Source organism: Streptomyces sp. NPDC005811 (assembly GCF_040630405.1).
GTDB lineage: Bacteria > Actinomycetota > Actinomycetes > Streptomycetales > Streptomycetaceae > Streptomyces.
On record NZ_JBEXXK010000001.1, the window covers coordinates 401,296 to 452,548 of the forward strand.

Sequence of the window (51,253 nt, forward strand, 5' to 3'; positions counted from 1 at the left end):
CCTCGCGGGCCGCGCCGACCTGGACCGGCCGCTGCTGTTCATCCGGGTGCGCACCCCCGAGCAGATCCCCGACCTCGTCCACCGCCTCGGCCCGCACGTGAGCCTGCTGAGCGGGTTCGTGTTCCCGAAGTTCACCGAGGAGCGCGGCATCCCGTTCCTGGAGGCCCTCGCCGCCGCCGAGAACGCGAGCGGCCGCCGGCTCTTCGGCATGCCCGTCCTGGAGACCCCCGAGCTGATGTACCGGGAGTCCCGGGTGCACGCCCTGGAGGGCATCGCCCGCGCGGTCGACAAGTACCGGGGCCGGGTCCTGGCGCTCCGCCTCGGGGTGACCGACTTCTGCTCCTCGTACGGTCTGCGCCGGGCGCCCGACATGACCGCCTACGACGTCCAGATCGTCGCCTCCGTGATCGCCGACGTGGTGAACATGCTGGGCCGCGCCGACGGCACCGGGTTCACGGTGACCGGGCCGGTGTGGGAGTACTTCCGGGTCCCGGAGCGCATGTTCAAGCCGATGCTGCGGCACAGCCCCTTCCTGGAGGGACAGGCCGTGGAACTGCGCGAGAGACTGATCGAGCACGCCATGGACGGGCTGCTGCGCGAGATCTCCCTCGACCAGGCCAACGGTCTGCTCGGCAAGACCTGCATCCACCCCTCCCACGTCCCGGCCGTGCACGCGCTGTCCGTCGTCAGCCACGAGGAGTACAGCGACGCGGCGGACATCCTGCGGCCGGAACGCGGCGGTGGGGGTGTGCTCAGGTCCCAGTACACGAACAAGATGAACGAGGTGAAGCCGCACCGCGCCTGGGCCGAGCGCACCATGCTCCGGGCCGAGGTCTTCGGTGTGGCCAACGAGGACGTCAGCTTCGTCGACCTGCTCGCCGCCGGCATCCCCGGCTGAATCCACCTCACTCTCTAGGGACGCATGAACAACGCAGTGAACAACGGGGTCTGGTCCGGCAGCTGGGTCGCCGAGCGGCTCGGGGTCGGGATCGCGGGGGACGACGCGCTCACGGAGATGCTGGGGCTGGCCCTGCGCCGCAACCCCAAGCGGGCCCATCTGCTGGTCTCCCACGTGCTGGGCAAGCACGTCCCGCAGTCCCCGTCCGTGGTGTACGGCCACGGTCTCGCCCTCGGCCGCAGGGTGCGGGACCTGCTCGGCGAGGCGGACAGCGGCCGGGCGGTCGTCCTGGGCTACGCCGAGACCGCCACGGGCCTCGGCCACTCCGTCGCCGACGGCCTCGGCCTCGCCCCCTACCTGCACTCCACCCGCCGGCCGGTCGCCGGAGTCGCCCCCGCGGGCGGCTTCGAGGAGTCCCACTCCCACGCGACGACCCATCTGCTCCTCCCGGAGGACACGACCCTGCTGGTCGGCACCGGCCCCCTGGTCCTGGTCGACGACGAGTTCTCCACGGGCAACACGATCATGAACACGATCAGGGACCTGCACGACCGCTACCCACGGGAGCGTTACGTGGTGGTCGCCCTGGTGGACATGCGGTCTGCGGAGGACGCGGGCCGTCTGGAGGCGTTCGCGCGGGAGATCGGCGCGCGCGTCGACCTGGTGGCGGCGGCGAGGGGCACGGTGAGCCTTCCCGAGGACGTCCTGAAAAGAGGCCAGGACTTGGTGACCGAGCACGAGTCGGCCCACGCAGGGGCGCGGGGCCGTGTGGAATCTGCGGCTACCGCCGCGTGGGCGCGACCAGCCCCCGCGAACCCGCACCCGACACACCACCGAGTCGACCTCCACTGGCCCCACGGCCTCCCCGACGGAGGTCGGCACGGCTTCACCCCCGCGCACCGGACCCGCCTGGAGGCCGCCCTCCCGGAGATGGCCGCCCGCCTGGCAGAGGCGATACCCGAGGGCGCCCGCAGCGCCCTCGTGCTCGGCTTCGAGGAGCTGATGTACGCCCCCCTCCGCCTGGCCTGCGAGCTGGAGCGGAGCGTGACCGCCGACGTCCGCTACAGCACCACCACCCGTTCCCCCGTCCTCGCCGTCGACGACCCCGGCTACGCCATCCGCAGCCGCCTCGTCTTCCCGGCCCACGACGACCCCGCCGACGGCCCCGGCGACCGGTACGCGTACAACGTCGCGGGCGCCGGTTTCGACGCCGTCGTGGCCGTCGTCGACTCGGCCGCCGACACCCCCGCGCTGCACGCCCCCGACGGTCTGCTGGCGCGGCTCGCCGCACACACCCCGCACGTGGTCCTGGCGGTCATTCCCTCGTACGTCCCCGAAAGGCTCCCCATGCTGCCCGAGCCCCTCCGCGGCCCCGCCTTCTCCTCGTACGCGCCCGAGGAGGTCGGCTGGCTGCTCCAGGACCTCTCGGACGTGACGCTGGAGGCACCGACCGAGGAGCGGGAGGAGGCCATCCAGAGCGGTGGCGCGCACTACGCCGAGTCGCTGCCGGTCGAGTACCAGCCGAGCGAGCAGTACCAGGAGCTGTTCCAGGCGGCGCTGGAGACGTCGGCCGCGCGGATCGCGCAGGCGGTGGGCGCCGTCACGGAGACCGTGATCGCCGAACGCAGCCCCCGGCCCGTCCTGGTCTCCCTCGCCCGCGCCGGCACCCCCGTGGGCGTCCTGATGCGCCGCTGGGCGCAGTTCCGCCACGGTCTCGACCTGCCGCACTACGCCGTGTCGATCGTGCGCGGCCGGGGCATCGACGCCAACGCGCTGCGCTGGCTGGCCGCCCACCACGACCCGCGGGACGTGGTGTTCGTGGACGGCTGGACCGGCAAGGGGGCCATCACCCGGGAGCTGGCCGCGGCGATCGAGGAGTTCGAGGCGGCGGGCGGCGCGGCCGGGTTCGACCCGGAGATCGCGGTGCTCGCCGATCCGGGCTCGTGCGTGCGGACGTACGGCACCCGCGAGGACTTCCTGATCCCCTCGGCCTGCCTGAACTCGACGGTCTCGGGGCTGATCTCGCGGACGGTCCTGCGGGCCGACCTGGTCGGCCCGGACGACTTCCACGGCGCGAAGTTCTACCGGGAGCTGGCCGGCGCGGATGTCTCCGTGGCCTTCCTGGACGCCGTCGCCGCCCGCTTCCCCGAGGTCGCGGAGGCGGTGGCCGCCGCGGTGAAGGAGCTGCTCGCGAGCGACCGTACGCCCACCTGGGAGGGCTGGGCGGCCGTCGAGCGGATCAGCGAGGAGTACGGCATCCACGATGTGAACCTGGTCAAGCCGGGCGTCGGCGAGACCACCCGGGTGCTGCTGCGCCGGGTGCCCTGGAAGATCCTGGCGCGGGCCGGGGCGGGCGCCGATCTGGACCACGTACGGCTCCTGGCGGAGCAGAGAGGGGTGCCCGTGGAGGAGGTCGGCGAGCTGCCGTACACCTGTGTGGGGCTGATCCATCCGAAGTACACGCGCGGGGCGACCGGCGCCGACGGCAAGGCGGTGGCCCTCTGATGGCCGTGCTGGTGGCGAGCGATCTCGACCGTACGCTGATCTACTCCCCGTCGGCGCTGGCGCTGACCATGCCGGACGCGCGGGCGCCCCGGCTGCTGTGCGTGGAGGTGCACGAGGCCAGGCCGCTGTCGTTCATGACGGAGACGGCGGCCGGGCTGCTCACCGACCTCGGGGACGCGGCGGTGTTCACGCCGACGACCACCCGGACCCGCAAGCAGTACCTGCGGATCAACCTCCCGGGGCCCGCCCCGAAGTACGCGATCTGCGCCAACGGCGGTCACATCCTGGTCGACGGGGTCACCGACCAGGACTGGCACGCGGGGGTGCTCGCGCGGCTGGCGGAGCAGTGCGCGCCCCTGGACGAGATCCGGGCGCATCTGGAGGCCACCGCCGACCCGCTGTGGGTGCGCAAGCACCGGGTCGCCGAGGACCTGTTCGCCTATCTCGTCGTGGAGCGCGAGCTGCTGCCCGAGGCGTGGGTGAAGGAGCTGGCGGCCTGGGCGGAGAACCGGGGCTGGACGGTGTCGTTGCAGGGCCGCAAGATCTACGCCGTGCCGAAGCCGCTGACGAAGAGCGCGGCCGTGCGCGAGGTGGCCCGGCGCACCGGCGCCGAGCTGTCCCTGGGCGCCGGGGACTCCCTGCTCGACGCCGACCTGCTGCTGGCCGTGGACCGCGGCTGGCGGCCGGGCCACGGTGAGCTGGCCGACACGGAGTGGACGGCCCCCGGGATCACCGCCCTGCCCGAGCGGGGCGTCCTCGCCGGGGAGCGCATCCTGCGTGAGTTCCTGAAGGCGGTCCGAGGACCCGGTAGCGAACCCCGGTAGCGGACCCCGGCAGCGGTCAGGAGCAGCAGCCTCCGCCGCAGCAGCCGCCGCCACCCCCGCCCCCGCCGCCCGCCCTGGGCGCGGGGGCGTTCGCCGTGCCGCCGACGGCGACGGCGACGGCCGAGAGCAGCTTCACCGTGTCGTCGTGGCCGGCCGGGCAGGCGGCGGGGGCGGCGGACTCGGCCATCGGACGGCTCAGTTCGAATGTGTCGTCGCAGGTCCGGCAGCGGTACTCGTAGCGAGGCATGGCGACAGGTTAATCCTCATATGCCGGGCAGACCCCATCAGAGTTTTCCCTCTGTTTGCTTCTGTCGATTTCTTATGTGGAGAATTTGCGAAGGGCGCTGGTAATTTGAGGGTGCCGCGATGAACCGCGAGGTCGGGGGGATTCAGGGTTTGCAGCCGAGTCCACGGCAACCATGTCAGACCCTCGTACGTCTGTACGTCTGCCTGTGCGAGCAACACGAAGGTGCGGAGGGAGACGCGTAGTGGACCAGGTGGGGCAGGGGGAGGAGCCCCAAAGGCCGGACGAAACCATGCAGTTGAAGCTCCCCGCCTCTTTCCGGGCGGACGAGACCATGCAGCTGCGGGTGTCGGACATTCCTAAAGTACCTGACACGTCGGGGACTTCGGAGAAATCGCGTACGTCGGGAAATCGCCGCAAGGCCCCACGTCCCTCCCCGTTTGCCCGAATATCCGCGGTTTTGCGATCCCGTTTGGCCCCCCTTGCCGCGGTACTGGGTCCCTATGTGACTCGTGTCACTCCCTATGCCCGCAAGCTCCGCCCGCAGTACCCGCGCCCCGGCCGCAGCGACTGGCGGCGCTGGATACCTTCCTGGCGGCAGTGCCTGGGGGGCTTCTTCGCGTCCCTGGGCCTGAGCACCTTCCTCCTCGTCGTCGCCTACGCGGCCACCGACGTCCCGCAGAACCTCAACTCGTACGCGACCCAGCAGGACAACGTGTTCTTCTGGTCCGACGGCACGCCCATGGCCCGCACCGGCTGGGTGCAGCGCCAGGCGATGCCGCTGAAGGACATCCCCGAGGACGTCCGCTGGGCGGTCCTCGCCGCCGAGAACGCGAGCTTCTACAGCGACCCCGGCATCTCGGTCAAGGGCATCGGCCGTGCCCTGTTCCGCACCATCGGCCAGGGCGACACCCAGGGCGGCTCGACGATCACCCAGCAGTACGTGAAGAACGTCTACCTGAACCAGGAGCAGACGCTCAGCCGCAAGTTCACCGAGGCGATGATCTCCCTCAAGCTGGACAACCAGATGAGCAAGGACGAGATCCTCGAGGGCTACCTCAACACCAGCTGGTTCGGCCGCGGCACCTACGGCATCCAGCGCGCCGCCCAGGCCTACTACGGCAAGGACGTCGGCGACCTCAACGCCAGCGAGGCCGCGTTCCTGGCCTCCCTGCTCAGGGGCGCCGGCCTGTACGACCCGACCCTGTCCAGCGCCAACCGCGCCCGCGCCGTCGAGCGCTGGGAGTGGACCCTGGACCGGATGGTCGAGATCGGCAAGCTGTCGAAGGCCGAGCGGGCCACGTACACGAAGTTCCCCGAGCCGCTGAAGAGCAACCCGCTGTACGACACCGGTGAGCAGAGCGACTACCTGGTGGAACTCGCCACCCAGTACGCCAAGAAGGCCGCGGGCATCTCCGACAAGGACTTCGACCTGGGCGGCTACCAGGTCTACACGACCTTCGACAAGAAGCGCGAGGACAAGCTCACCAAGGCCGTCACCGCCGCCCGCAAGAAGGCCCTCAAGGACGACCCGAAGAAGGCGAAGGCCGCCCACTACGGCGCCGCCTCCGTCACCTCCGACGGACGGATCCTCGCCGTCTACGGCGGCCCCGACCACCGTACGCAGGGCTACAACGAGTCCAACGCCACCACCGTCCCGGCCGGCTCCGCGTTCCTGCCCTTCGTCTACGCCGCCGGGCTGGAGAACGGCGTCCACAAGACCCGCGACGACGAGGACGCCGCCCAAGTCACCGGCGACTCGCTCTACGACGGCAACGACAAGGTCCTGCTGACCACCCCCGAGGGCTACTACTGGGACCGCAGCGGCAAACGGGTCGCCGCAGAGAACGACGGCGGCAGGTCCTACGGGCAGATCTCCCTGCACCGCGCGCTGGAGCTGTCGGTGAACACGCCGTTCATGCAGCTCGGCATGGACACCGGCCTGGACAAGGTGCGCGAGACCGCGGAGGCCTCGGGCTTCCTGGCGTCCAGCATCGGCGCCCAGGTGCCCGCGCTGTCCATGGGCAGCTCCACGCCCAGCGCGATCCGGATGGCGAGCGGCTATTCCACCTTCGCCGCGGGCGGCCGGCACACCGAGCCGTACTCGGTGCTGAGGATCACCCGGAACGGCTCCGACCTGCCCCTGGACACGCCGAAGCCCGAGCGGGCGATGCGCACCGCGGTGGCCGAGGAGGTCACCTCCGCGCTCACCGACTCCTTCCGCACCGCCCACCCGTCCGACGTGCCCGTCTCCTCGACCGGGTCCGTACCGGCGGGCAAGGCCGGCACGACCGACAAGGACACCGCAGCCTGGTACGTCGGCACCCTCAAGAAGGTCTCCACCGCGGTCGTCGCGTACCGCATCGACCTCACCAAGAGCCTTGAACCACTGCCTCTGGAGGGCATCGCCGGAACCACCGACGACAGCGTCCCGTACGGCATCTGGTCCAGTGCCATGAGCCCGCTCGGCTGACCACCGAACGGGCCCCGCGTCCCCAACCCGGAGAATGAGCCGCACATGAAGTCACCGTCGGGCCGCCGCCGCAAGGCCGCGGAACCGCGCCGCACCGCCGCCGCGCACCCAGGGTTCCTCACCCTGGCGGCGCTTCTCGTCGTCGCCTCGCTGATGGGCGGCTACCTGGTGCTCGACCGCACCGACAACACCCAGCCCACGGCGTCCTCGGGGGACAGCAAGAAGGCGTCGGCGAAGGCGAGCAAGGAGCCGGTGTGGGACGGCAAGACCCACGTCCTGGGGGACGGCTCCACCTCGTACACCGGTCCGCAGAAGGACCAGTTGAAGGCGGAACCCCTCAAGCCCGGTGAGCAGCCGCCCCAGTTCGTCGTCCTCTCCTGGGACGGCGCGCTCGCGGGCGACGACGGGCTGTTCGAGCACTACCGCGAGATGGCCAAGCAGTACAACGCCCACATGACCTTCTTCCTCACCGGCATCTACCTGCTGCCCAAGAGCAAGCGGGACCTGTACTCCCCGCCGATGCACGACAAGGGCGCGGCGGCCATCAGCTTCCCCACCGACGAGCACATCCGCACCACGCTGGAGGAGCTCGCCGAGTCGTGGGAGGAGGGCAACGAGATAGGCACCCACTTCAACGGCCACTTCTGCGGGGCCAAGGGCGGCGGCGAGTGGAGCGTCGCGCAGTGGAAGAGCGAGATCGACCAGTTCTTCGCGTTCGTGGAGAACTGGAAGACCAACACCGGCTACAAGGACATGGATCCGCTGCCCTTCGACTTCAAGAAGGAGGTCACCGGCGGCCGGGCGCCCTGCCTGGAGGGGCAGGACAACCTGCTCAAGGCGGCCAAGAGCTACGGCTGGCGCTACGACGCCTCCAACCCCGGCGGTCTCCAGGTCTGGCCGACGAAGAAGGACGGCCTGTGGGACTTCCCGCTCCAGGGACTTCCGTACGGCGACATCCAGGCCCTGTCCATGGACTTCAACTTCCTCTACAACCAGTCGAACGGCGAGACCGAGGGCGACCCCGCCAAGTACGCCGAGTGGCAGCAGGAGACCATCGACTCCTACATGTCCGGCTTCAACCGCGTGTACTACGGCAGCCGCGCACCGCTGTTCATCGGCAACCACTTCGAGAACTGGAACGGCGGCATCTACATGAAGGCCGTCGACCACGTCATCGAGAACGTGTGCACCAAGAAGGACGTCAAGTGTGTGTCCTTCAAGGAGTTGGCCGACTGGATGGACGTGCAGAAGCCCGAGACTCTGGCGGCGCTGCGCAGCCTGGATCCGGCCCAGTCGCCGGCCGACTGGTCGACCGTCGTGAAGTGAGGCGTGGGGGGTGCGAAGTAACCAAACCTCAACCGTACCCCTCTTCACATCACCCACACACGCCATGCAAAGATGCCCTCCCCGGCATCCCTCCGCCGGGCAAGAGGGGAAACATCAGTGAAGTCAAGGAAATTGAGCCGTTCGAGGCGCCGCGCCACGATATTCGGGGCGGCCGCCGCCTCGGTCGTGGCGGGGGCGGCGCTGCTCCCGAACTGGTCCGCGGGCGCCGCGGTCGTCGACGACCCCACGGTCGACGCGAAGACGAAGGCCACCTTCCAGCGGCTGGCGGACGCGGTCTTCACCGACCGCACCGACGCTCTGGTGACCGGCAAGCAGGGCAACCGTGAGAAGCCGCTGACCAACGGCTTCTCCGGTGACGTCAAGCTGTCCGTCGGCACCGCCCGTACCGAGGACGCCACCCTGTCCTCGCTGGGACAGCGCAAGGACAAGCTGGCCAAGGCCGGCGAGAAGTACAGCAAGGCCGCCACCACCGTCACCCTGAACGCCACGCGCGTGACGGGCCGTACGGCCAAGGCCGCGGTCACCGAGACCACGACCCTGACCTACGCGAAGGCCGGCGCCGGCCAGCCGAGGACCACCGGCTTCCAGGCGCAGCACGAGCTGACCTTCAAGGCGGACCAGAGCGGCAACTGGCAGCTCACCGGCATCGCGGACACCGACCAGGGTGGCCTCGCGGTGAACACGCTGTCCAAGCCGGTGGCGTCCGTCAAGGCCACCACGGCCGACGACACCATGCCGAACGCCGCCCGCGCGGCGACCACCCGCAACCCGGCCGCCGTGCCGAAGACGGGTACCACGTACGACTACAAGGCCATGGCGGCCTACGCCGAGAAGTACGTGTACACCTACAACACGGACTACCCGGACTTCAACAACCACACCGCGGGCGGCGACTGCACCAACTTCGTCAGCCAGTCGCTGAAGGCGGGCGGCTGGAAGCACGTCCCGGGCTACGTCTACGACTACACCAAGTGGTTCGGCAACGCCGACATCCAGTCGGACTCGTTCGTCGGCGTCAACGAGTGGTCGTGGTTCGCGCAGAACTCCAAGCGGACCACCGCCCTGGCGAACGTCTACCAGCTCGAGGTCGGCGACGTCCTCCAGATGGACTTCGACCGGGACGGGTCCAAGGACCACACCATGATCGTCACGTACAAGGCCAACGGCATCCCGTACGTGACCTACCACTCGAACAACACGCTGCGCCGGTCGGTGGCGAGCCTCGTCGCGTCGTACCCGAACGCGTACTACTACGCCTACCGCACCTGATCGGACCCTGACGGGTCCCGCCCCTCGGATCCCGGTTCCACGTGCTCCGGGTGGCGGGCCCGCCAGTACGGGTTGTCGTGCGGCAGGGCCGAACCGACTCTGCCGTACATCCCGAAGACCAGCAGCAGGATCCCGATCACGAAGCTCAGCATGCAGTTCTGGATCTTGAAGGCCAGGAAGTTGTAGTCCGTCTCCAGCAGCGCCATGTTCAGGAAGCCGCTGAGGATGAACAGGATCCCGAAGGTCATGTTGAGCGTGGACGCGACGTTCCCGCCGATCACCATGCCCACGAAGAGCAGCAGTCCGACCCCGATGGACAGCCAGCTCAGCGCGCCGTTGGTGTTCAGCCCCCAGACCTGGTCCCCTCCGGTGTCGAAGGTACCGATCTCGTCCATGACACCGAAGATCCCGAAGACGACGAGCCCCAGGCCCATCAGCCCGGCCCCGATCCGGTAGACCAGGTTCAGCCGGTGGTCGACCGGCAGGTGGTCGTCGAGCCTGATCCGCCGACGGGCGTGCAGTGCGTGTGCGGCCATCTCCGCCTCCTTGCGCGTGGATGTGCCGAGGGAGGCCCTGTACGTACCCCAATATCCGCCCGCCCGGCCCCGGCGGCAAACGTCGGCGGCGAACGTCGGCGGTGACGGCCGTCAGTGGCCCGCGCCGCGCTCCTCGCGGATCCGGCTCACCACGGCGGCCACCGCCTGCCGCACACCCTCCGTCTCGGTGAGGAAGTGCCAGTAGTCGGGGTGGCGGCCCTCCAGGGTGCCGATCGCCCGCTCCAGCCGGGCCACCGCGTCGTCCAGGGGGCGCGCGTCCCGCGGATCGGGCGTGTTGCGCCCGGCCATCGCCAGCCGCTGCGCGTCCCGGATCGCGAACCGGGTGCGGTCGATCTCGGCCTGCGGGTCCTTCTGCACGGCGTTCAGCCGGCTCAGCCGGTCACCGGCGGCGGAGACCGCCTCGTCGGTGGTGTTCAGCAGCGCCCGCGCCGTGGACAGCAGCGAGGTGGCGTCCGGCCAGCGCTGGGCGTCCCGCGCCGTCTGCGCCTCCCGCAGCCTCGCCTCCGCCTGCCGTACGTTCTCCGCGGCCTGCTCGGGCACCCGCTGGAGGTCCTGCCAGCAGGCCGCCGCGAACCGCCGCCGCAGCTCGCTCAGGATCGGGTCGACCTGGCCCGCGCGGGTCGTCAGCGCCTGCGCCCGCGTCCGCAGCGACACCAGCCGGTGGTCGATCTCCGCGGCCTTCTCCGGCAGCCGCTCGGCCTCCGCCCGGACCGCCGCGGCCTCGCGGGAGACCCGCTCGGCCCGCTCCAGCGTCTGCGGCACGCCGTGCTGTCCCGCGCCCTGGTTCATCCGGGTCAGCTCGGGCCCGAGCGCGGCGAGCCGGGCCGCCAGGTCGTCCGCCGTCAGTCCGGTCCGCCGTACCGCGTCCAGCGCGTTCGACGCGGCCAGCAGCGCCTGCCGGGCCCGCTCCACGGCGGGCGCGAGCCGGGCGAGCTGGGTCTCGGCCTTGCCGAGCAGCGGGCCGAGCCCCTCGGCGAAACGATCCAGCTCCTTCTTGACGTTGCCCAGCTCGTCCTTGGCCCGGGTCAGCTCGGTACGCGCCCGCGCGGCCGCCGAGGCCTCCAGGTCGTCCCGGTCGAGGTCATGGGCGTCGACGGCGTCGATGTACCGGGCGCTGGCCTCGTCGATGCGCCGGCCGATCTCCTCGAAGCCGGAGACCGCGCGCCGGGCGGCCGGGCTGTCGTCCACCGCCGTGATCGTCTCGATGGAGATCCGCAGATCCCGCTGGGCGGTGTCCAGCTCGTAGAACGCGGCCGCCGCCGCGTCCTTCGCGGCCTGCGCCTCGGCGCGCTGGCCCTCCGCCCGCCCGCCGAACCAGCGCCGGGTCCCGCCGCCGGCGAAGGCGGCGGGCAGCGCGAGCGCCACGACGAGCGGCAGGGCGAGCAGGGTGAGGGCGTCCTTCACCGGGCGGTGTGCGCGCGGCACCGACGGCGCGTACGGCTGCGGTGGTGTCGCCGTCACATCCCTCTCCCGTGCTGTGATTCGCCTGAACCGGTGTTCATTCTCCCACCGGTTGAAGACGAACACACGGGCCGGTCAGTTCGCCGTACGGCCCGTGACTTTCCCACCGGCGCCGATACACGTTTGCCGGACACGGCCCGGGGCGATGTAGGCTGTCGACTCGTCCTGGGTGCGTAGCTCAGGGGTAGAGCGCCTGCCTTACAAGCAGGATGTCGGCGGTTCGAAACCGTCCGCGCCCACCAGGAACACCGCAGGGCCCCCGGAGAGATCCGGGGGCCCTGCGCGTGTGCGGGGCGCGTTGTGCCTAGGATGACGGCTGTGAACGGACTGTGGCGGCGGGCGGTGTGCGTGCTCGGGCTCCTCGTGGGCCTGCTCGGCATGCACGGGCTCGCGCCCGGGGGAGTGGCGTCCGCGCATGCGGAGCCGCGCCCCATGACGGCCGTCGCGGCCGTCGTGTCCGTCGCCTCCGCCGAGGGCCATGACGGCTGCGCGGGGGACGAGGGCCACTGCGGTGGCGGACACGCCCGGCACGCCGACTCCACCTGTGCCTCGGCCGCCGTGAGCGGCGGACCGGTCCTGCCGGGCCTGCTGCCCGACCCCGCCCCGGTGGCCGTACCGGACGAGACGCCGTGCCCCTACGCGGCCGCGGCCCCCGACGGCGCCCGCGCGCCACCCTCCCTGGCGGAACTCCAACTCCTGCGGATCTAGACACCGCTGCGCGCACCCACGGCCCCCGCGACGGGCCGGCGGGGTGCGCCGACGTGTCCACGCACCCTTTTCTCCCCAGGAGTTCCCGTATGACCAGCACCACCCGCAGCCCGTTCCGCCGTGCCGCGCTGGCGGCCGTGACCGTGAGCGCCGCGCTGCTCCTCACCGCGTGCGGCGGTGACGGCGAGTCCGCCTCCGCGGGCTCCTCGGCCTCCGCGGCCGCCTCCGGCGGTGCGCACAACGCGCAGGACGTCACCTTCGCGCAGGGCATGATCCCGCACCACCGGCAGGCCCTGGAGATGGCCGGGCTCGCCGCCGACCGCGCCTCCTCCGCCCAGGTCAAGGACCTCGCGGCCCGGATCGAGAAGGCCCAGGACCCGGAGATCGAGAAGATGTCCGGCTGGCTGAAGGCCTGGGGCGAGGACGTGCCCGAGGAGGGCGCGTCGGCGGACGACTCCATGCCCGGCATGGACCACTCGGGCTCCGGCGGCATGGCCGGGATGATGGACGACGCCGGCATGAAGACGCTGGAGAAGGCGTCCGGCGCGGCCTTCGACACCGCGTTCCTGACCCTGATGGTCGAGCACCACGAGGGCGCGGTCGCGATGGCCGGAACCGAGCGGGACAAGGGCCGTTACCAGGCGGCCAAGGACACGGCCGGTGACATCGTCACCGGCCAGACCGCGGAGATCGCCGAGATGAAGGGGCTGCTCGCCGGGAAGAGCTAGTCGCTCTCGCCGGGTGGGGTGCCGTGCGCGTGCTTGAGGTGCGTGCGGGCCTCCACCCGGTCCTCGGTGGCGACCTCCGACCAGAAGCGGTGGCAGCTCACGAACACCGCGAGCTCGTGCTCGCGCCGCCGCAGCTTCTCCACCTCGGCCTGCTCGTCGGCCGTCCAGCCCGGGGACGCGGGGCGCTCGATCTTGCGCCAGCCACCCGCGTCGCTGAACCCGTCCAGGGGTTCCACCGACCAGGGGAGCCGCTTCAGCAGGGCCGACAGCTCGGCCCGGACCTGATGCAGCTCCTCCTGACCGGCGCGCAGGTCGCTGGGAAAGTCATAGGTCTTAGCCACACGGCAATGGTACGCCTGTTCGATTTTGCGGGGCGAGCTCCTTTGGGGTGTTCGTGTGAACGTATGTTCGAGAGGGGGTCAGGGGGCGGCCGTGCGGCCCTCCTTGAGGGTGGTGACGCCCATCCGGTCCGTGGTGTCCGTGTCCCCGTTGAGGCGATGGACCACGACCCAGGCACCGTCCGGCAGGGCCCCGGCGAACACCGAGGCGCGGCCCACCGCCCCGTTGTGCCAGTGCAGCGCCCCGGCCGTCTGCCAGCTCGGCGCGGGATCGCCCAGCCGGCGCTCCACCAGCAGCCGTACGACCAGATCGGCCGTCGCCCGGGGAGTCGCCCACAGGCCGCCCGCGGGCAGCATCGCGCCGTCCATCGTCCACGGCCGCCGGGTGCCGCCGAACCGCCCGGGAGCGAGCAGCCGCCGCTCCGGGGCGGGGCGCGCGCTCACCTCCGTGACGTCCAGCGGGCGCAGCACGTGCTCGGTCACCAGCTCCTCGTACGACGCCCCGGACGCGGCGGCGGTCAGCGCCGCGCCGAGCACCGCGTACCCGAGGTTGGAGTACTCCTCCTCCTGGCCCGGGGGACGGGTGACGAGCGTGTCGAGGCGGCGGACCTGGGCGTGCAGCGCGGGATGGTCGAAGGCGGCGTACGGGTCCCGGCGCGGCAGCGGAACGGGTGGCAGCCGGGGGAGACCGGAGGTGTGCCGGGCCAGCTGGAGCAGGGTGATCCCGGTCGCGGGGGCCTCGGGCAGCCACCGTTCGAGGGGGTCGTCCGGGGACAGCGCCCCGGCCGCCGCCATCCGGGTCAGCACGGTCCCGGTGACGGCCTTGGTGAGCGAGCCGATCTGGACGTACCGGTCGACGGCGTGACCGTCGGCGAGGGCGGGCGGGGCCGCGGAGGACAGGACACAGGTCGGGACGCGGCGGCGCATGGGGGGTCCTTCGAGGTCGGGTCGGGCGTGGGTGCCGGGTCAGTAAAGCCGAGGTCCTTCGGCGGGCCGTCGATTGTCGGACCCTCCTCCTACCGTGGAGGCATGGACCCCATCGGTGTGGAGCGGGTGCAGCCGGTGCCCTGGGCGGAGGGCGACTTCTGGCTGCTGCGGCGGCAGAACAGCCCGGAGACGCCCGGCCGCCTCGGCGGACCGGAGACCGTCGGGGCGATCGGTCACTGGGAGCGCGCGTGGCAGGGGGCCGAGGTGTGGGAGGCGGGCTGGGGGACCCTGCCCGAGTTCCAGGGCGGAGGCCTTGCCGCCGCGGCCGCACGGAGGCTGATATCCGTCGTCCGCGAGGAGCGCGGTCGCGGCGGTCACCCCGCCGTGCACGCGTTCCCCGAGGTGGCGCGCGCGGCCTCCAACGGCGGGTGCCGCAAGGCCGGTTGCACCCTGCTCGGCCAGCCCGACCTCGCGTACCCGAAGGGCAACCCGATCCGATCCGACGACTGGTACGTCGACCCGCGCGGCCCCGCGCGGTCGGAGGGAGACTGGTGACATGTGCCGGAGTATCAAGACGCTGCGTCCGCCCGCGCTGCCCGAGGAGGCGACGCGGGAGGACATCCACGCCGCCGCCCTGCAGTACGTCCGGAAGGTGTCCGGGTTCCGGGCGCCGGCCGCGCACAACAGGGAGGTGTTCGACCACGCCGTCGAGGCGATCGCCGAAGCCACGGCCCAGCTGCTCGGCGACCTGGAGGTGAGGGGCGCGGCAAGCCGGGCGTCCTAGGCCCGGTGCCCGTCCGTCGTGACCGGGCTAGGCCGCCGGGCGGCGCATGACGTATGCCGCGCCTGCGCCCGCGCCGAACAGGGCCAGTACGGAGACCCCCGTCGCCAGCCAGGTGGCGCCCAGCCAGTGCGCGCCGAAGTAGCCGAGGGCCACGCTGTACGCGGTCCAGGACAGTCCGGCCAGCGCGGACCAGGGCAGGAAGTCACGGGCGCGGCGGTGCGCGGCACCGGCGATCAGGGAGACCACCGAGCGGCCGGCGGGCGCGAACCGGGCCAGGACGACCAGCGCGCCGCCGCCCCGGGCCAGGGCCTCGCCGAGACGTTCCTGCGCGCTGGTCAGCCGCCGGGAGCGGGAGATCGCCCGGTCCAGGCGCTCACCGCCCCGCCAGGCCAGCCGGTAGGCGACCAGGTCGCCCAGGACGGACGCGGTGGTCGCGGAGAGGATCAGGGCCAGGATGTCCGGCACCCCGTGCGGCACCTGACCGGTCGCCGCCCCCGAGCCGGCCGCCGCCGCGGTGGCCGCCGTGATGACCAGCACCCCGCTCGGCAGAACCGGCAGGAACACGTCCAGCAGGACCGACAGGCCCACCAGCGCATAGATCCAAGGGCTGCCCAGCAAGGCCCCCACGCTCTCGAACACCGTTCTCTCCCCCGTGCCAATGACAGCCATACAGCGTACGCGGCAGAGGTGACAGAAGGGTCACGGGGGGTGTTTGTGTTCGCACGGCGCATTCACTCCCGGACCCGCGCGCAGTCCCCGGACGCCGTGCCTGTGAACACGGGTGCCCTCCCGGTCGTCGTGGCGAGGGCACCCGGCGTGCGTCGGTCTGTTACAGGGGTCAGGCCGTGGCGGTGGCCTGCTGGGCGGACGGCTCGCGCCGCGCGGACGGGCGCCTGGTGATCAGCCGGTCCACGCCCAGGGCGCCGGAGCCGGTGAAGACCAGCAGCAGGAAGGCCCAGCAGAACATCGCGGAGGCCTCGCCGCCGTTCTCCAGCGGCCACAGGGCGCCCGGCTGGTGCACCTTGAAGTACGCGTACGCCATGGAGCCCGAGGCGAGGAACGCGGCGGCCCGGGTGCCGAGGCCGACCAGCACCAGGACGCCGCAGACCAGCTGGATCGCGGCCGCGTACCAGCCGGGCCAGGCGCCGGTGTCGACGGTGCCGCCGTCCGTGCCGACGGCCCCGCCCAGGATCCCGAAGAGGGAGGCGGCGCCATGGCAGGCGAACAGCAGGCCCACGACGATGCGGAACAGGCCTAACGCATAGGGCTGTGCGGTGTTGAGGCGAGCGGACATGGTGGGGGGTGCTCCTTCGGTGTCGGGTCGGGTCGGACCGTCCTGATGGGGCACGGGGACGGTCCGTCGATGGGACGGCGGTACCGAACGAGCGATCAACGCTAGGCGCACCTAATCAATGCTTGCAAGTTCAACATTCGGCCACGGCCCGGGCTCCCTCCCGGGCCCCGATTCCGCCGTCGCCGCACGTAGGGCGGCTCTCGCCACCGCGTCCGCGTCCGAAAGCGTGACCGAATCCACGCCCGGACGGGCACCCGCCGCCGTCACCCAGTGCACCCCCTCCGTGGGCACCCCGAACGCGAACCGCCTTGCGTGTGGCCTGCCTTGACGGTCCATCAGATGGTACGGGCGCGGTGTCACGTCCAGACCGCCGGTGACATGACCGTCGACCGTGTGCGGACGGCACCGCCCGGTCTTCAGCAGCCGGGCCAGCAGGACGTCGGCGGTGCGGCGCAGCTCCGGTTCCGGCAGCCGGGCCTCGACCAGCGTGGTCACCCGGACCGCCGAGCCCGGTATCTCCGGGGAACGGGCGACCCAGGCCCCGTCCTCCTCGCGCACCTCCAGACGCGGGCCGAGCACCTCCACCACGCCCGCCTCGATCAGCGCGGTCAGCTCCTCGATCCGGCGCCGGGGCGGGCCGATGGAGAGGAAGGCGTTGAGCGGGGTGTACCAGCGGTCCAGGTGGTCCCGGCGGGAGGCCCCGGCGAGCCCGCCGTGGTCGACGACCAGCCGCAGCTCGTTGCGCAGATCGCGCAGCACGTCCAGGGCCGTCTTCAGCGGGCCCGCCACGTTCCCGCGCTCCGCCTCCCGCGCGTCCCGCCACAGATGCGCCAGCAGCCACTCCCGCCACTGCCCCGGATGCGCGAACCGCCGTTCCGCGTACGGCCGGGAGATCCGGTCCCAGCTCCAGCGGTCGGCCTCCGCCACCCCGAACGCGTCCAGGATCCGGGCCTCCTCGGGGTCCCGGTGCGGCACGGCGAGAAACCGGTCCGCGAACTCCGCCCGGCCCGTCAGGACCGTGTAGTAGACCGTCTCCACCTCCTTGGCCACCAACGGCCAGACGTCCGCCAGGAAGTCGGGCGCCTCCCCGGAGTCCGCCCGCTTGCGCAGCCCCGCGATCACCTCCGGCGTCAGCACCAGCGGGAGGTGCCGCCCGTACGGCCCCTTCGCGTTGTCCCCCCGCGCCTGGTACGGAACCCCGCGCCGCGACCCGGCGTGGATCCGGGGCTCCCGGCCGGACGGCAGATAGCGCAGCCCGCCGGGTCCCGCCGGGTCCCGCTCCGCCCGGACGAAGCGCCCGCCCCGCCCCGTCGTCAGCAGGGCCATGTGGTCGAAGAAGTTGAGGCCCAGGCCGCGCAGCAGGACCGGTTCACCGGGGGCGACGGGGGACAGGTCGACGTCGGCCGGGTTGGCGGGCGCGATGTGGCGCAGGCCGTGGCGTTCGGCGTAGGCCGTGTGGCGCTGTTCGGCGTCGTCGGCGACCAGCGGCAGATGCCCCTGGGCCAGGACGACGGCGCAGAGGCCGAACAGGACCCGGCCGTCGTCCAGGATGAGGACCTGGCGGCCGTCGGCCGCGTCGTCGAGGCGCACGGCACGGGCCGCGTGCGTCTCCACCCGCACCGAGGGCGGCGCCTCGCGCACGGTCCGCGCGAACACCCACTCCAGGTAGCGGCCGTAGTGCGCGCGGGTCGGGTACTCGTCCGGGTCCAGCGTGCCGCCCGCCCACGCGTGGAGGCTGGGGCCGGGCCGGATCGGGCCGGCGCAGTCCACGCTGTCGTCGGTGAACAGGGTCACCTGCGAGGCCACGGTGTTCATCAGCAGCTCCGGCGACTGCGCGGTGCGCCACACCCGGCCCGGCCCCGGCGGAGCGGGGTCGACGACATGGACCGTGAGCCGCACCCCCGGCGGGAGCAGGTCCGGCGCGGACGCGCAGAGGCGTTCCAGGACGCTGGTCCCGCGCGGCCCGGCGCCGACCAGGGCGAGGGCGACGGACGCCGTCGGCGCTTGCGGTTGCGCGTTCACTGATGGCAAAGGGATGACTCCCGGGCGTGTGGGGCGCGATGGAGTGGACCGTCCGCGCGAGGTGCTGGAAGCGGACGGTCCGCCTCATCATGCCGCTGGCCGTCACAGAAGCCAACGCGGGCCCCACCGGCCCCAGTTGTCCCGGATGACCCTCATCGGGAGGTCAAGTCGGACTCCTCCACCGTGGCCAACCCGCCCTTCGCGCGCGCCTGTTCCAGCCGCAGCCGGGCCGAACGGCCGTGCAGGGACAGGGTCATGAGCTGGTTGCCGAACCACGGCCCACCCGTTTTCCGCCAGGAGACCGGCGGCCGGGCGCAGCCGCCGTGCCCGGCGAACCGCCGCCCGAGCGCGCGGGCCACCGCGCTCCAGCCGAACCGGAAGCCGATCCGGATCGACAGCGGGATCGAGTTGTGCACCGGCGAGCAGGTGAGCTGGAGCACCCGCGCGCCCGGTCCGCTGCTGCTGCTGCCGCCGTTGCTGCTGCCGCCCGGTACGACGCCGTCCCCCGGTCCGCCGCTGCCTCCGCCAGGCCCGCCGCTGCCGTCCCCCGGTCCGCCGTTGCCGTCCCCCGGTCCGCCGCTGCCGCCGCCAGGTCCGCGGCTGCCGTCCCCCGATCCGCTGCTGTCGTCCCCCGGTCCGCCGCTGCCGGCGCCAGGTCCGCCGCGCCTACGGCCCGGTGCGCTGCCGCGTCCGCCCGGTGTGCCGCTGTCGTCCGGCCACCGCGGCTCCGCCACATACGCGTGGTGCACGTCACCGGAGAGCACCAGCACCGTCGTCGGCGCGTCCGCCCCCGAGCCGGCCTCGGCGATCAGTTCCGTCAGCGCGGCGAAGGACTCGGGAAAGGCCGCCCAGTGCTCCAGATCCGCCGCCCGCCGCAGCCGCTCCCCGAACCGCGCCCAGCGGGCACCCCGTTCGCCCCGGCACAGGGCCGCGTCCCAGGCCTCGGCGTCGTGCACCAGATGCGGCAGCAGCCAGGGCAGCGAGGTGCCGATGAGGAGATGGTCGTAGGAGCCCCGGTCCTGGAGGGCCTGCTCGCGCAGCCACCGGGCCTCCCCGGGGTCGAGCATCGCCCGCTCGCCCTCCTCGAGGACCCGGGCGGCCCGGGTGTCCACCATCAGCAGCCGCACCCGCCCGAAGTCCCGGCGGTAGCTCCAGCGCACGGACGCCGGGTCGGCGTCGGCGCGGCAGGCGAAGGCGCGCAGGACGTCGGTGGCGTCGGGGGTGGCGCGTACGGCGGCGTAGAGCGGGTCGGCGGCCAGTTCGGCGGGGGAGAGGTTCCCCAGGTGCTGATGGACCCAGTACGACATCAGGCCGCTCAACAGCCGCTCTCGCCACCAGGGCGTGGCCCGCACATCGGCGAGCCAGGCGGCGGAGGTGTTCCAGTCGTCGATGACGTCGTGGTCTCCGGAGGCTCCCGACTAGCGGTTCTGGGAGTCACCCACCATGACGGCATCTGCACAGGTCAGGGGCGCGAAGCGTTCCACTCACTCACCCGTGCCCGTGACTACACAACTAAGGGGAGTGTCCTGTCTCCGCCTGTCGGTCCTGACCGACGAGACCACCAGCCCTGAGCGCCAGCGCGCGGCCAACGACGGGGCAGCCGCAGCACTGGGTATCGACCTTGCCGACCGGGAAGCGGTTGACCTGGGAGTCAGCGCCAGCAAGACCACGCCCTTTGAGCGCCGGGAATTGGGTGCGTGGCTTCGCCGCCCGGATGACTTCGACGCGCTGATGTTCTGGCGCTTCGACCGTGCCATTCGGTCCATGGATGACATGCACGAATTGGCGAAGTGGGCACGTGATCACCGGAAAATGGTTGTCTTCGCCGAAGGTCCGGGCGGACGGCTGGTGCTGGACTTCCGCAATCCGTTGGACCCCATAGCACAGCTCATGGTCACGCTGTTCGCTTTCGCGGCTCAGATGGAAGCACACTCAATCCGCGAACGTGTAATCGGGGCTCAGGCGGCAATGCGCGTCATGCCTCTTCGCTGGCGTGGTTCCCGTGCCCCGTACGGCTATATGCCTGCCCCGCTCGAAGGTGGCGGCTGGACCCTCGTTCAGGACACGGAAGCCGTCAAGGTCATTGAGCGCATCATCAAGGCGCTTATGGAAGGTGAGACCGCAAACAGCATTGCCTACGCGCTCAACGCTGATGGGGTGCTTTCCCCTGCCGACCACTGGTCGAAGTACAAGGATCGCGAAATCAAGAAGCCCACACGATGGAGTGCGGTAACAGTCGCGCGCATTCTCCGCTCTGAAACCCTGATTGGGTGGAAGCTCAGCGGCGATAAGCCCGTGCGTGACAACGAGGGACGGCCCGTCACGGCGACGCGTGAACCGATCCTGACGCGTGCTGAGTTCGACAGCATCCAAGCCCTCTTGGACAAGCGCAGCACCAACAACCCGATCCGACGGGACACGAATGCGCTTCTGTTCGGAATCATCCACTGTTCTTCGTGCGGGGGTCGGATGTACCTCAACGCGCAGGAGTCGAAGCCCGGTCAGCGTCCTACCTATCGGTGCGGCGCTTCTCCCCGGGGTGAGGTTTGTGAGCACCCGATGAACATTCGCGCTGACTGGGTTGATGACTACGTAACCCGTGAATTCCTGCGCATCCTTGGGGGCCTTGAGATCACCAGCACGCGCAGCATTCCCGGATACGACCCACAGCCTGAGATTGACGCCACACTCGCCGAGTACGAAGCGCACCGTGTGGAACGGCAGAACATCAAGTCCAAGGCAGCCATGGCGTCATGGGAACAGCACCGTGACGCGCTTGACACGCGACTGGCTGAACTGGAAAGCCGGGAAAAGGTGGAGCCCCGTACCGAGGAAATCCGAACCGGCAAGACCTATGCGGAAAAGTGGGTCAAGGCTGATGTGGCCGGACAGCGGAAGATGCTGACAGGAGCGGGGGCGTATCTGTCGATTAAGGCCGGAACCCCCGGCGGGTGGCGCAGCTTGGATGAACGCCGGGTTGATCTCGATATTCGAGACCCGTTCTTCGACGCAGCAGCAGACGCGATTACGGCCGTGGCGGCTGAACTGGAAATCGCAGAGCTGATCTGAGAACGAATGGCACCAGCCCGGCCGGACTTTGGCGAGTAGACCGGGCTGGTGTCCCTCTCAAAGGGAAGGCACCAGGATATGACACGCACGGAGTACGAAGCCCGGCAGGAAGCCGAAGAGGCAGCCTGGTTCCGTCAGGTGGAGTGGGAGCGCATCACGCGTCAACTCGAAGCCCTGTACGGCGCTGTGAGGGCCGGGGACCGCAGCGTACGAACGCGGGAACGCATAGGGCGGCTTGAGGCGCTGCAACAGGCACTCATGGGCTTCCCTGAGGCTCTTGCCGCATAGCGCATCAGCGTCCCAACTCAGGCCCCGTTAGGCGTCCGTCATGGATTGCCCGGCGGGGCTTTTTGCTGTCCTGGTGCAGGTGGCCCCTGGGCAGCCGTCAGCGCCCTTGTGAGCGCTTCTGACTCATGCGCTGGCACCCCCGGCCGTGAAGTGCCGGAAGAGCCTCAGGTAGACGCTCAGGGCTTCCGTACCCCACAGCGCGAAAGGGCGAAAAGCTGCGCTCTGTGTAGATGCTTTTCTGACGGTCCATCAGAAAACCCTATCTGACCTGCATAAATGTAGAAGTGTAGAAGTGACCCCTACTTCCAATACTCCTCGTGAGTCCTAGCGGCAAAACCGGGGACGGCCCTCAAATCTGCACTTCTGCATTCTCGCAGGTCAGCGGGGGTTTCCATCCGACCGCTCATGCCGCCCTTGCGTGGGAACTGCATTTCTTGCAGTTTTCCGGTCGTTGAGGGTTCACAAAATCGCGCCCATTTCGCACGTGATGCACGTCACATAAATTCACCTGTCCCGCATGTCTGAATTGGTGCGCTTTGAGGGCGCTCCACTCCCTAGAACCATTCTGAGGGGCGGGAAACCGTCCTGAGCGGGTGGCCACCACATTCCGGCCCGCATGCTTAGGCACTCTTGCTACGGGGCCCAATGCCGTAGCTGAAACCAGCCCCCGGGCATGGGTTGAGGGATTGAAGGCGCGTGGTGGCCCCTTCTTTCTCTCCCCGTGTCCGGGGGCTTTTCTCGTTTCCGTGCGCTGATGCGCTGGCCACCACATCAAAGGACTTCCACCATGCCGAAGGCGATTTCTGAGTACAACGCGGCACATAGGCGTGTCGTTGAGGTCAAGGGACCTGCGAGCCACAAGCCTTGTTCGTTCTGCGGAACTCGTGCTGCCGAGTGGGCTTACAACCACCAGGACCCGGCGGAGATTTACCGGGACGGGTATCTGTGGTCTGAGAGCACGGCCTATTACCTGCCGCTCTGCAAGCGCGACCATCGGGCCTATGACCGGGCATTCAGGCAGCACGGCAAGGCAGTGCTTTCCGCTGTGGCAGACGCGCTGACGGAAGCGGGACAGCAGCGTTACGACGAAGAGCACAGGCAGGCCGTACAGGAATCGACGTTCCACAGTTGGCGTGTCCGGGAAACGGCACTGGGCTACATCACTGCCGAGGAATCTTCCGCCCTTGTGGGTGGCCGCTGATGTACGCGTCAGACGTCATCTAAGACCAGGGCAGGGCGCTGTAATAGCCAGAGGTAGCGCCCTGCCCTCCGCATTCTTTGAGCCGTGCTCGGAAATTCCCTTAGATCCGAGCCGGCTGACCCCCTTACCTCTCGAAAATCGGAGTGATGTCAATGGGCGCTATCGGCGCATCACAAGCCATAGCAATTCTCGAAGAACACGCAATCGTGCCCACGGAAGAGCGTCCGCGCGCTGAGCTGTTCGCCGCCTTCTCCGTGCTCCGCCTTCTGGCTTCGGGTGGTGAAAATGACGCAGCTGACCGAGGCTGACCGGGCGCATGTCGCTAAGTTCGTGGCCGTAGTTGGTGAAGCCCTTGAGGATTCGCCGAGTGCGGATGCAAGTTTGATGCTGCTTTTTGAAGCGTGCAAGGAAGTCAGCGGCCCCAGCTTCATCCCCCTGGGAACTTTCGACCGTCTTCTACGTGCTACGGGCTACAAGCGCACTGAACGGCGCTACGGCAATCGCTTCATCGGACTTCACCCCAAGGACCCGGCTTTCCGTGACCGGGTCTTCTATCGCAGCTAGGCACTTCCGAAAATCCGTAGGTGCCACCCCCCTCCTGGAAAGGATTTCCCAATGACTGAAACTCCCTGGTACATGCGCACCACTGACACCACTGGTACGGATAAGGGCAGCCCGGAGCGCAACCGGCAGCACATCGAATCCATTGCGGCAAGTGCCAGCGAAGAGGATGACGCCGTGGTTTCCCATCTGCGGAACGCTGAGGCTCAGGGCGTCGCCATCAGCGCGAGCCAGCGAATGGCCATGGGCTACGCGACCAATGCGCGCAAGGCCGCCAATCAGCTAGACGCCAACTGACTTCCGAAGGAGTGCAACCCATATGACTACGACCGACCTTGAGAAGGCTCGTAAGGCTGCTGAGGCGGCTGTCGCGAAGTTGGCTGAGGCTGAGGCCGTTGAGGCTGGGCGACAGGCTGAGATTGCCGCTGAGCGTGCCGAGAGGCAGCGAGAGCTAGACGTGCAATTCCTTCGTGACTGGAGAGACCTTGAGATGAAGGTGCGCGGAGAGGTGGTTACGCCGGACCAGAAGGCTGACGCCCTTGAGTCTGGGAATCTCGTGCTCCTACTTGCTGACTACATGGCCCGGCGCGATGCCATTCAGACTATCCGTAGCCACGCTCAGATCTGCGCTCAGAGGGTAGGGCAGGAGCACAACATTTCCGAACTCCGTGACGTAGACCCGCTGGAAGAGCTAAGGCGCTGGCAGGAAGATGCCGTCTATGCGCTCAAGCGGCGGAATTCGGGGACCATGGCCGCTGAGATTCTAGCCCGGTACGAGGTTGAGTAATGGCGCATGACCTACTGGACCCGGGGCCGGACTATAACGGCCAGCCTGCCTATCTGGTGTGGCCCCGGGACGTGAATGGAGCCCCGTGCTTCGCGGACACACATAGTCCGGCGGACGTGGTCTTTCCTCAGCCTGGTGCAGCGCCGGTTGCCCGGGGCGCTGTCCGTATGCGGAATACACTGGTTGATCTGACTCACTACGACGCTACGGGCAATCTGCTGATGCCCCCCACTATTCCGCTAGACGTGCTGCGGCAGATTTGGGCTGACTATTACAGCTAGGCGCTCAGGGCTGTTTCACTGGACTCCGCCCACCAGTGAAACAGCCCTTTTGGCTGCCCGCACGGTGTCGGCAAGGGGGTTCCTCCCCGGGTGTACTCCTGCAACCAGACACCCTCAGCCGGCTGGAATCTTCACCTTTTCTGACCTGTGCTTTTCCCTGACAGCCTCTTCGCTGGCGCGTGTGCTGGCGTGAAGGAGTACGCCCATGCTCGCTGATGACTGCGCCCCCTCACATGCTGAGTCGCTGGCCGAATCTCTGAAATACGCGCACGGCTACGCCGATGAATTGCGGCTCATGCTCGCTGAGGGGAAGCCCGATGCGGATAGGGCAGCGCAACTAGTGCAAGCCATTCGGAACATGCTGTGTGCTGCGGAGGATGAGCTAGACCCACTGGATGACGTACAGCAGGAGATAGACGCTGTGGCGGCAATCCATGGGCTATCCGATGCTGAGCTATTCAGCGCCATTACCACCCCCGAAAATCCGTAGGTGACCCCCTATGCCGAGCAAGCCCCCGCGCCCTTGCGCTCAGCCTGGTTGCCCTGAGTTGGTGCGAGGCAGGGAGACCACATGCCCTGAGCACACAAAGCAGCGAGCAAGCCAGCGAGAGAACAGGGGTGGCAGTAGCTATGGCCGTCGCTGGAATCAGGTGGTGCAGCCACAGTTCATCTATCGCAATCCGTGGTGTGTTCTCTGTGGCCAGCGAGCGAATGTGGCCGACCATTGGCCTATCAGTCGACGTGACCTAGTGGAGCGAAACGAGTCGAACCCTGATGCCTTCAAGCACATGAGGCCACTATGCAAGGCATGTGATGCGAAGGAACGGCCTAAGCGTGAACCAGGCGGCTTCTACGCCGAACAGAGATCACAGCAGGAAGCCGCAGAGCGCGAATACCGACGCTGGGCTGATGACGTTCCGCCGTTCTGATATCCGCTGATCCCACCCCCCTGGGGGGTGACCCCCTCCACCCCTCACAGGAGCGCGGCAGGGAGGGAAAAAGCTAGCGTCGCAACTCAGAGCGTTTGCGCGGGACGAACGCTTTACTTAGACCTCTGTCTGACTGGGATAAGGAGTGCCATTTTCGTCTGTGACCTCTGCCAACATTGCTGGCTGCACTTCGACTCGAAGCATGGGCCATGGAGTTGGACCCTCCGCACCCCCACCCTTCAAAAGCATATGGCGGACATAAGCACCCACCAAGAAATCGCGCTCAGCTAGACGACTGATGTACTGCTGAAGGGTCTTCTCTGCGTCACGATTCTCTCGGACACCTACAAGCTCCCCGGCAATGTCGAGAAAATCCCTCAGCAGATCCATGAACTCGATAATCAAGTCTTCATCGTCGTCATTCAGATGATCCGGCAGGCCGTATTCAAACGTGACGCTTTCTTTGACCATGTTCCAGAGCGGGTTTCCACGCGTGATCAGCTTTAGCACCTTGGGCTGCGGGAACAATGGATCGGGCACCAGTCTCAAGCGGCTTTTATCGGCATCCACCACGGAACACAGCCACATTTCGTGTTCTGATTTGATTTGCCGAAGCCGCTCCACGGTGAAGTGGTTAGGCTGATCATCCACCCGCTTGTGATCCTTGCTGCACAAGAGAATGAGATTCGTGTGGTGGTTGATCAGATCCTCTGTGAGGCTTCCCGCCCGGGGGCCACCGCCTGAGCGTGCAACGATGTGCGCTTCTTCGCCAAACACGGAAGGGTCATCCGATGCAGTCCCAGGAGTGATCACCTGCTCTTTACAGATGGCGCAGAGACCACCAGCCTGAACCCACAGAATCTTCCGGGTTTTCTCGGAAACACCCATGTTCCAACCTCGCAAGGGAATGAATCTTCACTTAGCCCCGCACCCGCTACCTTCCCCGGTGGCAGGTGCGGGGTTTTTCGCCTTTCTGACGGTCCGTCAGTTCTGCCTGAGTGCGTCATCGTCTGAGCCAAGTGTCCCGCACGCATGCCCTCTTGACGTGATCCGTCAGGCGGGTGATGGTCGTGCAATCGGGCGCAATCGCATCGACGGAGGGACATGACATGCCGCTACGGTTCCTGGGGATCATCCCGAACACGCCTGACACAGACTCCCCAACCATCTGGCTGGACGAAGACACCGGAGACCTGTTGATCCAGTCGTACAAGGCCACGGAAGCGGAGGTGAAGTCATGTCAGGAGATCGGCTCAATCCCGGGGCACTCCACTGACGTACCGGATCACGAGACGATCATCCGGCTTCCCAAGATCATGCTTCAGTACATCCCCCGGCCTGACAGCGAGTAGCAACCATGACGAACCCCGTGCTTGACGGTCTGGCGAAGGCCCGTCATTCCGCCGTGCACTTGGAAATGCGCGACGCGTACCAGCCGACCGACCCTGAGTTCATCGCGTGGCAGAACGGAAAGCGCCTTGACCCTGCCGCTGACCGGTCGACGTGGTGGCGTCCGTTTCTCGATGTGGTAACCGAGTCGACAGTGCGCGGAGTTGTAATGCGGCGTGCCCGGATAATCTCGGAACCAGTAACGGACTACATCAAGTACGAGTACGACGTGACGTTTCCGAATGTTGCAGCCGGCGAGTTGATCCGCTGGCTTCCCCGGCGCAAGGCAGCCGACATTCCCCTACCCGGAACCGACCTTTGGATGTTCGACAACTCAGCCGTGCTGTTCACCTATTTCTCTGGAATCGGGGAGGTGGTTGACCGCGAGTGGTGCACCGAACCGGCGGTCGCGGCGCTGGTGAGTACGGCATTCGAAACGGTCTGGGAACGGGCCACGCCTCATGAGGAGTACAAGCCGGTCTAACCGGCGCGTGCCATGCCCGTATCAGGATCATCAAGTGTTCAAGCCGCCCGGAAAGTCCTTGCCGATCGTCTTCGGGAGATATGTAAGGACTCCGGGTTGGACGGTAAGCGACTCGCTGAGGCGTGCGGGTGGCATCCTGCCAAGGTCTCTCGGATCTCTTCCGCGAAAACGTCGCCTTCCGCTGAGGACATCCGCGCATGGTGTCGCGCTTGTGGCACGGAAGACCAGGCAGAGGACCTGATTGCCTCTCTGCGCGCCGTTGAGGGCATGTGGGTGGAATGGCGACGGATGGAGCGGGCGGGGCTACGGCAGGCGCAGGAAGCACGCTTGCCGCTGTACGAACGAACGCGCTGGTTCCGCTGCTACTCCCCGGGGCTTGTGCCGGGATTGATTCAGACCTACGGCTACACCGAAGACGTATTGCGCGCTGTGCAGCGTCGCCGTGTTGAGGTTGATGATGTGGCCGATGCCGTGGCCGCACGTATGGAGCGTCAGCGGGTGCTGTTCGAGGGACAGCGCCGTTTCGCGTTTCTGGTGGAAGAGTCGGTTCTCAGGAACGCACTCGGTGAGCCAGATACGCAAGTTGAGCAACTTGAGCATTTGCTCTCGGTCTCTGCGATGCCTAACGTCAGTTTGGGCGTGGTGCGTACGAGAATAGGCCGGGCTCGAATGCCGGTTGAAGGATTCTGGATATTCGACACGGCGCAGGTGAATGTCGAGTTGGTCTCCGGGTATCTGACGATCACTCAACCGCGAGAGGTGGCCACCTATGCCGACACGTTCGCCGCACTGGCTGGCGTTGCTGTGTACGGCGCGAAGGCCCATGCTCTGATCCGGGCGGCTGTCGCTTCGCTGGGATGATTGGCGTGCAATCTCGTGCAATCGGCTGTGAGTTGGGGGTCCACTGTTCCTAGCGTGGTTGTCATTCGGACCATGCGAGGGGACGGCGGGCACATGGCCAGTCAGACGAAGACGGATGCCACGGATGCGCGACAGCGCGAGTACACGACGTACGCGCCCCCTGGTGAGAAGTGCCGGAAGTGCCGGAAGCCGTTCAAGTCGTTGGAGACCTGCCGCAGGGTGGCCAATGAGCGGGCGTCCGGGGGGACTTCGGCTGACCGCTACGAACACCATGAGTGCCCGGCGTGACTGCCCCAGCGAAGCGCGTCAGCGCCCGTCTGAGCGCCTTACCGGCCCCGGAGTTGGTGAGCCTCACTGATGACCCGCTGGGGCCGTACGCGAACTCTCCTGACGGCTGGTGGGTGGAGTACGGCGGAGCACTCGACCTGACTTCTGGCGTGGTCTATCTGCCCGGTCCAGGGTTCCCGCCGTGCCCGTTTCCTTGTGTCCGCTGCCAGGGGGCGGATGTCGAGTGATCACACTGCTTTTTGATCTCCGGACGCCCCGACCCGGAAGAGTCGACCCCGATACGTGCCCTGTCTGCGCGATGCTGCGAAATCAGGTAACCGAGACAGTCAAGGCACGTGATCCGAAAGCGGCTGGTGCAACTGTCCGTGCCATGCACGTGCACATGATCTACGGCCATCCGAACGACCCCCGCAACGTCCAGCGGTGATGAGCTTCCGTCCTGGTGCACTGCCCGGATCTCTAGGGCGGCTTCCGGGGCGGATTGCAAGACGGTACGGGGACCGATTCCCCGCAGTAGTCCAGCGAAGGGATAGGCACCATGAGCGCGATCCCGGAATTCGACTTCGTCAGCGCGGCAGCCTGCCGTGACAAGAAGGTGGGCAACTGCCCGCAGGTGGCCGTGAACGTCCCGGGGGTGGTGGCGTTGCGCGACAGCGAGCGTCCCGGGACCATCGTCACGATGACCCCGTCCCAGTGGGAGACCCTGACGGGTGCCATCAAGGCCGGTGAGTTCGACCTGAGCGCCTGAGAGTAGGTCCCGTGGAGAAGTGCCCGCGCTGTTCCGCTGAGTGCCCCACAGACCCGGAGAACGGGTTGCCCTGGTGTGCTCGCTGCGGGGACTTCTTCAACCTCTCAGCGCCAACCTGCAAGGGTCTGTGGTGGTGGCGCAACGCTGCCAGCCGTGCCCCGGTCCAACCGCGCAAGCACTGAGCCCCGTAGCGCTCCCTGGGAATGTCCCGGAGTCGCTACGGGGCTCTTCGGCATTCAGCGCTGAGTCAGGAGTGACCGCAATGCATCTTCCAGCGCTCTTGCGGCAGGGGAGTTGAGGCGTTCCCCGCGCATGTCCGCAACGCTGGCAACGTCTCTGACAGCACCAGCCAACTTTGCCACCAGGCGGCACAGCTCATCCCGCGAGATTTCCGGACGCTGGGACATGGTCAGCGCGTAGGCAGCATCGTTGCGCGCTGTATTGATTGTGTGCGCTTCCGTGCGGTCGGTAATGCGCTGGTGCTCAGGGATAAGCTCAGTCATGCCGACTCCCAATCAGTCGGTAAGCCCCGGTCTGGAAGCTCTCACCCTTCCTGCCGGGGCGCTTTTGTGACCTGATCAGGTTACGTGCGCTGACGTTGCATCAGACGCTCTGTTTTGGTGGGTCCGTACGCCCGTGCTGGCCCTGAAACGGTGCGCTGACCAGGGGCTTTGTGCTAGAACTGGAAGTCCACTGCCTTCGGATCGTCGAAGATCATGCAGCTCGGGACGGTCGACAGCAGCCACCGCACCTCGGGGTCCAGCCAGGACTCGTAGTACAGCCAGGTGTACTCCTCGAAGTCCGCGACCTCGGCGCCGGGCGCGTCCGCGAGGCCCCGGCGGGCCCGTATGCGCTGCTTGACGGCGTCGGAGACCTCGTCGGCGTACACCTGGTCGCCCAGCAGCAGGAGCGCGTCGGGCCGTTCGGCGGCGGGGTCGGCGGCGAGCCGGGCGGCCAGGCTGTCCAGGGCGTCCGGGCCGACGGGGTCCTCGGAGTCGGCCGGGGGCGCGGCCCAGCGGCAGGACCCGAAGGCGACCCGGACGGTGCCGCCGCCGTCCGCGGCCGGGGTCCGGATGACGGAGGGCGGGAAGCGGGAGTCGGGCGGCGGCCACACGCGGCGGCCGTCGAGGAGCACCTCGTACGCCGTCGTCGTCCCGGGCGTCAGACCGCCGACCGGGACCAGGGCGTAGTGGTGGCCCGCCACCTGGAAGGTGCGGGCCGTGCCGCCGGTGCCGTCCGCGCAGCGCACCTCGGCGGTGCACGGACGGCTCGCCTCGACCCAGACGGTCGCGGACGAGGCGTCGGCGTATCTCAGCAGGGGGCCAAGCCGCAGTCCGGCCACGAGATCACTCTCCTCCGTCGCCCCGTACGGTACGCAGCGGCGGAGGAGTGTGGGGAGGGCCCGGCACCGGCCGTTCGATCAGCAGCTCGCGAGGTAGCTGGTGAGCGCGGACTTCTCGGCCGAGTCGACGGAGAGGTCGTAGTAGTACTTCACCTGCACCCAGGCGCGCACATAGGTGCAGCGGTAGGAGGTGAGGGACGGCATCCACTCGGCCGGGTCCTGGTCGCTCTTCGACTGGTTCACGTTGTCGGTGACGGCGAGGAGCTGCGGGCGGGTGATGTCGTTGGCGAACGCCTGGCGCTGGGCGGTGGTCCAGGCGCTGGCGCCGGAGTCCCAGGCCTCGGCGAGCGGCACCAGGTGGTCGATGTCCAGGTCGGAGGCGGCGGTCCAGGTGGCGCCGTCGTAGGGGGAGTACCAGCTGCCGCTGGTGGCGGTGCAGGCGGAGTTGGTGACGACGTTCGTCCCGTCCCGCTTGAGGATGTACTCGCGGGTGTTGCAGGTCCCGCTGATGGTGATCCAGGTCGGGAACAGGTCGCGGTCGTAGCCGGTCCGGTTCTCGGTGGCGACGGTGAGCGAGGCGAGGTAGGTGCGGGCGGTGGACGCGCTGACCGGGGTGGGGAGCGCGGCGGAGGCGGTGGGGGAGTTGAACAGCGCGGCGGAGGCTATGAGACCGGTGAGTGCCGCGAGTATGCTCAGGCGTCGACGCGCGTAGAACTTCGGCATGCGAACTCCCTTGAGGGGTGGGGGTGTTGGAGCGCGAGCGGTTGGAATGCTCGTCGCGCCGCATTGCGGGGAGATGTGTGTCCGGTAAGAAGTTAGTGACGGGTACATGACACGACAAGGTTTACGGCGAAACGATCTCTGCCGGTTTCTCGTACACTGGGGGGAGCAGAAGGGGAGTAGCTCTTCGCCGGACCGTCGACATACTGCTCAGCTCGTCTGAGCCGGCGCCCGGAGGCAGGCCCGTTTTCCCGGGCCGGCCAGCGAGACCTTCGGCAAAGCAGTGCACATCCGTGCCCCACGGCACGGATGCCGTGCGCTGCCGTGCCGAGGTGTCATTGCTCGCGAAGTGCGCGGACTCTCGGTGGGGCGGCCCCCGACCGATTGAGGAACCTTGATCAGCTTCACCGTCACGGCGGTCGTCTTCGGCGTCGTCTTCCTGGCCGAGCTGCCCGACAAGACCGCGCTCGCCGGCCTCGTCCTCGGCACCCGCTACCGGGCCTCCTACGTCTTCGCGGGCGTCGCCGCCGCCTTCGCCCTGCATGTCGCCCTCGCCGTGGCGGCGGGCAGCGTGCTCACCCTGCTGCCCCAGCAGATCGTGCACGCGCTGACCGGCGTGCTGTTCCTGGGCGGCGCGGCGGTGCTGCTGTTCAAGAAGGACGAGGACGAGGAAGAGGTCCGGCGGCCCGAGAACCAGTCCTTCTGGAAGGTCGCGGGCGCCGGATTCATGCTGATCCTGGTCGCCGAGTTCGGCGATCTGACCCAGATCATGACGGCCAACCTCGCGGCCCGCTACGACGACCCGCTCTCCGTCGGCCTCGGCGCGGTGCTGGCCCTGTGGGCGGTGGCCGGACTCGGGATCGTCGGCGGAAAGGCGCTGATGAAGAAGGTGCCGCTGAAGCTGATCACGCAGATCGCCGCGCTGCTGATGCTCGCGCTCGGCGTGTGGAGCCTGTGGGAGGCGATCGCGGGCTGAGGCGGGTCCGCCGGGCGCCGGGACGGGCGCGGGGCGGGCGTCGGGCCGGGCTTCTGGTCGGGCTTCGAGCTGAACGCTCGGTGAACGCTTTCCGGGGCGGGTGGCGGCGGACGCCGATTGTTTTGTACCGTGGGTGAACAAAGTGGCTCCCGCCCGTTTTCCCTGACCGGCGGGCGGGGCCGCCTTGTCTTGTACCGCCTTGTCTCGTGCGAACGCTTCTCATCTCGTACGAACGCTTTCGTGGGGAGCTGCTCATGCCGGTCCTGTCCGCCCGTGCCCTCCTGCTCGACATGGACGGCACCCTCGTCAACTCCGACGCCGTCGTCGAGCGCATCTGGCGGCGCTGGGCCGACCGGCACGGGCTCGACGGCGACGCGGTGATGCAGGTCGTCCACGGCCGCCAGGGGTACGCCTCGATGGCCGTCCTGCTGCCCGGCCGGCCCATGGAGCAGAACTTCGCGGACAACGCGCGGATGCTGGCGGAGGAGACCGCCGACCTGGACGGTGTGGTGCCGGTGCCGGGGGCGCCGGAGTTCCTCACCTCCCTGATCGCCCAGGGCGTGCCGCACGCGCTGGTGACCTCGGCGGACGTACCGCTGTCCACGGCGCGGATGGCGGCGGCGGGGCTGCCGCTGCCCGCGCTGCGGATCACCGCGGAGTCGGTGGGCGCGAGCAAGCCGGACCCCGAGGGCTTCCTCAAGGCCGCCGCGGAACTCGGGATCGCGCCGGAGGACTGCGTGGTGTTCGAGGACTCCGGGGCCGGCATCGAGTCCGGGCACGCGGCCGGGATGCGGGTCGTGGGCGTCGGGTCGCGGGCCGGGCTGCACGGGCCGGACGTGGTGGTGCGGGATCTGCGCGAGGTGCGGGTGGAGGCTGTGGCGGGCGGGGTGCGGATTCACGTGGGGTGAACGCCGTCCGCGGCTTCCCCGGCTTCTACGGTTCCTTGGTCTCCGACTCCAGGCTCGCCCTCGTCGCCGCGCCGTAGACCCCCAGCTCGTCCTCCTGGAGGCCGCGGGACCACTGGTAGTTGCGCAGGGCGGTCTCCACCTCGCTGGTGAAGGTGCCGTTCGCCTCGCCGTTGTACAGGTACAACTGGCGCAGCCGGAGCTGGAGTTCGGTGACCTCGTCGCCCTTGTCGCCCAGGCGCAGGACGGGCGAGGCGATGGTCTGCCGGCCGTCGTCGGCCTGGCTGTCGGCGCCGATCGTGCCGGTCGCGCGGGCCGTGGGGGCCGTGGTGCTCGCCGTGGCCGACGGTGCGGCCGAGGGCGGGGCGCTCGACTCCGTGGGGGTCGGCGAGGGGTGCTCGCTCCGCTCGGAGGGCGGCGGGCCGCTCGACTCCGAGGGGGTGGCGGAGTCGCTCGGGGCGGACGCGGAGGCCGCGCCGGTCGAGGAGTCGGGCACGGAGGCCCGTACGTCCTTCGGGGCGGCCTCGTCACGGGTCGGCTTCTCGTAGGTGAACAGCCCGCTCGCGAAACCGGCCGCGGCCACCACCGCCACGGCGGCCCCGGCGGCCGCGATCACCAGGACCCGTCGCCGCCGCCCCCGCACCGGCCCCTCGTCACCCGGACGTGGCCGGCCCGCCGCCTCGGCTCCCTCGAACGGACTCGCCTCGATGCCACCGGCGTCCGACGGGATCCGCCGGAGCGGCCGTGTCTCGTCCGCGGCACCCGGGAGGAACCCCGCGGTGCCGGGCGGGATCCGCTGGAGCCGCATCGTCTCGTCGGGGGCGGGCGAGGCCCCCGGTGGTGCGGTCGGGTCGGCGCCGGGCACCGCACGCAACGTCATGGTCGCGTCGACGGCGTTCCCCGCCGAGGCTCGGTCGGCCCCCGCGCCCCGGTCCCGCCTCCCGTTCGCCGTCCCCGCGCCCCCGTCCCCGGGCCCCGGTTCGGTCGTTCCCCCCAGTTCGACGTACGGCCGTATCCGCAGGGGGTCGAAGTCCTCCGCGGCCGCCGCTTCCGCCGTGCGGGTGTCGCGGAGGGCGTCCGAGGCGCGCCGGGCGCAGGAGCAGGACGGGGTGTTGTCGGGTGCGCGCAGTGCCCCGCACTCGGGGCACGGGTGCCCGTGCGGCGGCCCCGGTCGCCCCGGCCACCCCGTCCGATCGCTCACGTGTTCGTCCCTCCCCATGAGAACTCCAGAGTTTATGCAGATCCTCCACACGGCCGACTCGCCCCGCCCCGGAATGCCGCGTTCCGTGGGGTTTTCCCTCGGTTCCCATGAGGACTCGGGAGGCCATAACCGGTCACACCGATCACGATGGACAGTGGCACGAGAGCCTCAGGAGGTATCCATGGCCTTGGACGCGCACAGCAGGACCGCGGATCCACGTGAGGAACACGTGTCCGGAAACGTCCTCGTCTCCATCGGCGCCCTCCTGCTCGGCATGCTCCTCGCCGCCCTGGACCAGACCATCGTCTCCACCGCCCTGCCCACCATCGTCAGCGATCTGGGCGGTCTCGAGCATCTGAGCTGGGTCGTCACCGCGTACCTGCTCGCGTCGACGGCCGCGACACCGCTGTGGGGCAAACTCGGCGACCAGTACGGGCGCAAGAAACTCTTCCAGGCCGCGATCGTGCTCTTCCTCATCGGCTCGGCGCTCTGCGGAATGGCGCAAAACATGCCCCAGCTGATCGCCTTCCGGGCGCTCCAGGGGCTCGGCGGCGGCGGGTTGATGGTGCTGTCGATGGCGATCGTCGGCGACATCGTCCCGCCCCGCGACCGCGGCCGCTACCAGGGCCTGTTCGGTGCGGTGTTCGGCACCACCAGTGTCCTCGGCCCGCTGCTCGGCGGCCTGTTCACCGAGCATCTGAGCTGGCGCTGGGTGTTCTACGTCAACCTGCCCGTCGGCGTCGTCGCGCTCGCCGTCATCGCGACCGTCCTGCGCATCCCCCGCAAGGGCACCCGGCACGTCATCGACTACCTCGGCACCGTCCTCGTCGCCTCCGTCGCCACCTGCCTGGTCCTGGTCGCCTCCCTCGGCGGCACCACCTGGGACTGGGCCTCGCCCCAGATCGCCGGACTCGCGGTCCTCGGCGCCGCCCTCGCCGTCGCGTTCGTGGCCGTGGAGCGGCGGGCCGCCGAACCGGTCCTCCCCCTCAAGCTGTTCCGCATCCGCACCTTCACGCTCTCCGCCGTCATCAGCTTCATCGTCGGCTTCGCCATGTTCGGCGCGATGACCTATCTGCCGACCTTCCTCCAGGTCGTCCAGGGCGTCTCCCCGACCATGTCCGGGGTGCACATGCTGCCGATGGTGGCCGGCATGCTGCTGTCGTCCACGGGCTCCGGACAGATCGTCAGCCGCACCGGCCGCTGGAAGGTCTTCCCGGTCCTCGGCACCGGCGTCACCACGATCGGCCTGCTCCTGCTCCACCAGCTCGACGAGAACAGCTCGACGGGCGAGATGAGCACCTACTTCTTCGTCTTCGGCCTGGGCCTCGGCCTGGTCATGCAGGTCCTCGTCCTCATCGTGCAGAACGCCGTCGGCTACGAGGATCTCGGCGTCGCCACCTCCGGCGCCACCTTCTTCCGCTCCATCGGCGCCTCCTTCGGCGTCGCGATCTTCGGCACGATCTTCGCCGGCCGCCTCGGCGACAAGCTCACCGACGCCCTCCGGGGCACCGACCTGCCCTCCGGCCTCTCGGTGCAGGGCCTGGAGTCCGACCCGCGCGACATCGCCGAACTGCCCTCCTCCCTCCAGCCGCAGGCCCTGCACGCGTACGCGTCCGCCATCACCGACGTCTTCCTGTACGCCGCCCCCGTCGCCCTGCTCGGCTTCGTGCTGGCCTGGTTCCTGAGGGAGGACCCGCTGCGCGGCTCGGTCACCGCGCCCGACGTCACCGAGACCCTCGCCACCAACCCCGTCGAACGCTCCTCGTACGACGAGGTGTGCCGGGCGCTGTCCGTCCTCGGCACCCGCGAGGGCCGCCGCGAGGTCTACCGCACGATCACCGCCCGCGCCGGACACGACCTCCTCCCGGGGGCGAGCTGGCTGCTGCTGCGGATGAAGCGGTACGGCAGCGTCGAGCCGGGCGTGCTCGCCGAGCGCACCACGGTTCCGTTCCCCGTGGTCATCGAGGCCGCCCGGCAGGTCGAGGAACGGCGGCTCGCGGTCCGCGAGGGGCTGGACCTGACGCTCACCCCGCGGGGCCGGGAGGTCGCCGAGGACCTGGCCCGGGTGCGGGAGGAGTCGCTGGCGGAGCTGCTCGGCGACTGGTGGGGCCCCGACCGGCCCACCGACCTCGTGCAGCTGGTCAGGGAACTCAACGACGAGCTGTGCGGCTCCGACCGCGAGCAGCCGCACGAGGGGCGGTCGCACGAGGGGCGGCCGCAGCCCGGGATCAGCTGAGCCGCTTGCTGAACCAGTGCTCGGCGTACGGGTCGTCGTTGTGCCGTGCGGTCTCCGTGTAGCCCAGCCGCGCGTACAGCGCCCGCGCCTCGACCAGGTCGCTGCGGGTGTCCAGGATCATCCGGGTGGCGCCGAGCGCCCGCGCGGCGTCCTCGGCGGCCCGCACCAGCAGCGGCGCCCCGCCCTTCCCGCGCAGTTCCTCCCGTACGAACACCCGCTTCAGCTCGGCGGTCGCCGCGTCCAGCAGCAGCACGCCCGCACAGCCGCCCGGCTCACCGTCGTACCGGCCCACCAGCAACCGGCCGCCGGGCGGGGTCAGTTCCGCCCAGGTCCGGGCGGCGATCTCCCGCTCCAGCTCGCCGGGGTCCGTGCGGTGGCCCTCGTGCAGCAGGTACCAGCGGTCGCTGACCTCCGTGTAGTACTCCCGCCAGAGGGCGGCGGCGACGGCGGAGTCGGCGGGTTCCGGGGCGACGGTCCAGGTCATCCGCCCATTCTGCGGAGAGGGTGGGCGCGGCGCGCAACCGGATATGCGTGCTCTCCGGCGCGCTCGACGGCGTCCTCCCGGTGCGGCGTCCGTTTGGGAGGGGTTCCCCGGGCAACCCGGGACGGGAACCGGCCCGTGGGGCCGACACACCGGAAGGCAACCATGTCCACAGGCGTGATCATCGCTCTGATCGTGGCCGCGGCGGCCGTCGTCGCCGTGGCGGTGGTCCTGTCCGTGCGGGCCCGGGGCGCGCACGGCGGACGGAGCCTGAAGCAGCGCTTCGGGCCCGAGTACGACCGGGCCGTGGCCCGGCACGACGGGGACGTCAAGGCGGCCGAGCGGGAACTCGGCGGGCTCGTGGAGCGGCACGGCGGGCTGCGTGAACGGCCGCTGGAAGCCGCGGAGCGCGAGCGGTTCGAGGCCCGCTGGACGGCCGCGCAGGAGCGGTTCGTCGACTCCCCGGGGGCGGCGGTCGGCGAGGCCGACCGTCTCCTCGCCGAGGTGGCCGGCGCCCGCGGCTATCCGGACGGCACCCGGTACGAGGAGCAGCTCGCCGCCCTCACCGTCCACCACGCCGACCACGTCCACGGCTACCGGCGCGTGCACCGCGCGGCGGGGGTGCGGGCCGGCGTCGGGGGTGGCGGGGACGCCGGGGCTGCCGGAGGCTTGAAGGACACCGGAGGCCTCGGGGGCGAAGCGGGAACGGACACGGGGGCGGGCGAGCGGCACAGCTCCGCGCCCGGGACCGAGGACCTGCGGGCCGCCGTGGTCGAGGCCCGCGCCCTCTTCGACGACCTGCTGGACCGGCCCCGCCGGCACCGGCGCCAGACGAAGGAAGCGTGAGACGCGATGACCGACACGAGCCAGGACGCGAGGGACGCCATGGACGCCGGGGACGCCGGGGAATCTCAGGAGGCGGAGGACCGCCGGCCGCTCACCCCGCTGGAGAAGGCACGGGCGGCGGTGCGCTCCCGTACCACCGCACCCACCCGGCCGACCCGGCAGACCGGACCGACCGAGACCACAGAGACGACCGGGACTACCGGGACGGCCAGGACGGCTGAGACGACCGGGACGACCGGGATGGCCGGGACTACCGGCACGGCTGAGACGACCGGGGCGACCGGGGCGACCGGGGCGACCGGGACGGCCGGGGCGACCAGGGTGACCGGGACAGCCGGGGCGACCGGGACAGCCGGGACCGCCGGGGCGACCGGACCGACCGGGACAGCCGGGACGGCCAGGACGACCGGGACATCAGAGAGCACCGGGAGGAACGGGTCCGCCGGGACGGCCGGGTCCGCCGGGTCGGCTGAAGGGACCGAGGGGGTCGCGGGGGGTCCGACCGAGCGGGCCGAGGCGCTGCTGCCCCGTGCGGAGTGCGACGCGCTCGCCTCGCGGTTGCAGCACGCCGTCGTCGGTTTCGTGGACGAACCCCGGGACGCCGTCGCGGAGGCCGACCACGTACTGGAGGAACTCGCCGAACGCGTCACCGACGCCGTGAACCGCCGCCGTCGCACCCTGCGCGGCTCCTGGCAGCCCGCCGACCGCGACAGCGAGGCGACCGCCCCCGACACCGAACAGCTCCGGCTGGCCCTGCGCGACTACCGCGCCCTGTCGGAGCGGCTCCTACACGTGTGACCCGTCGCCCGAGATCCCGTCCGCGGATCCCTTCGCCGCCCGGCGCTCCCGCCACTCCCGTACGACCGCTTCCACGTCGTACGGCTTCATCCCCAGCGGGGGGCCGGGCGGTGGCCTGAACATCATGTCCCGGAGCTTGACGTTGACGTCCGTGACGATCTTCCGGACGATGCGCTCCGAGGGCGCCGCGTACGCCGCCGCGAGGGCGTCCTCCGCCTCCTTGCGCAGAGCGAGCGTCGGCGGCAGCACCGAGAGCCCCTCACGGGCCATCTTGCGCTTGATCCACCACAGTTCGTCGTACGTGCTGTCGGTGCCCGGCGGCAACGGCTTCCCCGCGCCCGGCAGTTGATCGAACTCCCCACGCCGTTCGGCGTCACGGATCTGTTTGTCGACCCACGACTCGAACGGGACACCCGGTGGCTTTCGCTCGGTCATGCCTCCATTGTGCCGGACGTGACCGGCCCGGGCGATTTATCATGCCGCCGCTGTGCAAACACTGTTCAGCGGCTTTTCCAGTCGTCATCCAGCCGTCGCATCACGGCTTCATGAAGGAGCGCATGTGCTCGAACTCACCATGGCCACCGTCTCCGGGGCGGAAGAGGGCGCCACGGCCGGCATGCTCATGGCCGACGCGCCCAGTGACCCGGGCGCCGTGCTGCGGGTGGGCCGGGACAAGTCCGTGTGCCGTCTCGTGACGCCCGAGGACTGGCTGTTCGTCTCCCGGGTGCACCTGGAGTTCCTGTGCGGCCCCGAGGGTACCTGGCAGGTCTCCTGGCTGCGCGGCTCGCAGGACGAGCCCTCCTCCGAAGTGCGGCTGCTCGTCGGCGAGTACGCCCAGCAGATCGCGTACGGCGGCACGGTGCCGCTGCCGCGCGGCGGCTCCGGCGAGATCGTCGTCGTCGACCGCACCGGGCCGCGCAGCGTCAACGTGGGCTTCTACCACGAGATGTAGGCGGTCCCCGGGCCGCCGGAGGGGCTACGCCAGGACGCGGGCCAGCGCGAAACCGTCGTAGCCCTTGGCCCCCACCGTCTGGATCGCGGTTCCGCTGAGCCGGGGGTGGGAGCCGATCAGTTCGATCGCGGCGCGGGTGCCCCGGACGTCTCCGTCCGTGCTGCCCGCGTCGACCACCCGGCCGCCCCGTACGACGTTGTCGACGACGATCAGGCTGCCCGTGCTGGTGAGTCTGAGGGCCCACTCCAGGTAGTGGGGGTTGTTGGCCTTGTCGGCGTCGATGAAGACCAGGTCGAAGGGCGGCGGGTTCTCGTCGGCCAGGCGGGGCAACGACTCCAGGGCGGCGCCGACCCGCACCTCCACCACCTTGTCCAGACCCGCGCGGGCGATGTTGCGGACGGCGACCTCCGCGTGCCGGGGGTCGTACTCCAGCGAGATCAGCCGGCCGTCGGCGGGGAGCGCGCGGGCCAGCCAGATCGTGCTGTAGCCGCCGAGCGTGCCGATCTCCAGGATCGTGCGCGCGCCCTGGATCTCGGCCAGCAGGCGGAGCAGCTTGGCCTGGTTCGCCGTGACGTTGATCCCGGGGAGCCCGGCGGCCTCGCTGTCGCGCAACGCGGCTGCGGTCACCTCGTCGTCCGGGGCGAGGTGGTCGGTGAAGTAGGCGTCGACGGCCTCCCAGACCTGCGACTCGCTCATGCGCTCTGCCTCCCGTGTGCCTGCGACTGGTCAGAACCGCTGACCGGTCCTGTCAACGTGCCCCGCCGCACGCGGGTTCCCGCCCAGGGGGCCTCTCCGTTTTCCCGCCCCGCGAATTCACCCGTTCGGCCCAGGCGTCACGGGGAGAGTGAAGGGCTTCGGGGACGAGGGGGAACGCGGGGGAGCGGCGGGGGCGGGGGAGGGGTCCGGAGGGTTGTACGCGGTCGGCGGGTGGAGCGGGGGCGGGGGTGTCTGCGGGGCCTGGTGGGCTTGGGAGGAGGCCTCGTGGCTCTGCCGGGCGGCTCGTTGCGGCCACTGCGGCCACCGTGGCCGCAGCGGCCGTTGCGCGGACTGCGCGTGACGCGCAGTCGGCTGAGGCCGCGGGCTCTGCTCCGGCTGAGCGGGCAGGGGAGGCATGGGCGGCATGGGGGGTACGGCAGCCCCGCTCGGGCGGTTCGTGGGCCGCGGCGGGACACCGGCCGCGGCCGGCGGAGCCGTGGGCATCGGAGGAACCGGGGGGACACCGGGCATCGGAGGAACCAACGGGACGGGCCGCTCCGGCCGCCGAGGCCGCGCGCGAACTCCGGCCACCTGCCCTGAACCCCCACGCGGCGTTTCGTTCGCAGCCCCACCAGGCGCCCAGGCCTGTGCCGCACCCGGGCTCGCACCCGGCACTCCCCCCGGGCTCCCACCCGGCACCCGACCAGGCTTCCCACCAGGCGCCGCACCCGGCACCCCACCCAGCCCGGCACCGGCCGTTCCACCCGGCGCCCCACCGGCCGTTCCAGCTGGAGCAGCACCCGGCGTTCCACCCGGCACCCGACCAGGCGCTCCGCCTGGAGCCGCACCCGGCGTTCCACCCGGCGCCGCACCCGGCACCCCACCAGCCGCTCCCCCCAGAGCCGCACCCGGCGCTCCCCCCAGAGCCGCACCCGGCACTCCCCCCGGAGGGCCTCCCATCGCCCCGCCCCCTGTCGCCGCATGGTGCCCCGAGGCGTGGCGGGGGCCCGGTTGGGTGGTTCGGTGGGGGCGGCGCCTGTGGAGGGCGAGGGCTACGGAGGCCGCGACGGCCGCCGTCAGGCCGCCCACCACCGTCAGCAGCCACACCGGTATCCCCAGCACCCTGAGCAGCCGGTCCTCGTAGATCACCTGCCGGAAGGCCGTGTCGGCGGACGCCCGGCGCAGCTCGTGGTCCCCGGAGATCGCCGACGGGCGCGGGAACTCCTGGGCGACGGCCGTCAGGAACGGCGTGCCCTGTGCCAGCTCACCGAGCGGGCCGCCGGCCGAGGCGCCGACCCGGCCCGCGAAGGTGACGCGGGGCCGTTCGCCGCCGATCCGGGACACCGGCTCCATCCGGTGGGCGGCGAGGACGTAGAGGCCCAGCGACTGCGGGGTGGCCGCGAGCCGGGACAGCCGCATCGGGTAGACGGGGGCGTCGGCGGCGAAGGTGAGGTGCAGCGGCTGCAGCTCGCCGCCGAGAACGCCGCCGGCGGTCTCGGGGGTCAGCTTGACGGCGACGTACTCCCACCGCCGGTCGACGTACGGCCGCAGCGCGGTCTCGAGGCCGGCCGGGAGCGTGAAGTCGTTCGAGCTCAGCCAGTCGTCCAGGGCGGCGGGATCGGTGGCGGTCAGCCGGGCCACGTCGAACGGCCCGAGCCGCTCCCGTCCGACCACGCCCACCTCACCGCTGCCGGCCGGCGGGGGCGGCGGGCCGCGGCGGCCGTCCCCGGCGGTCAGCGGCCAGTCGCCGTCCTGCGGCCAGAAGTGGGTCCGGGCGCGCTGCACCGGCGCGGTGGCGGTGGCCAGCTGGTCGAACAGCTCCGCGTTCCCGAGCTCCACCGTCGCCCGGTGCGGAACCGGCATGATCCAGGCGGCCCGCTCGGCGTCGCCGCCGACCCGCAGGCTCATCACGATCTGTTCCTGCCTGCCGTCCCAACGCACGACGGACACCTCCCGGCCGACCGAGAGCTGCCGGCCGTCGCCCGGGACCAGCGCACCGCAGGCACAGGCGTACGCCGGCGCGACGAGCGACCCGAGCTGGAGCGCCAGCAGCGCCAGAAGGACGGCGACGATCCGCGCGTGCAGCCGCGCCCCGGCGCCCCGCCGCTCCGCGCGCGGTCTCACGCGCCCCCTCGGTGAACCGATCGTGCCGACCAAGCCGCCCATGTGCCGCAGCCCCTCCGTGGGTCCGTCGCCGTCCGTCCGTCGTCCGCCGCTGCCGGTCAAGGCCCGCCGCTGTCCCTCTTCACCACTGTGCGCCCTTTGTGTGTATATGGCCGTCCGTCGGCTGTCCGCCCGTCCGTTCACGACGCGCAGCCGTCCCGCTGCCCTCGGTGTCGTACGGGCGTACGACGGTACGGCTGAAGCGGGCGTTCCGTTCGTGCGAAGTGCCAGTTCCGGCCGTGCTGTGACCCACATCGCGCCCCGCGGAGGCAACCTCGCCCCCGGCGCACTATCGTCTTCCGGACAAAAGGAGAGTCGACGTCAGGTGAAGCGGGGATGGCCTGCGTCTCTCTCCGGGGGCGGCGCGAGCCTCATAGGGTTTGTCGAGGACACCCACGCGAAGGCGTGTGGGACGCACGGGGCGGGAGGCCGACGAGGCGTGGCGAATGCGGAGCACAGCGGCCGACCGGCGGAGGCCTTCGGGGCGACCGCGGTCGGCACGACGAGGGCGGCACGACTGCGCGCGGCCCGTCTGGGCCTCTGGATGCTCGCGGCGGTCCTCGCCGTGCGCCAGGTGGCCGTCGTCCTCGGCACCCCGCGCGGGGAACGGCTGACGGACCTGGAGACCTGGGTCGGACCGAACGGCGTCCTGCACGTCAACGGCTCGCTCTACGACTCCACGCGCTTCACGGGCACCCCTTTCGGGGGACTCGTCCTCAAGCCGCTCACCAAGGCGGCGGAACAGGCCCTCGGCTGGGGCTGGACCTTCGGCACGCTGCTCCTGGTCGTCGCCCTCGGCCTGGTGGCCGCGCGCGCCCTGCCGCAGCCGGTGAGCAGGCGGACGTCCCTGCTCGCCGCCCCCGTCGCCGTCAGTCTGCTCATGCTGTCGCTGCCGGTGCGCAACACCCTCTGGCTCGGCCAGACCAGCATCATCCCGGTGCTGCTGGTGCTGCTCGGCTGCTTCGTCGTACGGGGCCAGAAGGCGGGCGGCGCGCTGATCGGCGTGGCGGCCGCGCTCCAGCCCCCGGTGCTGCTCTTCGCGGCCCTGCTGTGGTTCACCGGCCGCCGCCGTGCCGCCGCCGCGAGCGGTGCGACGTTCGCCGGGCTCACGGCGCTCGCCTGGGCGGCGATGCCGCACGACTCGTACACCTACTGGGTGCACCACATGGCGGGGGTCGGCCTCGGCGGCGACGCGGACGCCCTCGCCAACCAGTCCCTGCACGGCGCCCTGCTGCGCCTCGGCCTGACCGGCCCGCTGGAGATCGGCCTGTTCCTCGCGCTCGGCGCGGCCGTCGCCGTCCTCGGCGTCCGCCGGGCCGTCCGCTACGCCCGTGACGGCCAGCTCCTGCTGGCGGTGGCCCTCACCGGCTGTGCGGCGATCGCGGTCTCCCCGACGACCTGGCAGCACCAGCTGCTGTGGGTGCTGCTCGCGGTGGTGGGACGGGTCGGCAGGCGCGCCTCCGACCGGTACGTCTGGCCGGTCGCCGTCGTCCTCGTCATGACGCTCCCCGCGAAGATGATGCTGCCGAACATGCCGGCGCTGTACCCGCTGCGGGACAACGCCGTCCTGCTGGCGGCCATCGCCGCGGCGACGGTCGTCCCGTTCCTCCCCCGCACCTCTCCCCACTACCGCGCCCCGATCCCCACGGAGTACGCGGATCCGGTCCCCGCCCGGCTCCGCCACGTCCCCCTGCTGCCGTTCCTCCGACGCGTCCTGACCCGCCCGAACCTCCTCCTCGAACTGCTCCTGATCCGCGTCACCTACGCGGCGTACCAGCAGGTCCGGCTGGCGGCGACCGGCGGCTCGAACTCCGCGGGCCGGGTCCGTGCGGAGGCCCACGGCCAGGAGATCCTCGACCTCGAACGCTTCCTGCGCATCGACATCGAGCACACGGTCAACCACTGGGTGGTGGGCGTCGGCTGGCTCCGCGACTTCTTCGACTTCTACTACGAGTCCTTCCACTTCGTCGTCCCGCTGACCGTCCTCGCCGTCCTGTACTGGCGCCGCCCGGTCGACTACCGCTGGGCCCGCGCCTCCCTCGGCTTCGCGACCCTGCTCGCCCTGGTCGGCTTCTGGCTCTACCCGCTCGCCCCGCCGCGCCTGATGCCCGCCCTCAACATCATCGACACGGTCCACGGCGTCCAGGACTTCTCCAAGCCCGACTACGGCACCCTCACCGCCCTGACCAACCAGTACGCGGCGATGCCGTCCCTGCACTTCGGGTGGTCCCTGTGGTGCGGCCTGGTCATCGCGATCGTCGCCCCCCGGTGGTGGATGAAGGCCCTCGGCCTCCTGCACCCGTTCTTCACGGTCTCGGCGATCGTCGCGACGGGCAACCACTGGGTCCTCGACGCGGCGGGCGGCGCGGTGGTCGTCCTCGCCGGCTTCGGCCTGTCGTACGTCCTGATGGGCCCCCGCGCCCGCTCGGCGAAACTCCCGGAACGCACGGACCCGGTCCCGGCGACGAAGCAGCCGACCCCGAGCGGCTGAGACCGAACCGTTGGCCTACGGCCCGCTCCCCGGAGCGGGCCGGCAGGGCATGCTGCGGGGGAGGAAGCAGAACGAAGGACGGGGGACGGCCGCATGACACCGACGCAACGCACCGCCACCGCATGGACCTTGCTCCTCGTGCTGGTCGTGGCCGGCACCTCCGGCTGCACCCGCTTCCTCCCCGAGCACCCGGCTCCCCCGCCGCTGGGCGCCAGGTTCGACGGGGACACCCTCGTCGTGAAGTTCCCGATGTGCCCCACCGACGAGGTCCGCCGCGTCGAGGTCTACGACTGGGACGCGGCCGAGGACGACAGTCCTGTCGCCCTCTGGTGGGCCTCCGACCCCACGGTGTCGACGATCCGCGAGGACGGTGTGGTCCCCCTCTGGACCGGTGAGGGCTTCACCCACCACATCGCCCCTCGCCCCGCCGCCACCGCCGCGACCACCCTCGACGTCTCCTACACCGCCCCCGACGGCAACGGCGTGGACGGCGTCCTGCCCCTGACCGAGATCGAGAGGGCCTCCCTCGGCGAGGGCGAATACTGGACCTCCGACGGCCCCCGCACCGCCACCGAGATCGACGCCCGACTCGACTGCGGGACCGGGGCGCCGAACTCCTGAGCGGCCGACCTCACAGCCGCTGGATGATCGTCCCCGTCGCCACCGCTCCCCCCGCGCACATCGTGATCAGGGCGAACTCCTTGTCCGTGCGTTCCAGTTCGTGCAGGGCCGTGGTGATGAGGCGGGCGCCCGTCGAGCCGACCGGGTGGCCGAGGGCGATGGCGCCGCCGTTGACGTTGACCTTGTCGAGGTTCTGGTCGAAGACCTTCGCCCAGGACAGGACGACCGAGGCGAAGGCCTCGTTGATCTCGATCAGGTCGATGTCCTTCAGGGTCATCCCGGCCTTGCCGAGGACCGCGCGGGTCGCGTCGACCGGGCCGTCGAGGTGGAAGTGGGGGTCCGCGCCGACCAGTGTCTGGGCGACGATGCGGGCCCTCGGCTTCAGTTTCAGGGCCCTCGCCATTCGTTTCGACGCCCACATGATCGCTGCCGCGCCGTCGCTGATCTGGGAGGAGTTGCCGGCCGTGTGGACGGCGGTCGGCATGATCGGCTTGAGGCTGGCGAGGCCTTCGGCCGTCGTGTCCCGCAGGCCCTCGTCGCGGTCGACCAGGCGCCACATGCCCTGGCCGGAGGCCTGTTCCTCCTCGGTGGTGGGGACCTGGACGGCGAAGGTCTCCTTCTTGAAGCGTTCCTCCGACCAGGCCACGGCGGCGCGCTGTTGCGACAGCAGCCCCAGCCGGTCGACGTCCTCCCGCGTCAGGCCCCGGTGGCGGGCGATGCGTTCCGCCGCCTCGAACTGGTTCGGGAGGTCGACGTTCCACTCCTCCGGGAACGGCTTTCCCGGGCCGTGCTTGGAGCCCGAGCCCAGGGGGACACGGGACATGGCTTCGACGCCGCAGCTGATACCGACGTCGATGACGCCCGCCGCGATCATGTTCGCCGTCATGTGCGACGCCTGCTGCGAGGAGCCGCACTGGCAGTCGACCGTCGTCGCCGGGGTCTCGTAGGGCAGGCCCATGGTCAGCCAGGCCGTGCGGGCCGGGTTCATGGACTGTTCGCCGGCATGGGTCACCGTGCCGCCGACGATCTGTTCGACCGCGTCGGCGGGCATGCCGGTGCGGCCGAGTAGCTCGCGGTAGGTCTCGCCCAGGAGGTAGGCGGGGTGAAGGTTGGCCAGCGCGCCGCCGCGCTTGCCGATGGGGGTGCGGACTGCTTCCACGATCACGGGTTCGGCGGCCATGGGTGCGGATCCTCCTCCGAGGAACTAGTACGTGTTCTAGTTCTTCCGAGCAGTCTGCGGACGTGATGTGCGTCACCGCAAGGGTCTTGCAGCCTTCAGTGGTCTGAACTACCTTCTCGGCAATCTATTTCTGATGAACCGTCAGAAAAGCTGCCCTCTGGCTGGAGCTGCCGATGCCCTGTCCAGCGCTTCCCGACGGGTTCGACTTCACCGACCCCGACCTGCTGCAACACCGTGTGCCCCTGCCGGAGTTCGCCGAGCTGCGGCGCGCCGAACCGGTCCGCTGGATCCCGCAGTCGGGCAACGCCGCCGGCTTCCAGGACGAGGGGTACTGGGCCGTCACCCGGCACGCGGATGTGAAGTACGTGTCCACGCACCCCGAACTCTTCTCCTCCTACCTCAACACCGCGATCATCCGTTTCAACGAGCACATCCAGCGGGAGTCGATCGACGCCCAGCGGTTCATCATGCTCAACATGGACCCGCCCGAGCACACCCGGGTGCGGCAGATCGTGCAGCGCGGGTTCACCCCCCGGGCCATCAGGGGGCTGGAGGACCGGCTGCGGCGGCGGGCCCGGGCCATCGCCGAGGGCGCCGGCGCCCACGACGGCCCCTTCGACTTCGTCACCTCCGTCGCCTGTGAGCTGCCCCTTCAGGCCATCGCCGAGCTGATCGGCATCCCCCAGGACGACCGGGCCAAGATCTTCGAGTGGTCCAACAAGATGATCGCGTACGACGATCCCGAGTACGCCATCACCGCCGAGGTCGGCCAGCAGTCCGCCGCCGAGCTGATCTCGTACGCGATGAACATGGCGGCGGAGCGGAAGCAGTGCCCGGCGCAGGACATCGTCAGCACCCTGGTGGCCGCCTCGGACGAGGGGAACCTCAACTCCGACGAGTTCGGGTTCTTCGTGCTCATGCTCGCCGTCGCCGGCAACGAGACGACCCGCAACGCGATCACGCACGGGATGCACGCCTTCCTCACCCATGCCGAGCAGTGGGAGCTGTACAAGGAGCGCCGGCCCGAGACCGCCGCCGAGGAGATCGTGCGCTGGGCCACCCCCGTCGTCTCCTTCCAGCGCACCGCCACCCAGGACACCGAACTCGGCGGCAAGCAGATCAGGAAGGGCGACCGGGTCGGGATCTTCTACGCCTCCGCCAATCACGACCCCGAGGTGTTCGACCGGCCCGACGAGTTCGACGTGTTCCGGGACCCGAACCCGCATCTCGGGTTCGGCGGCGGCGGACCGCACTTCTGTCTCGGCAAGTCGCTCGCCGTCCTGGAGATCAACCTGATCTTCAACGCGGTCGCCGACGCCCTGCCGGGGCTGCGGCTCGTCGAGGATCCGCGCCGGCTGCGGTCGGCCTGGATCAACGGGGTGAAGGAACTGAGGGTCACCGCGGGCTGAGCCGGTCCAGGAAGTCCGCGATCAGCGGGGCGATCTGAGGCAGATGGGTCTCCAGCGCGAAGTGCCCGGTGTCGAACAGGTGCAGTTCGGCGTCGGGCAGGTCGCGCAGATACGCACGTGCCCCGGGCTCGGGGAAGAAGGGGTCGTGGCGGCCCCAGACGATCAGTGCGGGCGGGGTGTCCTTGCGCAGCCAGGCCTGCCAGCGGTCGTACCGCTCGACGTTGGAACGGTAGTCGAAGGCCAGTGCGACCTGGGCCTCCTTGCGGCCCGGCAGGTCCAGGAAGTGCTGGTCCAGGGTCCAGCCGTCGGGTGGGATCAGCTCGGGGTCCGGCACCCCGGTCTCGTACTGGCCGCGCGTCCCGGCGAGCGTGAGCATGCCCCGTACGGCGTCCTCCGCGCCCGGCGCCCCGGGGGTGAGCGCGACGAGTGAGCGGGCCGCGTCCGAGAGGCCCTCCTCGTAGGCGTTGCCGTTCTGCACGACCAGCCCGGCGATCCACTCGGGGTGGCGTTCGGCGATCCGGAAGCCGACGGGGGCGCCGAAGTCGAAGACGTACATCACGAACCGGTCCAGACCGAGCCGCCGGAGGAGACCCTCCGTGATGTCGGCCAGGCGGTCGAAGGAGTACGTGAAGCCCCCGGGGGTCTCGGTGTGGCCGAAGCCGGGGTAGTCCGGGGCGATCAGCCGGTAGTGCGCGCCGAGGACGTCGATCAGCCCGCGGAACTGGTGGGAGCCGGACGGGAAGCCGTGCAGGAGCAGGAGTACGGGCGCGTCGGCGCGGTCGGGGAGGGACTCCCGGTAGAAGACGCGGACCCCGTCGACGTCGAGGTGGCGGTGGAGGGTGCGGGCGGGAGAGACGAGCATGGCTAATCCTTCCATTGCCGTTTCATGCGTTAGGTGCGAGGAGGTGACGGTATAGCTCGGTCGGCTAATAGGTCAACGTGGAGATGTAGCATTAGGGGTATGAGTGATCTCGCGCCTCTCGTCGGCGAACCGCTGGCGCTGGACCTGGTCAACACCCGTTCGGCCGCGGGTGATCTGCTCGCGAGCCCGGGTGATCTGCTGGCCTGGTGGGAACTGGAGGCCGACCGGCTCCCGGAGGCGGCGCCGGCGGAGGCCGGCGCCGGGGATCTGACCGCCGTGCGGGAGGTGCGGGAGCGCGTGGCCCGGGCCCTCGGTCACGTCCTGCGGGGGGAGCGGCCGCCGTCCGCCGACCTGGAGGCGCTCAACCGGGCGCAGCGCGCCTCGCCCGCGATCGACGAGGCGGTGTGGGACGGGGAGGCCGTGACCGTCGTGCGCCGCCGCGACGGCTCGCCGGGCCTGCGGCTGGCCGCCTGCCTCGCCGAGGCCGCCGCCCGGCTGCTGGCCGATCCGGCGGTCACCGCGATCCGCACCTGCGAGGCCGACGACTGCGTGATGCTCTTCCTGCCCACGCATCCGCGCCGCCGCTGGTGCTCACCCACCCGCTGCGGCAACCGGGTCCGGGTCGCCCGTCACTATCAGCGACACAAGACCCAGTAGGCCTGGCGGCCTGGCGCCCCGGTAGGCCCGGTGGCCTGGTGGCCCGGCGGCCCAGTAGGCCCGGTGGCCTGGCGGCCTGGCGGCCTGGCGCCCCGGTGGCCTGGCGGCCTGGTGGTCCCGGCAGGCCCGGTGGCCTGGCGACCTGGCGACCTGGCGACCCGGTGGCCCGGTGGCCCGGTGGCCTGGCGGCCTGGCGGCCTGGCGGCCCGGTGGCCCGGTGGCCTGGCGACCTGGCGGCCCGGTGGCCCGGTGGCCCGGTGGCCCGGTGGCCCGGTGGCCCGGTGGCCTGGCGACCTGGCGACCTGGCGGCCCGGTGGCCTGGCGACCTGGCGACCTGGCGGCCCGGTGGCCCGGTGGCCTGGCGACCTGGCGGCCCGGTGGCCCGGTGGCCTGGCGGCCTGGCGGCCTGGCGGCCCGGTGGCCTGGCGGCCTGGTGGTCCCGGCAGGCCCGGTAGGCCCCGTGGCCTGGTGGCCCGGCGGCCCAGTAGGCCTGGCGGCCTGGCGCCCCGGTGGCCTGGCGGCCCGGTGGTCCCGGCAGGCCCGGTGGCCTGGCGGCCTGGCGGCCCGGCGGCCCGGCGGCCCAGTAGGCCCGGTGGCCCGGCAGGCCCCGTGGGTAGGCCCGGTGGGCCCGGGCCGGGTGCGCGCTCACTCCTTCCCGGATGCCAGCAGTGCGAGGACCCCGGAGGTCACGGCCGCGGCGAGCAGCGGGAGCGCGATGCCGTGGTGCAGGACCAGGGCCGCGCCCAGCACCGCTCCGGAGAACATCGCGACCACGGCCCCCGTACGACGGACGGTGTGGCTGCCCGGTCCGCCGCCCGCGTGCGAGTCGGAGGCCAGGCCGGTCAGGGTCATGGTCAGGACGGTGGTCGTGGTGAGGGCGGGCACGGCGAGTTTCTGGACGATCGCGTTGCGCAGGCCCATCGCGCAGGCGGTGAGCGCGATCACCGCGTAGACCCGGACCCGGCCGTGCTCGGCGGTGACATGGGCGACGGCGGAGGCGGCGGCCAGCAGGACGGCCTCGACGGCGAACGTGATCCGGGCCCGGGTCCGGCGGGAGCCGTCGCCGACCCGCCGGCCGACCCGGCCGCCCGTCGCCGCGCCCACGAGGAAGAAGGCGAGGGAGGTCACGGTGTGGCCGGCGGAGAAACCGGGGGCGCCCGCGGCGGCGAAACCGAGGACGACCACGTTGCCCGTCATGTTCGCGGTGAAGACATGGCCGAGGCCGAGGTAGCTGATCGCGTCGATCAGACCGCTCACCGCGGTCAGCGTGAGCAGGACGGGGGTGAGGCGGGCGCCGCGCGCCTCGGGGTCCTTCGCGGCGGGCTCGGTGGTCACCGGCCCAGTGGACCACGCCGAGGTGGGGAAACGGCGAAAGGCGGCGGCCCCCGGGGATCGGGGGCCGCCGCCTTGGTGGGTCATGCTGTGGGTGTGGCTCAGTACCAGCCGTTGGCC

The 51,253-nt window shown here is 70.3% G+C and carries 49 protein-coding genes, 1 tRNA gene and 3 pseudogenes (1 of these 53 cut by a window edge); 31 read left to right on the plus strand and 22 right to left on the minus strand.

Annotated elements, in window-relative coordinates:
- The 3 genes in view from ABZ490_RS01810 to ABZ490_RS01820 are tightly spaced (at most 24 nt apart) and all read left to right on the plus strand, a layout consistent with a single transcriptional unit that may run on beyond the window.
- Window positions 1-898, plus strand: the 3' portion of a protein-coding gene (locus ABZ490_RS01810) for an HpcH/HpaI aldolase/citrate lyase family protein (RefSeq protein WP_358982824.1). Its footprint begins 269 nt before the window's first position; the window shows 898 of its 1,167 coding nt (coding positions 270-1,167); its start codon lies beyond the left edge, outside the window; it ends in the stop codon at window positions 896-898.
- Window positions 899-922: 24 nt separating this feature from the next.
- Complete coding sequence (locus ABZ490_RS01815) at window positions 923-3,403, plus strand: phosphoribosyltransferase (RefSeq protein WP_358982827.1); 2,481 nt, start codon at window positions 923-925, stop codon at window positions 3,401-3,403.
- A complete protein-coding gene (locus ABZ490_RS01820) occupies window positions 3,403-4,227 on the plus strand; it encodes an HAD family hydrolase (protein ID WP_358982829.1) in 825 nt (274 codons plus the stop codon). Before ABZ490_RS01815 ends, ABZ490_RS01820 begins: the two co-directional genes overlap by 1 nt.
- A gap of 16 nt (window positions 4,228-4,243) precedes the next feature.
- Here the strand turns inward: ABZ490_RS01820 and ABZ490_RS01825 are convergent, their stop codons facing one another.
- The gene (locus tag ABZ490_RS01825) at window positions 4,244-4,474 is read right to left on the minus strand and encodes a zinc ribbon domain-containing protein (RefSeq protein ID WP_358982831.1); all 231 of its coding nucleotides are present in this window, start codon (window positions 4,472-4,474) and stop codon (window positions 4,244-4,246) included.
- A gap of 289 nt (window positions 4,475-4,763) precedes the next feature.
- Between ABZ490_RS01825 and ABZ490_RS01830 the strand changes: the two genes are divergently transcribed.
- The 3 genes from ABZ490_RS01830 (at window position 4,764) to ABZ490_RS01840 (ending at window position 9,560) form a co-directional block, all read left to right on the plus strand.
- Window positions 4,764-6,944 (plus strand): transglycosylase domain-containing protein, encoded by a 2,181-nt coding sequence (locus ABZ490_RS01830; protein ID WP_358982833.1) that lies wholly within the window; start codon window positions 4,764-4,766, stop codon window positions 6,942-6,944.
- A 45-nt stretch (window positions 6,945-6,989) separates the two neighbouring features.
- Window positions 6,990-8,270 carry a hypothetical protein gene (locus ABZ490_RS01835; RefSeq protein ID WP_358982835.1) on the plus strand — a complete coding sequence of 427 codons (1,281 nt, stop codon included), beginning with the start codon at window positions 6,990-6,992 and terminating at the stop codon, window positions 8,268-8,270.
- Window positions 8,271-8,387: 117 nt separating this feature from the next.
- Window positions 8,388-9,560 carry an amidase domain-containing protein gene (locus ABZ490_RS01840; RefSeq protein ID WP_358982837.1) on the plus strand — a complete coding sequence of 391 codons (1,173 nt, stop codon included), beginning with the start codon at window positions 8,388-8,390 and terminating at the stop codon, window positions 9,558-9,560.
- Here the strand turns inward: ABZ490_RS01840 and ABZ490_RS01845 are convergent.
- Together ABZ490_RS01845 and ABZ490_RS01850 are read right to left on the minus strand one after the other, a co-directional pair.
- On the minus strand, window positions 9,548-10,096 hold the full coding sequence (locus tag ABZ490_RS01845; RefSeq protein ID WP_358982839.1) for a DUF4383 domain-containing protein: 549 nt from the start codon (window positions 10,094-10,096) through the stop codon (window positions 9,548-9,550). The genes ABZ490_RS01840 and ABZ490_RS01845 overlap by 13 nt on opposite strands.
- A gap of 111 nt (window positions 10,097-10,207) precedes the next feature.
- Window positions 10,208-11,578: a hypothetical protein gene (locus tag ABZ490_RS01850; RefSeq protein WP_358982842.1), complete on the minus strand. Its 1,371-nt coding sequence runs from the start codon at window positions 11,576-11,578 to the stop codon at window positions 10,208-10,210.
- A 167-nt stretch (window positions 11,579-11,745) separates the two neighbouring features.
- Here ABZ490_RS01850 and ABZ490_RS01855 point away from each other — a divergent pair.
- The 3 genes from ABZ490_RS01855 (at window position 11,746) to ABZ490_RS01865 (ending at window position 13,014) form a co-directional block, all read left to right on the plus strand.
- Window positions 11,746-11,820 (plus strand) — tRNA-Val (locus ABZ490_RS01855).
- A gap of 76 nt (window positions 11,821-11,896) precedes the next feature.
- Window positions 11,897-12,286, plus strand: a complete 390-nt coding sequence (locus ABZ490_RS01860) for a DUF6153 family protein (protein WP_358982844.1) — start codon at window positions 11,897-11,899, stop codon at window positions 12,284-12,286.
- Between the two features lie 89 nt (window positions 12,287-12,375).
- On the plus strand, window positions 12,376-13,014 hold the full coding sequence (locus ABZ490_RS01865) for a DUF305 domain-containing protein (protein WP_358982846.1): 639 nt from the start codon (window positions 12,376-12,378) through the stop codon (window positions 13,012-13,014).
- Here ABZ490_RS01865 and ABZ490_RS01870 read toward each other — a convergent pair.
- Together ABZ490_RS01870 and ABZ490_RS01875 are read right to left on the minus strand one after the other, a co-directional pair.
- On the minus strand, window positions 13,011-13,355 hold the full coding sequence (locus tag ABZ490_RS01870) for a hypothetical protein (protein WP_358982848.1): 345 nt from the start codon (window positions 13,353-13,355) through the stop codon (window positions 13,011-13,013). The genes ABZ490_RS01865 and ABZ490_RS01870 overlap by 4 nt on opposite strands.
- Window positions 13,356-13,433: 78 nt before the next feature.
- Complete coding sequence (locus tag ABZ490_RS01875; RefSeq protein WP_358982850.1) at window positions 13,434-14,279, minus strand: serine hydrolase domain-containing protein; 846 nt, start codon at window positions 14,277-14,279, stop codon at window positions 13,434-13,436.
- A gap of 102 nt (window positions 14,280-14,381) precedes the next feature.
- Between ABZ490_RS01875 and ABZ490_RS01880 the strand changes: the two genes are divergently transcribed.
- Window positions 14,382-14,834: a GNAT family N-acetyltransferase gene (locus ABZ490_RS01880; protein ID WP_358982852.1), complete on the plus strand. Its 453-nt coding sequence runs from the start codon at window positions 14,382-14,384 to the stop codon at window positions 14,832-14,834.
- Between the two features lies 1 nt (window position 14,835).
- On the plus strand, window positions 14,836-15,063 hold the full coding sequence (locus tag ABZ490_RS01885; protein WP_358982855.1) for a DUF2277 domain-containing protein: 228 nt from the start codon (window positions 14,836-14,838) through the stop codon (window positions 15,061-15,063).
- 27 nt (window positions 15,064-15,090) lie between these two features.
- Here the strand turns inward: ABZ490_RS01885 and ABZ490_RS01890 are convergent, their stop codons facing one another.
- The 5 genes and pseudogenes from ABZ490_RS01890 to ABZ490_RS01910 all read right to left on the minus strand — a co-directional run.
- On the minus strand, window positions 15,091-15,702 hold the full coding sequence (locus tag ABZ490_RS01890) for a VTT domain-containing protein (RefSeq protein WP_358982857.1): 612 nt from the start codon (window positions 15,700-15,702) through the stop codon (window positions 15,091-15,093).
- A 199-nt stretch (window positions 15,703-15,901) separates the two neighbouring features.
- Window positions 15,902-16,357, minus strand: a complete 456-nt coding sequence (locus ABZ490_RS01895; RefSeq protein ID WP_358982859.1) for a DoxX family protein — start codon at window positions 16,355-16,357, stop codon at window positions 15,902-15,904.
- 111 nt (window positions 16,358-16,468) lie between these two features.
- Window positions 16,469-18,388, minus strand: a complete 1,920-nt coding sequence (locus ABZ490_RS01900; protein WP_358982861.1) for an FAD/NAD(P)-binding protein — start codon at window positions 18,386-18,388, stop codon at window positions 16,469-16,471.
- 143 nt (window positions 18,389-18,531) lie between these two features.
- Window positions 18,532-18,837 (minus strand): annotated as a pseudogene (locus tag ABZ490_RS01905) (alkaline phosphatase family protein); the annotation flags it as partial.
- A gap of 255 nt (window positions 18,838-19,092) precedes the next feature.
- A pseudogene (locus ABZ490_RS01910) lies at window positions 19,093-19,782 on the minus strand (alkaline phosphatase family protein); the annotation flags it as partial.
- A gap of 118 nt (window positions 19,783-19,900) precedes the next feature.
- Here ABZ490_RS01910 and ABZ490_RS01915 point away from each other — a divergent pair.
- The 6 genes from ABZ490_RS01915 to ABZ490_RS01940 all read left to right on the plus strand — a co-directional run bounded on the left by ABZ490_RS01915 (window position 19,901) and on the right by ABZ490_RS01940 (window position 25,056).
- On the plus strand, window positions 19,901-21,448 hold the full coding sequence (locus ABZ490_RS01915) for a recombinase family protein (protein WP_358982863.1): 1,548 nt from the start codon (window positions 19,901-19,903) through the stop codon (window positions 21,446-21,448).
- A 1,075-nt stretch (window positions 21,449-22,523) separates the two neighbouring features.
- On the plus strand, window positions 22,524-22,937 hold the full coding sequence (locus ABZ490_RS01920) for a hypothetical protein (RefSeq protein WP_358982865.1): 414 nt from the start codon (window positions 22,524-22,526) through the stop codon (window positions 22,935-22,937).
- Window positions 22,938-23,222: 285 nt separating this feature from the next.
- Window positions 23,223-23,501, plus strand: coding sequence for a hypothetical protein (locus tag ABZ490_RS01925; RefSeq protein ID WP_358982867.1), 279 nt, complete (start codon window positions 23,223-23,225; stop codon window positions 23,499-23,501).
- A gap of 51 nt (window positions 23,502-23,552) precedes the next feature.
- Window positions 23,553-23,795: a hypothetical protein gene (locus ABZ490_RS01930; RefSeq protein ID WP_358982869.1), complete on the plus strand. Its 243-nt coding sequence runs from the start codon at window positions 23,553-23,555 to the stop codon at window positions 23,793-23,795.
- Between the two features lie 22 nt (window positions 23,796-23,817).
- Window positions 23,818-24,285, plus strand: coding sequence for a hypothetical protein (locus tag ABZ490_RS01935; RefSeq protein WP_358982871.1), 468 nt, complete (start codon window positions 23,818-23,820; stop codon window positions 24,283-24,285).
- A 486-nt stretch (window positions 24,286-24,771) separates the two neighbouring features.
- Window positions 24,772-25,056, plus strand: coding sequence for a hypothetical protein (locus ABZ490_RS01940; protein ID WP_358982873.1), 285 nt, complete (start codon window positions 24,772-24,774; stop codon window positions 25,054-25,056).
- A gap of 556 nt (window positions 25,057-25,612) precedes the next feature.
- Here the strand turns inward: ABZ490_RS01940 and ABZ490_RS01945 are convergent.
- Entirely contained in the window at window positions 25,613-26,383 is a 771-nt protein-coding gene (locus tag ABZ490_RS01945) for an HNH endonuclease signature motif containing protein (protein WP_358982875.1), read from the minus strand.
- Between the two features lie 221 nt (window positions 26,384-26,604).
- On the opposite strand from ABZ490_RS01945, the gene ABZ490_RS01950 reads away from it, so the two are divergent.
- From ABZ490_RS01950 to ABZ490_RS01965, 4 genes are all read left to right on the plus strand, one after another.
- Entirely contained in the window at window positions 26,605-26,847 is a 243-nt protein-coding gene (locus ABZ490_RS01950) for a hypothetical protein (protein WP_358982877.1), read from the plus strand.
- A 5-nt stretch (window positions 26,848-26,852) separates the two neighbouring features.
- On the plus strand, window positions 26,853-27,368 hold the full coding sequence (locus ABZ490_RS01955; RefSeq protein WP_358982879.1) for a DUF6879 family protein: 516 nt from the start codon (window positions 26,853-26,855) through the stop codon (window positions 27,366-27,368).
- A gap of 12 nt (window positions 27,369-27,380) precedes the next feature.
- Window positions 27,381-28,229 carry a helix-turn-helix transcriptional regulator gene (locus ABZ490_RS01960; RefSeq protein ID WP_358982882.1) on the plus strand — a complete coding sequence of 283 codons (849 nt, stop codon included), beginning with the start codon at window positions 27,381-27,383 and terminating at the stop codon, window positions 28,227-28,229.
- Between the two features lie 826 nt (window positions 28,230-29,055).
- On the plus strand, window positions 29,056-29,265 hold the full coding sequence (locus tag ABZ490_RS01965) for a DUF397 domain-containing protein (RefSeq protein WP_358982884.1): 210 nt from the start codon (window positions 29,056-29,058) through the stop codon (window positions 29,263-29,265).
- A 236-nt stretch (window positions 29,266-29,501) separates the two neighbouring features.
- Here the strand turns inward: ABZ490_RS01965 and ABZ490_RS01970 are convergent, their stop codons facing one another.
- The 3 genes and pseudogenes from ABZ490_RS01970 to ABZ490_RS01980 form a co-directional block, all read right to left on the minus strand.
- Entirely contained in the window at window positions 29,502-29,768 is a 267-nt protein-coding gene (locus tag ABZ490_RS01970) for a hypothetical protein (protein ID WP_358982886.1), read from the minus strand.
- Window positions 29,769-29,968: 200 nt separating this feature from the next.
- Window positions 29,969-30,607 (minus strand): annotated as a pseudogene (locus ABZ490_RS01975) (alkaline phosphatase family protein); the annotation flags it as partial.
- A gap of 78 nt (window positions 30,608-30,685) precedes the next feature.
- Entirely contained in the window at window positions 30,686-31,330 is a 645-nt protein-coding gene (locus ABZ490_RS01980) for an HNH endonuclease family protein (protein ID WP_358982888.1), read from the minus strand.
- A 391-nt stretch (window positions 31,331-31,721) separates the two neighbouring features.
- Between ABZ490_RS01980 and ABZ490_RS01985 the strand changes: the two genes are divergently transcribed.
- Together ABZ490_RS01985 and ABZ490_RS01990 are read left to right on the plus strand one after the other, a co-directional pair.
- Window positions 31,722-32,303 carry a TMEM165/GDT1 family protein gene (locus tag ABZ490_RS01985; RefSeq protein ID WP_358982890.1) on the plus strand — a complete coding sequence of 194 codons (582 nt, stop codon included), beginning with the start codon at window positions 31,722-31,724 and terminating at the stop codon, window positions 32,301-32,303.
- Window positions 32,304-32,557: 254 nt separating this feature from the next.
- A complete protein-coding gene (locus ABZ490_RS01990; protein WP_358982892.1) occupies window positions 32,558-33,211 on the plus strand; it encodes an HAD family hydrolase in 654 nt (217 codons plus the stop codon).
- A gap of 25 nt (window positions 33,212-33,236) precedes the next feature.
- Here the strand turns inward: ABZ490_RS01990 and ABZ490_RS01995 are convergent, their stop codons facing one another.
- On the minus strand, window positions 33,237-34,409 hold the full coding sequence (locus ABZ490_RS01995) for a peptidoglycan-binding protein (protein ID WP_358982894.1): 1,173 nt from the start codon (window positions 34,407-34,409) through the stop codon (window positions 33,237-33,239).
- Window positions 34,410-34,590: 181 nt separating this feature from the next.
- On the opposite strand from ABZ490_RS01995, the gene ABZ490_RS02000 reads away from it, so the two are divergent.
- Complete coding sequence (locus ABZ490_RS02000) at window positions 34,591-36,645, plus strand: MFS transporter (RefSeq protein ID WP_358982896.1); 2,055 nt, start codon at window positions 34,591-34,593, stop codon at window positions 36,643-36,645.
- On the opposite strand, the gene ABZ490_RS02005 is transcribed toward ABZ490_RS02000, so the two are convergent.
- Window positions 36,638-37,129 carry a GNAT family N-acetyltransferase gene (locus tag ABZ490_RS02005; RefSeq protein ID WP_358982899.1) on the minus strand — a complete coding sequence of 164 codons (492 nt, stop codon included), beginning with the start codon at window positions 37,127-37,129 and terminating at the stop codon, window positions 36,638-36,640. The two genes, ABZ490_RS02000 and ABZ490_RS02005, sit on opposite strands and share 8 nt — an antisense overlap.
- A 162-nt stretch (window positions 37,130-37,291) precedes the next feature.
- Between ABZ490_RS02005 and ABZ490_RS02010 the strand changes: the two genes are divergently transcribed.
- Window positions 37,292-37,972 carry a hypothetical protein gene (locus ABZ490_RS02010; RefSeq protein ID WP_358982901.1) on the plus strand — a complete coding sequence of 227 codons (681 nt, stop codon included), beginning with the start codon at window positions 37,292-37,294 and terminating at the stop codon, window positions 37,970-37,972.
- Between the two features lie 6 nt (window positions 37,973-37,978).
- Window positions 37,979-38,770 (plus strand): hypothetical protein, encoded by a 792-nt coding sequence (locus tag ABZ490_RS02015; protein ID WP_358982903.1) that lies wholly within the window; start codon window positions 37,979-37,981, stop codon window positions 38,768-38,770.
- Here the strand turns inward: ABZ490_RS02015 and ABZ490_RS02020 are convergent.
- Window positions 38,759-39,205: a DUF1992 domain-containing protein gene (locus tag ABZ490_RS02020; RefSeq protein WP_358982905.1), complete on the minus strand. Its 447-nt coding sequence runs from the start codon at window positions 39,203-39,205 to the stop codon at window positions 38,759-38,761. The two genes, ABZ490_RS02015 and ABZ490_RS02020, sit on opposite strands and share 12 nt — an antisense overlap.
- A 124-nt stretch (window positions 39,206-39,329) precedes the next feature.
- Between ABZ490_RS02020 and ABZ490_RS02025 the strand changes: the two genes are divergently transcribed.
- On the plus strand, window positions 39,330-39,722 hold the full coding sequence (locus ABZ490_RS02025) for a hypothetical protein (RefSeq protein ID WP_055634678.1): 393 nt from the start codon (window positions 39,330-39,332) through the stop codon (window positions 39,720-39,722).
- A gap of 24 nt (window positions 39,723-39,746) precedes the next feature.
- Here the strand turns inward: ABZ490_RS02025 and ABZ490_RS02030 are convergent, their stop codons facing one another.
- Both ABZ490_RS02030 and ABZ490_RS02035 read right to left on the minus strand, forming a co-directional pair.
- Window positions 39,747-40,418, minus strand: coding sequence for an O-methyltransferase (locus tag ABZ490_RS02030; RefSeq protein ID WP_358982908.1), 672 nt, complete (start codon window positions 40,416-40,418; stop codon window positions 39,747-39,749).
- A 117-nt stretch (window positions 40,419-40,535) separates the two neighbouring features.
- Window positions 40,536-42,542, minus strand: coding sequence for a DUF2330 domain-containing protein (locus ABZ490_RS02035; RefSeq protein ID WP_358982910.1), 2,007 nt, complete (start codon window positions 42,540-42,542; stop codon window positions 40,536-40,538).
- Window positions 42,543-43,020: 478 nt separating this feature from the next.
- Between ABZ490_RS02035 and ABZ490_RS02040 the strand changes: the two genes are divergently transcribed.
- Together ABZ490_RS02040 and ABZ490_RS02045 are read left to right on the plus strand one after the other, a co-directional pair.
- Complete coding sequence (locus ABZ490_RS02040) at window positions 43,021-45,072, plus strand: bifunctional glycosyltransferase 87/phosphatase PAP2 family protein (protein ID WP_358982912.1); 2,052 nt, start codon at window positions 43,021-43,023, stop codon at window positions 45,070-45,072.
- A 93-nt stretch (window positions 45,073-45,165) separates the two neighbouring features.
- On the plus strand, window positions 45,166-45,693 hold the full coding sequence (locus tag ABZ490_RS02045; RefSeq protein WP_358982915.1) for a hypothetical protein: 528 nt from the start codon (window positions 45,166-45,168) through the stop codon (window positions 45,691-45,693).
- Window positions 45,694-45,703: 10 nt separating this feature from the next.
- On the opposite strand, the gene ABZ490_RS02050 is transcribed toward ABZ490_RS02045, so the two are convergent.
- Window positions 45,704-46,873 (minus strand): steroid 3-ketoacyl-CoA thiolase, encoded by a 1,170-nt coding sequence (locus ABZ490_RS02050; RefSeq protein WP_358982917.1) that lies wholly within the window; start codon window positions 46,871-46,873, stop codon window positions 45,704-45,706.
- 173 nt (window positions 46,874-47,046) lie between these two features.
- On the opposite strand from ABZ490_RS02050, the gene ABZ490_RS02055 reads away from it, so the two are divergent.
- Entirely contained in the window at window positions 47,047-48,282 is a 1,236-nt protein-coding gene (locus ABZ490_RS02055; protein WP_358982920.1) for a cytochrome P450, read from the plus strand.
- Here ABZ490_RS02055 and ABZ490_RS02060 read toward each other — a convergent pair.
- Window positions 48,269-49,144, minus strand: coding sequence for an alpha/beta hydrolase (locus ABZ490_RS02060; protein ID WP_358982922.1), 876 nt, complete (start codon window positions 49,142-49,144; stop codon window positions 48,269-48,271). The two genes, ABZ490_RS02055 and ABZ490_RS02060, sit on opposite strands and share 14 nt — an antisense overlap.
- 99 nt (window positions 49,145-49,243) lie before the next feature.
- On the opposite strand from ABZ490_RS02060, the gene ABZ490_RS02065 reads away from it, so the two are divergent.
- Window positions 49,244-49,801, plus strand: coding sequence for a CGNR zinc finger domain-containing protein (locus ABZ490_RS02065; RefSeq protein ID WP_358982924.1), 558 nt, complete (start codon window positions 49,244-49,246; stop codon window positions 49,799-49,801).
- Window positions 49,802-50,446: 645 nt separating this feature from the next.
- On the opposite strand, the gene ABZ490_RS02070 is transcribed toward ABZ490_RS02065, so the two are convergent.
- Complete coding sequence (locus tag ABZ490_RS02070) at window positions 50,447-51,136, minus strand: YoaK family protein (RefSeq protein ID WP_358982926.1); 690 nt, start codon at window positions 51,134-51,136, stop codon at window positions 50,447-50,449.
- Window positions 51,137-51,253: the final 117 nt, after the last annotated feature.

Coding starts and splice junctions, on each gene's coding strand:
- ABZ490_RS01815 (WP_358982827.1), top strand. CDS start 923: ATGAACAACGCAGTGAACAACGGGGTCTGGTCCGGCAGCTGGGTCGCC.
- ABZ490_RS01820 (WP_358982829.1), top strand. CDS start 3,403: ATGGCCGTGCTGGTGGCGAGCGATCTCGACCGTACGCTGATCTACTCC.
- ABZ490_RS01825 (WP_358982831.1), bottom strand. CDS start 4,474: ATGCCTCGCTACGAGTACCGCTGCCGGACCTGCGACGACACATTCGAA.
- ABZ490_RS01830 (WP_358982833.1), top strand. CDS start 4,764: ATGCAGTTGAAGCTCCCCGCCTCTTTCCGGGCGGACGAGACCATGCAG.
- ABZ490_RS01835 (WP_358982835.1), top strand. CDS start 6,990: ATGAAGTCACCGTCGGGCCGCCGCCGCAAGGCCGCGGAACCGCGCCGC.
- ABZ490_RS01845 (WP_358982839.1), bottom strand. CDS start 10,096: ATGGCCGCACACGCACTGCACGCCCGTCGGCGGATCAGGCTCGACGAC.
- ABZ490_RS01865 (WP_358982846.1), top strand. CDS start 12,376: ATGACCAGCACCACCCGCAGCCCGTTCCGCCGTGCCGCGCTGGCGGCC.
- ABZ490_RS01875 (WP_358982850.1), bottom strand. CDS start 14,279: ATGCGCCGCCGCGTCCCGACCTGTGTCCTGTCCTCCGCGGCCCCGCCC.
- ABZ490_RS01880 (WP_358982852.1), top strand. CDS start 14,382: ATGGACCCCATCGGTGTGGAGCGGGTGCAGCCGGTGCCCTGGGCGGAG.
- ABZ490_RS01885 (WP_358982855.1), top strand. CDS start 14,836: ATGTGCCGGAGTATCAAGACGCTGCGTCCGCCCGCGCTGCCCGAGGAG.
- ABZ490_RS01895 (WP_358982859.1), bottom strand. CDS start 16,357: ATGTCCGCTCGCCTCAACACCGCACAGCCCTATGCGTTAGGCCTGTTC.
- ABZ490_RS01920 (WP_358982865.1), top strand. CDS start 22,524: ATGCCGAAGGCGATTTCTGAGTACAACGCGGCACATAGGCGTGTCGTT.
- ABZ490_RS01925 (WP_358982867.1), top strand. CDS start 23,223: ATGACGCAGCTGACCGAGGCTGACCGGGCGCATGTCGCTAAGTTCGTG.
- ABZ490_RS01930 (WP_358982869.1), top strand. CDS start 23,553: ATGACTGAAACTCCCTGGTACATGCGCACCACTGACACCACTGGTACG.
- ABZ490_RS01935 (WP_358982871.1), top strand. CDS start 23,818: ATGACTACGACCGACCTTGAGAAGGCTCGTAAGGCTGCTGAGGCGGCT.
- ABZ490_RS01940 (WP_358982873.1), top strand. CDS start 24,772: ATGCTCGCTGATGACTGCGCCCCCTCACATGCTGAGTCGCTGGCCGAA.
- ABZ490_RS01945 (WP_358982875.1), bottom strand. CDS start 26,383: ATGGGTGTTTCCGAGAAAACCCGGAAGATTCTGTGGGTTCAGGCTGGT.
- ABZ490_RS01950 (WP_358982877.1), top strand. CDS start 26,605: ATGCCGCTACGGTTCCTGGGGATCATCCCGAACACGCCTGACACAGAC.
- ABZ490_RS01955 (WP_358982879.1), top strand. CDS start 26,853: ATGACGAACCCCGTGCTTGACGGTCTGGCGAAGGCCCGTCATTCCGCC.
- ABZ490_RS01960 (WP_358982882.1), top strand. CDS start 27,381: ATGCCCGTATCAGGATCATCAAGTGTTCAAGCCGCCCGGAAAGTCCTT.
- ABZ490_RS01965 (WP_358982884.1), top strand. CDS start 29,056: ATGAGCGCGATCCCGGAATTCGACTTCGTCAGCGCGGCAGCCTGCCGT.
- ABZ490_RS01970 (WP_358982886.1), bottom strand. CDS start 29,768: ATGACTGAGCTTATCCCTGAGCACCAGCGCATTACCGACCGCACGGAA.
- ABZ490_RS01980 (WP_358982888.1), bottom strand. CDS start 31,330: ATGCCGAAGTTCTACGCGCGTCGACGCCTGAGCATACTCGCGGCACTC.
- ABZ490_RS01990 (WP_358982892.1), top strand. CDS start 32,558: ATGCCGGTCCTGTCCGCCCGTGCCCTCCTGCTCGACATGGACGGCACC.
- ABZ490_RS02000 (WP_358982896.1), top strand. CDS start 34,591: ATGGCCTTGGACGCGCACAGCAGGACCGCGGATCCACGTGAGGAACAC.
- ABZ490_RS02005 (WP_358982899.1), bottom strand. CDS start 37,129: ATGACCTGGACCGTCGCCCCGGAACCCGCCGACTCCGCCGTCGCCGCC.
- ABZ490_RS02010 (WP_358982901.1), top strand. CDS start 37,292: ATGTCCACAGGCGTGATCATCGCTCTGATCGTGGCCGCGGCGGCCGTC.
- ABZ490_RS02015 (WP_358982903.1), top strand. CDS start 37,979: ATGACCGACACGAGCCAGGACGCGAGGGACGCCATGGACGCCGGGGAC.
- ABZ490_RS02020 (WP_358982905.1), bottom strand. CDS start 39,205: ATGACCGAGCGAAAGCCACCGGGTGTCCCGTTCGAGTCGTGGGTCGAC.
- ABZ490_RS02030 (WP_358982908.1), bottom strand. CDS start 40,418: ATGAGCGAGTCGCAGGTCTGGGAGGCCGTCGACGCCTACTTCACCGAC.
- ABZ490_RS02045 (WP_358982915.1), top strand. CDS start 45,166: ATGACACCGACGCAACGCACCGCCACCGCATGGACCTTGCTCCTCGTG.
- ABZ490_RS02050 (WP_358982917.1), bottom strand. CDS start 46,873: ATGGCCGCCGAACCCGTGATCGTGGAAGCAGTCCGCACCCCCATCGGC.
- ABZ490_RS02055 (WP_358982920.1), top strand. CDS start 47,047: ATGCCCTGTCCAGCGCTTCCCGACGGGTTCGACTTCACCGACCCCGAC.
- ABZ490_RS02060 (WP_358982922.1), bottom strand. CDS start 49,144: ATGCTCGTCTCTCCCGCCCGCACCCTCCACCGCCACCTCGACGTCGAC.
- ABZ490_RS02065 (WP_358982924.1), top strand. CDS start 49,244: ATGAGTGATCTCGCGCCTCTCGTCGGCGAACCGCTGGCGCTGGACCTG.